Here is a 55,848-nt window from a genome sequence, read left to right as displayed (position 1 = left end):
GTGAGCAGTGACGTCAGAGCTGGATGCGAGTGGCCTCGAAGTGCGCCACCGCGCCGCGCAAGCCCTGCATGGTGAGCTGGTCGGTGGCCTCGAAGTAGGCGTCCGCCTTCTCGTAGCCGTCCGGGCCGGTGACGATCCCGGACACCGGGCGCCACAGACGGCCGACCAAAACCAGCGCGGACCAGTGGAACGCGACGGTGTGCACCGGGGTCGGGGTCGGGTTGGCCATGGCGGAACTCCTCGCATTCGGTGGGGTGTTCAGGCGGCGCACGGTGCTGTGGCTGGGTAGGCGCAGGTCACGCACATGCCGAGCGAGGTCGGGATGACGTATCCGGCGTCCGTGGCGCAGGCGGGGCAGGTGCGGCGCGCTCGCATCGCCTTGGCGAGCGCAGCCCGCTTACCGGCCGTCATCGGCCGAACAGGCTTGGCGCGGTCGAGGCGGTAGAGGTAGGCGACCAGCGGGCCACGCCGGTAACGCGGGCGCATGAGCTGCGCCGCGATCGGCTGACCGCCCGGACGGAGCCCGCGGGCGCGCAGTTGGCGACGTGTGGCGAGCCCGTTGGGGGCGTAACGCCACGGGTAGGTAGGGATGCCGTACTGGGCGCCGGTGGGGTCGTAGCACTTGCCGAACGACCCGGCCATCACGGAACGGCGTGCAGCGCCGGGGCTTGGGCACGCTCGGCTTTCAGCGCGTCCCGCAGCCGGCGGGCATTCGCCGCGGAGCAGCGCACTTCCGCGCGGATGGCCTCCGCGTTCAGACCGGCTTCGCTCCACTGTGCAGTGGCCGCGCGAGCCTCGATGAGCAGGCCCTCGAAAGAGCGTTGCGGCTTCCCTGCGACCCTGGCGGAGGTGCGGCGTGCCGTCCGCGCCTTGGGCACGGGCGGGACTGCCTGTGGCTTGCTCGCCGGAGACGATGCGGGGATGCCCTGCTCGGTGGCGGGGGCGAGGTCGCCCATGCGCAGCATCACGCGCTCACGACGTGGGGTCTTCGAGCGCCAGCGCCATCCGTGCTGCTCGCGCAGGTCCGCGCGGGCCAACTGCCGTTCCTTCTCCAGCACCAGGGCCGTGCTGTAGGAGGTGACCTCCCACAGCGTCATACGGCGCCAAAGTGCGAACGTGGAGGGGAAGGCGAGCAGCCAGCGCGAGAAGCGGATCTTCTCCATGCGGCGGCCGGTGGCGGCGCCGATGCGGACGGCGTAGATGTGCGCGCCGATCTCGGAGAACACCACCCACAGCAGCGGCATCGTGCCGTGCGCGATCTTCGCGGACAGGGAGTGTCCAGCCGCGATGTTCAGCCCGCACGTGATGAGCGTGAGCGCCCAGGGCACGAAGCGCACCCAGGCGAGCGCCATGTCCATCCGGATCAACAGCAGGTTGGCGACGGTGAACACTGGGATGGACACGTCGATACCCACAGGCAGCATCCACGGCGAGCGGAAACCCCAACTCGCCGCGGCAGCGGACACCGCGTCGAACGAGGAGATCAGACCGAGCGCGCCGACCGCAGCGGCGGCGAGGGCACCGACGCCGGCGAGTCCCTGCTCCGGGCGCGTCAATGGCGGCACCCTGGGTGCGGGCGCCTCGGGTACGGGGGTCGGGGTGGTCATGCTGCGGCCTCCGGTTTGCCGAGCGTTCCGGGGCGGCCGGCGCGGCGACCGTTGACCGTCGGTTGCTGCGGGATGAGATCGAGGGCCGTGAGCCAGTCGGCGCCGGAATGCTTGGCCGCGTACATCTGCTCATCCGCCAGCCGCAGCAGCGTGGACAGGTCCGCGCCGCCGGTGACCGGGTCGTAGGCGACCGCGCCGATTGCGGCGCCCGCAGCGAGCCGGTGCCCGTCGACCGTGACCGGCTCCACGAGGGCCCGGTGCAGCTCAGTGAGCGTCCAGCACAGATCCGTGTGGCTCAGCACGCGGGCGACTGCGGCGAACTCATCGCCACCCAGACGCCCCACGGTGCCGAGGTTGACGGCCGCCCACTCGGCCAGGCGCCGGCCGGTGGTCGCGATGACCACGTCGCCTGCCGCGTGCCCGTGGGTGTCGTTGATCTCCTTGAACCGGTTGAGGTCGATGACGTAGATCGCGCCGCGGCCGCCCGCCAGCACCTTCGCAGCGCGCTCCTCGAACGCTTCTCGCGTCCACAGGCCCGTCAGCGGGTCACGGCGTGCGGTCTCGATCCGCCGGCGCAGCCGCAGGGAATGCAGCGACCATCCGGCCGCCATCGGCAGACCGACAGCGGCGGCTAACAGGGCCTCGCTCATGCCGCCACCCCCTTGCCCGCCGTGCGACGGCGAGCGGGGCGGGACAGCGGGACGATGTCGAACAGGTCCAGGTTCTCCTCGATCACCTGCGCCGCGATGCGGACCAGGTCGTCGGGAAGGTTCGGGTTGTCGGCGAGGATGTCGCGCGCAGCGTCCTCGCGGGCGGCGCGTTCTTCATCCGTCTCGCCCTCGACCCCGAGCCACAGTTCAATCGGGGTGCCGAGCGCGAGTTCCGCGAAGTCCTGGGCGGAGATGGCCTGTTGGCGGCCGATGTACGTACGCATGGCAGTTCTCCTGACGTCGAAGGGATGCCGGGGCGGTCGCGGTCTTTGGCGAGAGGCGACCGCCCACGGGTAGCGGGGACAGAGATCAGCAGCGGAAAGCAGCGCGGAAAAGAGAGATCACGTCGTCCGTACGGTCGCCGACCCTGCCGGAGTCGAGCTCCTCGGCACGGGCCTCGTAACGGGCCGCCGCGTCCTCATGGCCAGCAGCACGCTGCTTGGCAGCGGCGATCCGGTTCGCGTCGGCGGCCTTCTTCAGGCGACTCATGAACGGTCCTCTCAGATGATGAGGCGGAAACGCTGTCGCGGTTCCCCTCTGCGCCGCTCGTACGAGACGAGCAGCGGAGGCAACCGGCCCACAGCCGTTGAGCTGCGGAAAGGTGAGGTGGTGCGTTGTCTCCTTCGGGAACACGAGCTCCCGTTTCAGGCGTACGGAGACGTGAGGCCTATTGGCCTCAGCCCTCCGGTTGACCAGGGGTCCGGGTCCCTCGGCCCGCTCTGCCCCGGGCCCCTTGTCTTGCGCTCGCCCGGTTCGTTGAAGCGATCCGAACGAGAGGAACATGTATTACCTGTTCCTCATCTTGCAGAGAGGAGTTCGCCCCGTCAAGCCCTTCGGCTGTTGGAGTGCTGCGAGCTCCTCGCGCTCGATGTACCTACAGACTGGCGCCGGAGGCGGCGACGATCGACTTCGCGGATGTACGACTTGAGTCGCGCTTGGCTACTGTGAAGTCGTACCAAGTCGTCCCGGCATGGCGGAGGTTGGACATGGCGAACGAGCGACTGCGCGGCGCGATAGTGGACTTAGGCCTGACGCTCGATGAGGTCGCCGAACGGCTCGGGGTCGCGTCCAAGACGGTCGAACGATGGATCAACGAACCCGAGCGCAAGCCATATCGCCGCTTCCAGTTCGCAACAGCATCCCTGTTGAGGTGCGAGGTGTCGTACCTGTGGCCGGACGAGCGCACGTCAGCCGAGGTCGCGGCCGCCGGCAACGCGGAGTTGGTCAGGCTCTATCCACACAGGTCCGTCGTGATGCAAACCCTCTGGACGAACCTCTACTCCAAGGCGATCCGCCAGTTCGACCTGTTGGTGTACTCCGGGTTCTGGCTCACGGAAGACGCGTCGTTCCACCGCATCGTGAAAGAGAAGTCAGCCGACGGGGTACCTATCCGCTTCATCCTGGGAGAGCCCACGTCGTCGGCCGTAGCGGTGCGCGGCGAGGACGAAGGGATCGGCGCGGCGATGGCAGGCAAGATCCGGAACGCCCTCATCAACTACGGCCCTCTCTTCGGCCTCCCCGGGGTGGAGTTCCGGTTGCACGGTACGACCCTCTACAACTCCATCTACCGGGCCGATGACGAGATGCTGGCGAACGGACACCTCTACGGAGTCGGCGCCTACATGTCGCCCGTGCTACACCTACGGCGCGTGCCCGGCGGTGAACTCTTCGACGCCTACGCAGAGAGTGTTGAGAAGGTCTGGGAATCTGCCCGCTCAATCTCTTCACCTGCCGATTGGGAAGGCACTGCCTGATGAGCCGTATCGACTACTTCCGCGACCCGAACGCGCCTCAGGCCAACTCGGTCGTGCCCTCGGTCACTGCGATCGTCCGAGACGACGCGGGACGGTTGCTGCTCATCCACAAGACGGACAACGATCTGTGGGCACTGCCCGGCGGTGGCCACGACATCGGCGAGCGCATCGGCGACACCGTCGTCCGTGAGGTCGCGGAAGAGACCGGCATTGACGTTGACGTAGACAGCATCGTGGGGCTCTACACAGACCCTGAACACGTGCTGGCGTACGACGACGGAGAGGTCCGGCAACAGTTCTCCATCTGCTTCCGAGCCCACCCCACCGGCGGTTCGCTGCGTACGAGCAGCGAGTCAAAAGAGGTCCGTTGGGTTAACCCAACGGACCTTGACGGACTGGACATCCACCCGTCGATGATGCTGCGCATCCGCCACGGTCTCGACGACTCGCGACGAGAGCCCTACATCGGCTGACTGTCGGCAGAGACTTGCGCCAACCGGCCCTCGACACGCCTCGCCGCTGCGTGAATCTCGGGTGCCGCGCGCTGGATGAACCGCCCGACGATCGTGTCCGGGCCGTACCGCCGCACGATCTCGTCCAGCCGCGCGGTCGGCGTGGTCTGCGTCCCGTCGGGCGTCGTCGTCATATCGCAGAACAGCAGGGCGTCGACCAGGTCCGGGCGCTCTAGCTCGAACTCCCCCTCTAGCTCCTGCCTCAGTCCACGCTCCTCGGCTTCCAACAGAGCGCAGGAATGGTGAGCCACGAGACGAACGACCCGCTCATCTGCCTTCTCCTGGTCGCGGAGGAACCGCGCGCCGTCCAGCGGGTGAAAGCCGGTCGTGGCGATGGCCGGCGCGTACCCGATGTCATGGAGCACCGCGGCAGCTTCCAGCAACTCGGCATCGTCACCCATGATCGAGCCCAGGGAGCGAGCGCGCTTGGCGACCCCGAGCGAATGCGCCCACCGGCGCGGGAGCGGATCGGACAGCAGCGATTCGGAGAGCGAGTACGCCCACTCAGTCAGTCCCATGGCGGCCAAGACTACGGCCGGACCGTAGGGGTTGGGAGACCACGCACGGTTCGCCCCTTGCCATGGACTGTGGCGAGCAAGCCGTTCCCCTCCATCTGAGCAAGGACCCGACGCACAGCAGTACGGGACGCCCCGAACCGCTCGCAGAGCTTCGCTTCAGACGGGTACGAATCGCCAGCTGAGAGTGCGTCTTCTGACATCAGATCAGTCATCCGTTCGGCGAGCGACCGATGATCGCCAGCCCGAGCCACACGCCACCCAATCCCAGGAGCAGACTCCACCACGCCTTCGGCCTCCAGCACCTTGAGAGCGCGGCGGATCGTGTTGCGGGACACTCCATACGAGCGCATAAGCGCTGCCTCCGATGGCAACTTGGCCGCGTCATCGCTCAACTCGATCTGCTGACGCAACGATTCGGAGACCTGCAAGTACGTACCTCGCGGACTCGCTTGCGGCACAGGCCGCCTCCTTCCTAGACCACCCAGACCGTACCCCGAGGTTCTACAGAGCAATAGCTCAGTTCGCCTCTGCCACTTCGATCAGTCTCTCGGCTAGCTGTCTCATGGGGGCCCACTCCTCGCCTAGAGCTGCCCCACCAGCTTCTGCCTTACTCAGAGCATCTTCAATCCGGCTCTGAACGTAAGGCTTATTGACAAGCTCACCTTGATAATCCGAGATAGCCTCGTTGTACCCCCTCCATCGAACCGGGACGAGATACCCGTCGACCCCACGAAGACATTCAGTTCCGAAGTAGAACTCGACCGAGCACGCTCGTGCGTTTATATCGCTCTCGCCGTCTCCTGATGGGCCGAGGGTCGGATAAGATCGACCGTATTCGAGATCTGGCAGACGGCAATAACGGTAGTGTTTAGGAAGGGGCACACTCGCCAACTGCCTCTCTGCCTGTCGGCCAGCACTGTCGTTGTCCAGAAGCCCAATCACACGGTTCATTACTCCAGCAGCGGCAAAGCTGCGTAGATTGGCGACAACACGGTCCGTCCCTCCTGCGGCCTTCATGGCTTCAAGGTCCCAGAAATTGAAATACCCTGCCACATCGGGCCGCACGAGCCTGAGAGCCCGGGCAAGCACACGCGAGTCGAACTTTCCTTCCGTGATCACAATTATCGGACCTGTGTTCACCGTGGATTCCCTCAGCTCTTCGAGGGCACGCGTGGACACTTGATCAGTGCTGCGGAAATAGTCTGCGGCAAGGAGATCGGAAAGGTCGAGCCGAAGTGTCTTCGTGAGATCTTGATCGTTCAGGAGAGCGCTGAGAAGGATTCGAGGATCTTCATCGTCTTCGAAGAACAGTTCTAGACGGTCGAGACAAAGGCTCTCCAGCCTACTCAGTCCCGCCTCACGCTCTGGCCCCCACCAACCGCAGCTCTTTCGGTGCGCATCCAGCCCGATCGTGACCACGCCTTCGCAGGAAACATCGAAGCGCGTTGGTTCACCTCCCGGCGAGGAGTCATACAGGGCGTCTTCGCCGCCCCAGTCACGAAGCTCTTGAAGTTCTGACGCCATCGCCCGCCGGCTTCCTTCCGGGCTGAAGCCCATAAGCTTCAGACGAGATAGGACGGTCGCGACGGTTGCGCTGTAGCCGAAGAGATTGTGTATATCCTCGTCTGTTTCGTCGATTCCTTCGTCGGTCTCGTCGTCGCCATCGTCAATATCCGTGACGGCAGCGTCGACCGCCCCAGCAGCGTTGGCATCGTCAATCTGACGAGCCCACGTCTCGTCCAGATACTTGTCATCTTCCTGGAAGACCGTCATAAGCCGAGACGGCAGCTCGTTCTTCCCCCACATGATCTGCTGGTCTTCGAGCCGCAGTCGCCATCGGTCGCTCATTGCTCCCCCTCGGTCTGATGCACCGCCGCAGGCGTGGGTGACGCTGTCAAGACAGGCGTCCTCCTCACGGCTCCAACGCGCCGGAACCGACACGCTCCCTGGACAGCGCGCCCGGCGACACCCCAGCGCACAGACATCCTGTCAACCACCAGGCCAACAACCCAGCGAAGAGGTTACGGCAGCAGAACACGGGACGCCCCAGACTCGCGTCAACCAGTCTCCTCGTACGACCTCCATCCATCGGGGCACCTCGGTATCGTTTCACATCGGTCGATTTCATCAGCACAGGGCAACGACGGCTTATCACCAGTGACAGAACTCGGGGGAAGCAAATGGAACTCACACCAGAGCCGTACAACCACATCAATGCAGAGTTGAACATTCTGGAAGAGTACGGCAGTTACGAAAATGCCGTACAAGCCATGAACGCCAGGCACCAGAATCACAGGCCAGATGAATTCGAGTTCTCGCCTATTCTTTCCGACGACGCCGAATCGCTCAACCCTGAGCGCCCCGCCCCTGTAACTTGGGAAGAATATGAGCCATGGGTTATGGCTGAATGGCGCCGCCTTCTGGACTCGTCACCCGCCGAGCTTGAGGTTCAGCGTTTCCTTGAACAGCACCCATCACTCCTCCCGGGGGCCGGAGATGACGTGGGGCGGGGCCACCATGGTTCATGCTGGGGTGCTGTAATTACTCAGCCCTCACTAAAGGGGGTCAGCCATGAACGCGTACCCGACTTCATGTGGGTCAGAAGCGACACTGCGACCGTCTACGCCCTATGTATCGAGATAGAGGCCCCCAGCAAGCCGTGGTTTACACTTGACGGGCAATCCACCGCCTACCTGACCCAAGCCCTCGACCAGATCCTGGAATGGAAAGTCTGGTTCTCAATCCCCGAAAATATGTTGGCGTTTCGTCATGCCTACATACCCGTAGATCTCGGATACCACAGAATCGAAATGCAGTTCATTCTAATCTATGGACGTGACGCCGAGTTCAGGGCAGGCGAAAGTCGCCACAGAGATCCGGGCTTCCTGAGGAGGAAGCGAGACTTGATCCCTCGGGCTTCAGAATACCTCTACACCTTTGATCAACTCAGACCAGAACGAGATGCGGCCAACTCGATCACGATCACGGGCCGGCGAGGGGAATTCAAGGTAGTAGCAGTTCCGCCCACTCTAACAACTGGTAGCAGCACAGAGAACGTTGCCGCAGAGATCGCAGACATATCTGCGGTATTGAACGCTACCCCCTTGATGAGCGATGAAAGGAAATTCTACTTGGCGGAGAGGTGGAACTACTGGCGCCGGAGCGCCGAACCGCGAATGAATCGCGGTGGCTTTACATCGCATGGAGATTTCTTCGGAGAGTAGCGACCACCCTCAAGACGGTCTGCATTCGTGAACTGACCCATAGTGATCTTTGAGGTGATCCGAACGGGGTTTGTCGCAATGCGGCCAGTCTGCCCACGAGCGACGCCCGAGCATGACGTTGCCTATGCCATCGTCCTTCAATCGATGAAACCGCCCCCACACGAACAAACCCCACATAGTCTGATTGGCATGGACAAGAGGTGGGATGCAGGGGCCACACCGTGGCTGCGCCGGCATCAGACGGAAGCGACATCTGGCGCCCAGGCTAGGCCGGTGCAGTGCATGTTCTGCGGCGGGCAGACCCTCAAACGCTCTATGTCAGATACCCCCAAGGACCCGGGTCGTCTGGAGCTGTACTGCGACAACCAGCTCTGCGACGCCCGGGAGATGGTCCTTCTGGTGAAGCGCGATGGCTCCGATGCAATATTCCGGGCTGACGTGAAGGCGCTGCACCTCATCGACGACGGGACGCTGGACGTACACGCCATGTTCCCGCCGGAGATCAAGTCGTACGACATGGTCGACCTCTTCAACGACCGAGGAAACGAGGTCGGCCGCAGGATGCGCAAGCCTGCTCCACCAGGGGATTGATCGACTCACTCCGCCGCCGGCGCGCTCGGGGCCGCGATCCATGAGACCTCGCAGAGGCGCGCGCTGTGCACGGTACGTGATAGAGATGGGTACCGAAGCCTCGATCTTGCCGAGAAACCGCAGGCCAGGGCCTCTGTTTCAGATGTTGCTGGCATGCCCTCCGGAGCCGTGTGCGCAGGTTCGAATCCTGCCGGGGGCACCCCTCATGAGGTGCCCAAAGACCCCGTCACCAGCGGAAACGCTGAGGCCGGGGTCTTCGCGTATGTGCAGGCGGATGCAGCCCGAAGCGGCTCCATGTCAGGACCTGTGGACGAGGCGTGGACGGGATCTTGGAACGTTGCCGCAGGTGAGCCCAGGAAATGCCGAGGTCCCGTAGCGACACCTGCCGGCTCGGCCCGGACGATCGTTACGCCGCAAGACACCCTCGCTCCAGCGGAACCGCCTGGCACCACGCCCTCACTCACGGGATCAGGTCTGGCGTCAAGCGTGGCGATGACGAGCAACGCCGTGCGCCTGCCCGAGAGCCCACGCTGGACATCCAGCCGCGCTAGGCCCAGCCGCACCGCCCACGTCACCCGTCCACAAAATATAGGCCAGGCGCATTTCCTGACGGGTTTTTAATTTTCGTGTGACCCGGCTAACGTGGCGGATAACACAAAAAGCTCCGGCCCGGCGGCTGGGAGCTCTGGACAAGCGTGCCGCCGGGCCGGACCCGTATGCGGACCGTAGGCCCGCAGAGACGAGGTTAGTGCCTTGAGCACGACCACCCTGCCCGACAGTAAGCGGCTGCGTGCGGCCCTCAAGGGCGAGAAGCCCCCGATCCGCTTCGAGCGGATCGGCTTCCTCTCCCAGGCCGGTGAGCTGCGGAAGATCGTGTGGTCCGAGCCCACGAAGTCGCTCGCCGAGAACTGGACCTTCGACAACCTGCTCAAGCGCGAGGACTATGACCTCGATGACGACGGCCGCCCTGGTCAGCGCGGCCTCTACGAAGAACAGGTCAAGAAGATCGCCGACGGCATTCGGACCACCTCGCGCCCCTACCTGGGGACGCTGGTGGTCGGCATGGAGCCGGACGAGGAATTCATGGAGATCGAGGTCATCCAGGAGGTCATGCCCGGGGTGTCCCTGGCCAGGATCACCGTTCGCGAGGGCGCCCCGGTCGTCTGGTCCGTCGACGGGCAGCACAGGGAGTACGCCCTCGATCGGGTCTGGAAGCTGGTGAAGGACGCAGAGGAGGGCGATGGCCTGGTGGTCCGCCGGTACCTGGAGCAGTCCGCCACGGAGATCACGCTACTCCTGGAGGGCGATCCCGATATCCTCGCCACCCTGTTCGTGAAGATGGGCTCGACCAAACCCATCGACCCATCACTGATCGCCGTCATGGACAAGGAGAACGCGACCAACCGCCTTGGCCAGTACGTCATCAAAAACGCACGGCTGTGCGCCGGCCGGGTCGGCTACCTCCCCGACTCCGCGCACAAGAGGCGTGACCCGAACTTCGCTGGCCTCTACAAGGCCGCAGGGGTGCGCTCGGCAGCATCCGCCATCGCTGGCGTCGGTGTCCGCGACCGTACCCCGAAGGCCCGCGAGACGCACCTCGCGGCGGTCATCCGCAAGCGAGTGACCGCCACCGGGCTGACCGGCAACGAGGCCCTCACCGCAGTCGGTGCCGAGGTCGTGGAACTCCTTGACCTCGCGTTTGAGCGCATCCCCGGCTGGCGCGAGCTGTCCAAGAACACCCTGACCGTCCCGGAGTTCCGCAAGCGGTATCTCCACTCTGCAACAGCTGGCCTCCACGTCATCGCGAACGTCATCGCGGCGGCCCGCGTCGCCGATGTTGACCCGCACAAGGTGGTGGACGCCCTCGCCGAGCTCCCATGGCAGCGCGACGCCCTCCGAACCATTCCCGAGAACAAGGAGTCCGGCACCGAGGAGTACGCCGTGCACGTCTTCTTCGAAGGCACACTCGCCAAGACCGTCTATGACGAGCGGGCGCTGTGCTACCGAGCCGGCGCCTCCGGTGCGACCCGCTCGAACTACGAGCTGGCGATCAAGACTGTCCTGCGACACCTCGCCACGGAGCACCCCGACCTCAAGTCGCTCGACAGCGACGCCACCTTCACCGAACTCGGCCTTATCACCCGGCGCAGCGTCGGGCGGCCGAGGAAAACAGCCGCAACACTGGCTGCCACAAAGTAGGAACCGCTCTCTCCGAGGCCCGCACGGTGTGTCCGTGCGGGCCTCGGTACTGCTGTTGGTCTGGGACTACTCGTATTCACGCAAGAGGTCCTCGATACGCCGGTTAGCGACGTCCTGCCGTCCGTCGAGGCACTTCGCGTAGCGGGTCAGCAGGACCTCGACGCTGTTGCCGGCGCGCTCGGCCACCTCGGTCGGGTCGACCCCCGCGTTGAGCCACGTCGACAGCGCCGAGTGCCGCAGGTCGTATGGACGGCTCGCGAGCGGCGAGGCCGCGGCGGACGGAGGGAGCGCGATAAGACGAGCCTCCTGCCACACGCGGTAGTACGTCGAGGACGGAACGACCGAGCCCTTCTCGCTGAAGAAGAGCCGTCCGTCGTCTGCCGTGCCGAAGGTGGCCAGGTGGTCGCGGAGTGCGGAGACGAGGTGAGGCGGAATCGGCACCCGTCGGACGTCCTCAACCGGCCGGTTCTTCAGGCCGCGGTCGTCATGGGTCTCCCCCGAATCGGTCCACTGCTTGCCGACCGACGGACGAGTCCGGTGAAGCAGCGCCGATCCCCATCCCTGCTCAGGGAGGCTCAAGTCCGTCTCGACGAGGCCGATCGCTTCAGCCGGCCTGAGGCCGCCGAAGTACATCGCAGCGAAGAGACCCACCAGGCGCCGACCGCGGGCCCGCCGGTAGCCGCCCACGTAGGAGACGGCCGCCAGGAGATTCCGAGCTTGCTCGGGGTTCGCGACAACGCGAGGGTCGACCTGGTTGGAGACCTTCGGCTTCTGCCAGCGGACAGCCGTGATCGGGTTCTCGCGCAGCTCCCCCAGGTCGACCGCGTAGTTCGCAGCGTTGACGAGAGTCCGCCGCTTACGCCGCACGGTTTCGGCTGCCGCGGCCGTACCGTCGAGCTTGAGCTTCAGCGAGTCCAGCACCGCACGGGCCGTAGCCGGTTCAGCGAGATCGGCCAGCGGTCGCGATGCCTTCGACACCCAGTGAAGGACGTTCCGCACGTCGTCCGAGACGTCTCGGTCATCAGGCCCCGGCAGGACGAAGGCCCAGTTGCGAAGCGCCTGGCGGATGGCCTGATCGGACGGCCGTCCAGCCCGCTCACCGAGGAGCTCCACGGTCACGCTGGTGAGCGATTCGTTGATGCCGTTGCGCGTATTGGGGGCGGCGTGGGGCCACTTCATGGCGAGGTACCGGAGGGCGAAGTCGTACCAGGACACAGCCGACTTCTTCGGTTCCATCGAGTCCGGAAGCCCGGATGCCCTCTCGAACTCTTCGCCGTCGCGCATCGCGCGCATCAGCTTCGAGCGGTAGTGATCGGCGAGTGCCTTCGTGCGGAACGAGTCGGAGAAGACGTTACCCGCCACAGACCACCGCACGCCGTACGAGGGCGTTTTCGTATCCCGCTTCCGTACAGCCCAGACCTTCACGTCGAGAGACTTCACGCCGCGGCCTCCAGCTCTCGCAGCCACGTGGAGAAGTCACTCCGCCACACCCGGAGCTCCCCGTTGGGCAGCTTGAACGCGGCCGGCCCGTGCCCCAGCTCACGCCAGCGGTAGAACGTCCGGCGAGAGACTCCACCCAGCTCGTTCAGGACCTGGCGCACGGTCATCAGCTCGTCGCGCTGCGAGTTCACGTCGGTTCTCCTTCCGTTCCGAGGGCGGGTCCAAGGGATGCGGCGAGCCAGGCTTCGGCGGAGGACAGACCGATTCCGGCAAAGACCCAGTGCGAAAGAACGAGGGTCGTGTCCGGCTCGTCCTCGGTGATCACTGCGACTTGGGCGCGGCGCCAATCGGCGCGGGCGGTGCGGAGGGCGCCGAGGGTGGTCGAGTAGCGGCGAGACTTGGTGGAGAAGTGGCCGCGGAAGCCGAGCATGTGAGCCCAGGCCCGAAGCCGGAGCTCTGCTAACTCCTTGCGAGCCCCGAGCGTCCAGGCCGTTCGGATCAGCTGGCGGGCGTGGTCGCTGATGTCGAGCTGGGCGAGTTCGGCGAGGAACTTCAGCGGGCGGTCGAGAGCTCCCGTCGCGGTCTCGGCACCCTTGGTTGCGTACTTCGCGATGTACGAGGCCACGGCCCGCTCGGTCAGCTCCTGGCCGCCGTCGAAGTCGGCGGAACGGATCGCACGCACGTCGATCTGCTTGCCGAAGGCGAACGCGTGCGGGCGCCCGTCGACGACGGGGCCGTCGACTCGGGAGTGAGCCGCAGCGGCGCCGATCGCGTCCGTGAGCAGCTCGGCGGTAGCCCAGTCCGGAGGCAAGGTGTCGCCGCCCTCGGGGCCGTCGATGCGGATGACGGCGTGGAAGTGGATCGCGCCGCGTTTCTGGTACTCGGCGACCTTGGCGAAGGAGACCCTGGCGAAGTCCGCGAAGTCCCGCTGGGTGAGGCCAGCCCGCTTGGCTATCTCTCGGCGGAGGTAGATGGAGAAGCGCCGCCAGAGCATTCCGGCGTGCGCGTTCCAGAGGACGGCGCCCTCGTAGTCGTACATCGCCGGGTCCAGGGGTGTGCCGAGCGATTCGTCGTCGACGTCGTGCAGGAGTCCGCAGCGGCAGGCTCGGACGGTGCCGCGTCGGTCTGTGGGCCGGTTGTGGACAGGGCCGAAACCGGGGGCGGTGAAGGTGGCGAACACCTTCGGATGGCGGGTGACGGTATCGGGGGTGCCCTTGCCGCCCCGCAGTCCGGCGGTGATCAGGTGGAAGGTGTCACGGCGGTAGGTCTCCGCGCAGGCCGGGCAGCGGGTCGCCCGGCGGTTGTTGCAGCGTACGAGGAGGTTGCCTGCCGGGAGCGAGGCCGAGTCGAGGCGGTGGAGAACACGGCCGATCGCACCGGTTCGGGTATCGACCGCGTGCTCGACGCGGTGGCCGTCTAAGCGCACAGGCTGTGTACAACCGCCGATTCCGCGGAGTTGTTTGACGAGGGTGGGCATGCCACCCAGGGAGACGAGCGCGCCCAGTTCTTTGACTGGGGGTGGGACGCGTCCGGTAGTAATGGGAACTGTCCTTTCGGTTTCGGTCGGGAGGTCCACGCCTGCCGGGGCGGCGGGATGCTTGGCGGTATCGAGGCCGCCCCGGCAGGCTGGTCAGCGCTTGTGGGCGCTGTTGAGCAGGGAGCGCAGCACCAAGGCCGCGATGGAGACGGAGACGGCCGTGATGGCGACCGTGGCCAGGAGCGCGGTCAGCACGACGCCGACGACGAGGACTGCGGCAACGGTGCTCACCCCGCGTCCGACAAGGGGCGAGAGCGGGCGGCCGACGGACGCCATGGGGGCGTGAGCAGACGAGCAGGTCACCGGGGCGTGGTGGTGCTCGGCCGGCATGACCGATGTATGTGCGATCGGTACCGGAGCCGCGTCGGGCATCTTCGGTCGGAGCAGCATGGGGTTTTCCCTTCAGCGATGGGTTCCGTCGACGACGCCGACCCCGGAGCGGGTGCCGGATTCGATGGCGGGGGCGAGGAAGGTCTGAGAGAGCAGGAAACCGAACAGGGCGATCACGACGGCCACCCACATCCGGACGCCGAGGAACTTGATCGCGGCCCAGGCGATGACGCCGAGGACGAAGACGAGAGGCAGGTTGAGGGTCAAGGCGGTCTCCTCAACGGCCGGAGCAGCGGTGGGTGCGGGCCGCCAGCTCGGCGGCGGCACGGCTGTCGTAGTCGGTCGAGAAGCCGCAGCGCGGTGCCGTGCAGGCGGCAGCGTGCTTCTCGCGGCCCCGGCCGTCGTAGTACGTGGCGACCTGGACGGGGCCGATGCGGACGACCCGGCGGAAGCGGGGGTTGGCGGGCATCAGGGGAGCTCCTTGGGGTTCTCGTGGTTCTCGCCGGTGAAGTCGGCGACGTGGTCGAGCAGCCACCGCCGGATCTCCGCGCCCTCGATGTCGTCGGCGACGAGGATCACGGGTTCGGCGATGAGCAGTGCTTCAGTGAGGCGGTTCTGACGAGTCAGCTCGGCGGCCCGGTTGAGGGCGCGGAGCGTGGACGGGCGCATGGGCGGAAGGTCTCCTGGGGTCAGGTGAGTTGGGCGGCGATGGCTTCGGCGAGCGGGCCCGGCACACCGAGGCGGGCTCGCAGGGTTTCGGTGTCGATGGGTGCGCCGGTTCGGGTTCGGTGCTCGACGGCCACCTTTCGGGCGTGGTCGAGGAGCGCGGTCGGGAGCCGACCTGTCGGTGGAACGGCAAGCGCGGGACGCGAAGCAGGGGCAGCGGGCCGGGACACGGGCGCGGACGCAGGGAGTGATCCCTGTTGCGCCGCTACGTTCGTCAGCTCGTCGTTCTGTTCACGCGGGTCCGGGGCCAGATCGGCGGGTCCGTGCGCAAGCAGCGTTCCGCCGAGGAAGGCGACCGCCGGCCAACCGGCCACGACGATTCGGAGCGAGGCGGGAACGTGGTGGAGGTCCAGGAGCCCGGCCGTCGCGATGTTGGCGCCGAGACTGGCGGTGAGCGCGACCAGGAACCAGCACCACCCGGCCGCTTTGGACTCCCCCGACCTCAGCCGCCTCCAGGCCGCCACCAACAGCAGATCGACGCTGATCGGATAGGCCCACGCCTTCCAGCCGTCCTGTCCCGCCGCGACGGCCAGATCATGAAGGTGTGCGAAGGACAGCGCGGCAGCGATCACCGCTTGAACCAGTACGGCGTCCACGCGGACCGGAAGGGCACGCGGTACGGAGCGCTCGGCCACGCTGATCACGTCCTCTCGTTCGGTTTCGGGCATGGCGGGGGTAGGGACTTGGCGCGAGACGGTCGCGCCGGCCGGTGGGTTGGTGGGTCAGCCGGTCGCCGGGTGTGGCTTGGTCAGACTGGTCGGGGTGTCCGCGGGCAAAGCCGGGATGTGCGGCCGGAACGGCTTCAGAGCCGTTACGTCGGGGGCGAGTTCGGCAGTCTCGCGGCAGATGGCCGCAGCGTCGCCGAGGGACAGATACGGGGTGCGCATGCGTCCCCAGCCGCCGGACGTATCGCCGGACACAGCCAGGCCCGGACGTTCAGCGGGAATGGTGGCAGCGACGCCCACCGCTTCGGGGGCGATGTCGCCGAGGGCCATCTTGGCCGAGGCCTCGTCGTTGACGCGGTGACAGACGCGTCCGGTGAGTTGAGCGCGGAGCATGGTCGCGCCCTTACCCAGCTCCGCACCGAAACGCTGGCCGCAGATCTCCAGGTAGATACCCGCGGCCCGCCCGAGCTGGGCAAGCCGGATCAGCTGGGTCACCATCTCGTCGCGCCGTTCCTCGTCCTTGCGACTTGCCACGAGGAAGAGCTCGGCCACCTCGTCGACGAACAGCACGATGGGCGGCGGCCGTTCGCCGTCCGGCAGGCCCCACACGTCAGAGGTGATCTCCTCGTCGGGCGTGCCGGACGCGATGCCCTGGCGTGCCTTGATCAGGTCGTAGCGGTCCTCCATTTCCCTCACGAGGACGGGCAGCAGCTCGGCGGCTTCATCGGAGTCGGTGGCCAACGCCGACAGCCGCGGAGCGAAGGGCGCCAGCTCGACGCCTCGCTTGCAGTCGATGCCGACCAGGGCGACCGGTTGACCGGCCAGCCCTGTCAGCAGATTGCGGAGGAACATCGACTTCCCCGACAGGGTGGCGCCGAGGACGAGTTCATGAGGAACGGCCCGATAGTCACGGACGAACACGGTCGCGTCCTCCCGCAGAGCCACCGGCACGGCGAGGAGGTCGTGCCCCGCGCTGCGAGGCATCTTCACTTTGCGCAGCAGATCGAACCCGACCAACCGCAGCTCGACCACGCCCGGCTTGATCTCGCGAACGTGGACCGCGTGAACGCCCCAGGCGTGACGCAGCCGCTCACACGAGGCAGCCACGTCCGCCGGCTCCTGGCCGGGGGCGAGCCGAAGCCGGACCCGCAGCCCTGTGGAGGTGGGACGAATCAGCCCTCGGCGCGGCGGCACCGGCCGAACCTCACGGCGGGTGGTGGCCCGCACCGCCAGGGCCCGCAGACGGGACGGCTGGACCGTCAGCCCGCACGCGTCCATGGTCGAGCTGTACGAGCCGACCAGCCGGGCCACCGACGCGGGCAGCCCGACCGTGGCCCAGTAGACCGACGGATGCGCCTTCCTGGCGTAGACCGCCCCGCCTAATAAAGCGAGGGGTCCACCCAGTTCGGCCATCGTCATGAGCTCGGACACGAGATCAGTTCTCCTGTCCGACGGGGAAGGCTCCCGGAACCACCGCGGCCGCCCGGTAGGCGATGCCGTGGCGGGCCTGCCCGCTGAAGACGCTCTCCCACGGACGGGCGACGAGGCCGGGCAGGGAGACCGGGGCGCCGACGGCCAGACCGTCCGTGATCCCGCTCTCCGGGACGGTCACCGCGATGAGCGACGACTCCCCCTCGTCGATGTAGACGACGCCGACCTTCATCAGCGCCTCCCCACTGACCGCGTCCTTGGCGATCTCGCCCGTCTGCCGGTCCTTAACCTTCGGCTCAGGGGCCTCGGTCAGCAGGATGGTGGCGGACGAGGTCTCAACTCGGATTGCACGCACAGAGCTTCTCCTTCGTAGACACCCACCAGACGACCTGACAGGTTGACTTAGCAAGTTCGAAGTTAAGGAAGCCAGGTTGACTTGTCAAGTGGCTTCAGTGGCCTACCGCCGAAGTCGCCGAGCATCAAATGCCCTGCCTTTTGGGCTAGTTGGACTCAGCCGAGCCGGTACGTGTCTTCAAGTTCCTGCCGATCAGCAGGAAGGAGAACGTCCGTGACCTGCAAAGCCTGCCCAGCGACGTCGCATGCGACGACCAACACGCTGAGCACCGGCTCCCCTTGAGGCATCGCCAAGAGGTCAGCCTCTTCCCGGCTGGGCAGCCGGGCCGAGACGCGCTCGGTTACGTGGTCGAAGCGCACCTTCTTGCGCGCTTCCAGGTGAGCACGCTGCCCTTCACGCAGTGGAGACGGGACGGAAAGCTCGGTCCCTTCGACCAGGCCGGCCGAGAAGTAGGACGAGGAGAGCTCAACCGGCTCACCGTCCCGCTCCACCAGAAGCCGCCGAACCAGGACACTTGTTTGCTTGGGCACGCCGAGGAGGGACGCGACCCTCGACGGCACGGGGACTTGATCAACTTGGACGAAGCGACCCTCGACCGAGGATTCGTCGCGCTCCAGCGCGTCACGTCCCCGCCGATCCTTCTGCTCTACGACTTCCGGCCGCCCGCGAACGATGGTGCCGAACCCCTGCCGGGACTCAAGCCAGCCATCCCGCTTCAGTAGCTCCAGCGCGCGAACGACGGTGGGCCGGGACATCCCGAAGGCCTGGACCAGCTGATTTTCACTCGGAACCCGACTCCCCGGCGGATACGTACCGTCCTCGATACGCCTCTGGAGCGTCTGCGCCAGCCGCACATACTTGGGTGCAGCCACCTCGTACGCCATAGCCCCGCCTAGTGAGAATCCGCCAAGTCAACCTGTCAACCAGCCTACTCACGTAAGTGGGCACTGAACACCCGCAGACACGCAGGCGCCACAGGCCAGGATCAACTTCACGGCTTCCAGGCGTCGTCGATTTGAAACCACACGACGGTCCCACCGAAGCGGCTGGGGCCGGCCGCCCAGGAGTCTGCCAGCGCGTTCACCAGGCAGAGCCCACGGCCGTGCGCGTCATTGGCGCTGGGACTGCGAAGCCGGACATCCGCCGGGAAGCCCGGGTTGTGGACGTCGACCCGCAAGGACTCCCCCAGGCGCGACCACTCGACCCGAACCCGCCACGGTTCTTCGGATTCCCCGTACAGGATCGCGTTCGTCACCAGCTCGGAGAGCATCAGCACGCAGTCGTCGATCGGACAGGCCAGGTTGTACGGGGCGGTGAACTTCCGGAACCACCGCCTGGCCCGCGCCACGGACTCGGGCACGGGATAGAGGGTCATACCCCCGATCGGCTTCGGTCCGGCAACCGCGGCTTCGGACTCTTCACTCGCATCCGCCATGAGCGCCACTACTCCCTACCGGTGCCGTCACAGTCGAGACAGCGCCGCTTGGACGTGGCACGGACGCGAGCATCAGCAGCGGAGAGCGCCAGGGAGGAGCGGGAGCCGACATGCTTCCACCCTCGCCCCCGGCATCCACGGCAGACCGCTCCCGGCGAACCCTGCCGTAACTCGCCGCACTCCTGACTCACGCCCGTGCCCCCTTCCGGTCAAGTGGCCTTAGCCACTTACTGGATAGTGGCATTAGCCACTCGACGCCACAAGCGGTTCGCAGAGAGATGGCCGACTTTCTAGCTGATCGGGTAGCCCTGCTCGAACGCCCAACGCTCAGGCGGGTACGTGGCCTCGGCGAACTCAAGAGGTCGATCCTGCATGTCGTACACCACGTGGTGGACGATCAGGACAGCTGCACCGGGCTCAAGTTCGAGATCAGCAGCCTCATCCTCGGTCGCGAGTCGGGCGCACATCCGGTCTTCGGCATAGCTGCCCTGGCGACCCGTGGCGCTCTCGACATACATGAGCGTCCCCTCCTGGATCCGGTCAGGATCACAGAGCTTGGGTGCCCGCTCGCCTACATCGGTACCGAACCACGAAGTGGAGATGGTGATGGGACCCGACTCGTTCTTGGTCACGCGGCGGCGGTGAACAGCTCGGCTTCCAGCCGTCAGACTCAGCGCCTCGGCCACGTAGTCGGGAGCCTCCAGCCAGCCGGCGGAGGTGATGACCGCGTACTCGCCCGGCGTGTAGATCTTGCCGGTCTGTTTGGCGCGGCCGTAGAGCTCCCGAGCACGCCGATTGACCGCAAGGCCCCGCACGTAGGTCCCCGAGCCCTGACGCTTTTCCACCAGGCCTTGATTGCTCAGGGCCTCCAGCGACCGAGCGGCCGTCGGGCGGGAAACGCTCCAGTCCGCGGCCAGTTGGCGTTCCGACGGGACCTCGTCGCCAGGCCTCAAGTCGCCTCGAAGGATCTGATCGCGGATGTGGTGCGCGATCTGGAGGTACTTGGGCTGGGTCTCTTCGATCTGCGGCATCGGAGCCCCTCCCTAAGTGGCTATGACCAGTAGCCACTATAGGGTGAGTGGCCAGCAGGCAACCCCGTACGCTGCGAGGGTGACCCGGTTGATCGTGGCAGCAGGAGGAGGGGGCGACGCAGTCGCCGCCGCAATGCTCGACGCAGCCCTCTACGGGGGTGACGACAGCCCGGCAGTGATCCTCACGTACGCGTGGGACCGTCTCCTGATCGACCCGGTGCCGGGCCCCCGAGGGCCGGAGAACTTCACGGGACTACGTCCCCTCACGCAAAGCGTCTGGACAGTCCCGGCCGACGCTAAGCCCATCGCTCCCGCAGGCTCGACGCTCCCTCGCCTGGCAGCCGAGCTCCCCCACACCTTCGCCCTGATCGACCCCATGCACGGCGTCGAGGGCATCACCCGCCAGCTCGAAGAGCTCATCGAGCACCTGGCCCCCGAGTCCGTCGACCTCCTGGACGTGGGCGGCGACATCCTCGCCAAGGGCGACGAACCCACCCTGCGTAGCCCGCTGGGCGACGCCCTCACGCTGGCCGCGTGCTGCCAAGCCAACGCGCCTGTGCGGCTCCTGGTCGCCGGTCCTGGCTTGGACGGAGAGCTCCCAGCCGGGCTTCTTGCTGGCCGAATGGGTCCGCCAACGCTGACGCTCACGACTGAGCACGTCGAACCGATCAGTTCGGTCCTGGAGTGGCACCCGTCCGAGGCGACGGCACTGTTGGCGGCCACAGCCCGCGGGGTACGCGGCCTCTGCGAAGTCAGAGACGCCGGCCTGCCAGTCCCGCTCACCGAGAATGGTCCCGCCATCCACGAAGCGGACCTGGACGACGTCCTCAACCGCAACGAGCTCGCACGCGCCATCCTCGCAACGGAGACCCTCGCCGAGGCAGAGCAGTACAGCCGCGAGGTCTGCGGGTACTCAGAGATCGACTATGAGCGCAACAAGGCCAGTTGGCTCGGCAGCCAGCCGGAACAGAAGTTCGATCCGGAAGCCGCCCTCCACCAGCTCGACCAGTTCGAGGCCCAGGCCCGCGCCCGCGGCATCACCCACACGACGTTCCGCAGAATCACCGAGGCCCTCGGCCTCAACGGCAAACAGCGCCAAGACCTCAGAGCCCTCTTGCTCAGCAGTCGCCCTGAGCAGTACGAAGCGCCACTGTGGCGCATCACGTGAGAGACGATCACAGACTTCCGGCCGCCGCCGACCTGCCCGGTCCCCGCTCGACACTCACCCGAACCAACTGGGGCGCGCTCCAACATGGTTACGGGCAGGCCGCGAATGCACCCGAGATCCTGGTTGCGCTACTGGATGAGGATCAAGGCGTGAGGACCAGGGCGCTGGAGAACCTGCACTGCATCCTGCACCACCAGGGCACGATGTATGAGGCGACGGTCCCCACAGCCCAGTACGTAGCTGCGATCCTGCCCGATCCTCGGACAGTGCTTTCGGTCGACAAGACGCGCCGATCGTTTCCCGGATGCATACGCGCCGAGCTGTTGGGCTGGCTCGGATCAGTCGCCGACGCGGTGACCGATGCAGTTGATGAAATGGGCCAACGGCTCGGGTTTCCTCTCGCCGACCATCCTCCTGCCGTGGCCATGCGTGAAATCCGACCACTGCTGTTCTCAGCAGCTTTCCCCTAAGTTGACGACACCGACCGCGCCGTGCGCGAAGGGGCAATCGCAGCATGCATCCCGCTCGTCGACGACGTCCGGTTGCTGCACCACCGAGCCTCATTGGTGCCCCTGGTCCGCCAGGTGCTCGGAACCAGCGAGCTCTGGCAACACCGTGAACGGGCCATCGACGCCCTCGACGCATGGGGCGAAAGCTCCGCAGGCCTTGAAGGCCAACGGAACCCCTTCCTGTTCTGCGACACCGACCCGTCCCCGGACAACACCCCATGGCCTTCAACCGCGAGCGACGCCGAAGGATGGACGAAGCTCCACCGTTCTGACACAACCGATCCATGATCACCAGACTCTGTCGGCCGTTGAGTAACAACCTTCTTTACGGGTTCAAGGCGGCTCGCTCCGCTCCCCGCACGCGGCCCGGCCCCCGGCCGGGCCTGCGCTCCTGTCTCCGCCCCGCTCCAGCCCAGCCAGCGTCCGTGCCGCGCTCATGGCGATGTGCCGCCTAATGCCAGAGAAGAGGTATGCCGTGGCTGGGGCGGTCGGCTCCACGACTTTAGGCAGCCAGCCACAAGTCTGGCCCCTCCGCAGGAGGAATCACTTGTGAATCACTTGGATGTCGATTACGCATTGGTTGTGCGAACAAGGCCCACCTTCGTTAGCCCAACGCTTGCATGACGAACATCGAACACCCTCGTAGAGCTCCAAGACGGCATCGCCGAAAGAACGAGCTTCTGCGTTACTCAGCTCAAGAGCCCTCGGGTCGCCGTGGGCAACTGGGTTCCTCATACCCCTCACTGAATCAATCTTCCGCAGAGTTGGCGCCAAGTGCGTACTGCTCAACGAGGTGGAAACTGACCCCCACAGGTCATGGAGGGTAAATACGCGTTCGCGGTTGTACGGGATAGGGAGCCTCAGGCGTGCGCAGAGTTCACGGCACACATATTCCAATAGGGGGCCAGCTTTGCCAGCAACAGAGTCCGGTTCCCCGTGCTCCAAAAGGAGCTTCAGGTCTTTGGTCAGCGCATCGACGCCGGGCGACTGAAGTTCAGGACCCTCGTCTGGATCCCATCGACGAATCTGGTGCTCAATAAACACATGACGAGCAGAATTAAAGAGGCTACGCAAACGCTCGAGCCAGAAGCGATCGTGCACCGTGAAGATTAGCTGCCACTCGGAAAGTTCCTCGAGGAGGTGCTCCACGAATGCATGCCGAACTGTTGAATCGACACTTTGCAGCACATCATCCAGGATCAGGACCTTGGCTTGACCACGCTCGGCTGCCCTTCGCGCCACAGCCACGAAGAATAGCAGGGCCAGCAGATCCCGATACGCCTCCGAGAATAGTTGCTGCGGGAAGCAGTTGCGTCCACCCTTTAGCCTGACAACCACATCAAGCGAGAGAGGGCCAGACTCCCCGAGAACGATGTCGATTCGCTCAACCGGGTGCTCATGACAGATTCTACGAAATGCCGCGGTTACCTCCAATCCGACATCCTGCAGGGCGGATTTGAGAAGAAGCGTCTGCTTCCGGTGCAATACGGGATTCAGTGAGTTATCTGAATTCTCGATAAATTGCTTCGCCTTTCCAAGCTGGGCGAACACCGATCCCAACTGTTGCACCAATTGGCAGAGTTCGACGTCAACATGCTGCCATCCTCCTTCTTCCGCGAAAGCCGCGGCATTCTTCCCCCTGTAGATCTTTTCTCGAATCGCGTTATTGAATCCACTATTGTTGGCCAAATCGACAGGATCGACACCGAGGAGGCCGGCTAGGCGCCCCGCATAGGCCGTGCGCTTAATGCGCAATTCAGTAACTTCGGTCTGAAGCAGCCGAGCTTTCTCGCTCGGCCGAACTGCAAGACTGTCAGAGTCTGCCGGAAAGTAATCCAGCAGGACAGTGCCTCGGCTAAGCGCTTCTGTATCCAAGAAATTGGAAAGATCAGTCCGCTTGATCGTGATCGGTGCCAGTCTAAACCCAGGGCGGACATTTCGAGGTTCTGCAATCACCTTCTTATGGGAGTCAACAACCGCGCTTCGCTCTACCCATGAATCATCTGTTAGATCAACGCGGGCTCGACTTTCACCTGTGGCGCTGAACGAGCGCAGCGATGGAGCCACAGGCGAGTCATAGTGCGCGGACCGGCCAATACGCCCCTGTAGAGCAAATTCAATCGCATCAACGATCGTCGATTTACCTGTCCCGTTCTCTCCAAAAATGAGCACAGAAGACGGGCTGTTCTTCTTGCCGAAAGTAAGCTTCAGCTTTCCAGGCGCCCCACGAAGGCCCGAAAGCTGTACAGATCTCAGCCTCACTTCAGCATCGGAGCGATCATAGTCGACTTCACCACTAGCCTCGATCGCTTCCCGCTCTTGACGCCCGGCCGCCGCCGCCAGAATATCGGCTGCCGACTCATTACTATCAGGAAGCTCTCCCTTCGGAAGTAGGACGGGATTCTTCTCAATAGCTACCTTCCGAACTTCTTTCAGCTTCTCGGAAACGGTCCCTTCATTCCATCCTTCTCCAAATAGCGCCGCCCAGTCTGGGGCTTCGACAATCCGAGCGTTTTCGCGCCTAACTTCCTCACGGAGAGCATGCGGTACCCGTATTCCATCTGCGCAGAATGCCGCGAATGACAGAGCCGCCTTCCGCAGATCCGGAGGCAAGTTTTTCTTGGCGCGTGCTATATAAGCCCCCGCCCTTGTAAGTCTTATCAGACTTTGATGCAGCAGCGACGGATCATATCTTTCGGCGGCATCGAGAGCAAGTCGCTGCGAGTGCAGAAAAAGCAATTGCACTTGCTCATGAAGAGGCATTCTCCTCTCGCGCACAGCGGCATCGATTTTTTCATCGGATGCACTTCCCCATTCTCTTTCGATTGCCATCGAAAAAGGGGAAACATTTTCTCGCGCTTCCACGATAGATTCGATGATTCTCGCTGCACGCGCGAGAGGTTCTTCATCGGATTTCTGTTCCATCGTCTGCACTCCCAATCATCCCTCTGTTGCCCTAAGTATGACGGAGGGTCAATGTCAGTAGGCATCCATTCGCGACATCCGCAGCTACGTCCCCTCCGCAACGGTCGCCGAAGGAGCGGAAGTTCTCCCTGAGCACTTTGAGCTGCTTGAACCCGTGAGGTACACGGGACCTGTGAAGCCGTGTCTACGGAGCGCTACAACCGTAAAGAGGCCCGGCCTGAGACCGGGCCCCGGCCTTGCTTTGCTGAGATGGTTGAGCGCTGGCGCGACCCGTAGTTGCCTTCACGGACCGGCCGTCGTGGCCTGCTCTGGTCGACGCTAGGGCAGCGTGGCTGAGGCTGGTTGGGGTGCAGCGAGGCATACGCGTGCGTGGTCGGTCAGCGCACCCGCCGTCGTGGCTGACTGTCTTCGGCTGAGGTTCAGGCGGCGCGCATCGAGGGTGCCGGCCGTCAGTCGCGCGCGGCAAAGCTGGGCCGTCTCTGGGCCGTCCGACGTTGCTCAACAGCGGCCAATGACGACCAACGTCGACCACCAGGCGCACGAGCCCACCGCCCCTGAGCTGGGAAGTGCCAGGTCCCCAAGATCTCCGGCAAGACCCAGGGCAAGAAGAAGTAGGCCATCTCGACTCAGCCTCCTGCCTTTAGCGTTCGTGCAGGCAGGAAGCTCAGTGTCATGCGCGGACCTCAACACACCTGATACACCGGTCGGGACGCTACGATTTCGCGTCTTTGTCCAGTCCCTCAGCCTCCGGCCAATCGCGGAGCATAGGGCAATCCACTGCCCGGCTGCGCGTAATACCAGTGCCTTGGCGTCCGCTCACCCGACTGATTAGAAGTCGTCATCCTCGACCCTAACGCGTGCACCTGCCTGTTGCGCCTTCTGCTCCATAGCCCCTTGTGCGCCCTCTGACGTAATAAGCGTGACGCTCAGGCTAATGAGCTGGTGGTTAGTGCCGGGTGCATCGAGGACCTTGCTCAGTTCCTTGAGTAGTTGCCAGACCTGCTCACGAGCATCTGGAGCGGTGATGCTGCGGTTGGTGAGTTCGATGATGTACCGCTTGAAGGAGGTGAGATCCGAGCTGCTCGGAGCGGCACCTCCAATGCTGGCCTCGCCGGCCTGTCCCGTCGCGGCCCGGTACTCCTGGTCGTCCACGCCAAATAGCCGTCCGGGCTCTCCGCCGCTGACTGGCCCGCCTGGCTGCTTAGGGATCGAGATCGTTGCAGTGCTCTTGGACACACCACCGGCGGCGGGCACGGTCTCCGCCTCCTTGACCGCCCGCCGAAGATTCTGGCTGATGGAGCCGATCGAGATATGTTCCGGGGAGGCGACGGCAAGCTTGTCACCGTCGGAGTCTGCCAATTCCCAGCCGTTGCGGAGCAGGGCGAAGATTGCCTGGCGTATTTCGTCGGTCGCGGTAACCAGGGGGAACAAGGGATTCTTGTAGAAGGATTGGACGACCTCGCGTGGTGTCAGGGTGCGCTCGAAGGTTTCGAGCAGAGCTGCGAGATAGTCCGCCGAGAGGCCCGCCATATTCGTTGCGCGACCAGCCTCGACGAGCGCCGCCCATACCTGGTCCCCGCGCAGGGATGACTTGCTGTCGTCGTCGAACCGCTTGAACTCCACATGCAACCCGTCCGAGGCGCGGACGAGGTATGCGAAGTGCTGGAAGGCCTTCTCGATGTCCTTCTTGAGCTTGTCCTCGGCCTCGGTCACCTTGGTGGTGGCCTCGCGGAACTCGTCGGTGTCCTCGGGGTTGATCTGCTTGAGGACACTGCGCCAGGCGAGGACCTCCCTTGCTCGCTTGCGCGCCACGTCCCGCCGCTGTGTGTTCACGCAGGCCACGACGCAGCTGGCGGCATTGTCCACGCGCAGCGCGTCGGGTCCGAGCCCTAGGAGAGCGGTAATCTCGGCGCGGCTGAGGGTGTCCTTGCCGTTGAGCAGGGTCCACCGGCGCGGGTCGAGCACGACGAGGCGGGTGACAGCCGAGTCCACCCCGTCAAACGTGCGCGGGAGGTCGATGTCCCCGGTGGCAGTCGGCGCATCAATGAAGCGGATCTCATCGAAGGTACCGCGCCGAGCAAGTCTGTGCGTCTGCTCCCACACCAGCTTTTCGCACGAGGGTGGGTCCACCAGCGCGAGGGAGGCGGTGAAGTACATCCGGAGCGTCTGCCTGATGGACAGGTAGTAGCGCCCGGGTGCGTTGGTCGGCTGGGTGATCTCAAGTGCGCCGAGGCCGTCCTCGCCAGTGAGGGCGTTAAAGATCTCCTCAGCGTCGGTGTAGGGGGTACCGGGGGCCGGAGTCGGCTCGAGGATGGCCGCAAGCATCTCGGTCTTTGTCGCTCCTCGGCCGCCGCGAGGGCGGGCGACCATCGAGTAGCAGAACAGGGCGCTGGCCATCCGCACGCCTGCGTGGTCCTGGCGGGCAGTGACACCGGCGGTGCGCAGCCGCTGATCGATGGCGACCGCGCGTCCTGCGGACCCGTCGGTGCTGGTGATGTCAGTGGTTGCGACGGAGCGATAGCCCTGGATAGCCCGGTCATTGCCCATGAAGAGGCCGGAGGACAGCAACTGCTCGAGGGCGGTTGTGAGGGGGATGTCGCCGACGCCGATGAGGGCTGGCGCCCAGCGCCCGGCTTGGTGTTCGGTGACCCAGTGCAGCGCGGTCCGGGCGAAGATTGCGACCGTGGAGCGGACGCGCTGGAAGTTCTGAACCTGCGACCACTCCTCTCGCACCAGTCGCATGAGCTCGGGATGGAAGGGGTAGCTTGCCTCGACTCGCTCAGCGAAGCCGGTCAACGCGCGATTCGGGCCGAGCTTGTCGAACACCTTGTCTCGCCAACCGATATCGCTCGCCATGTCGTACTGTTTGGCAACGCGCGACGCCGCAGCGCCCACCTCGGCCGGCTCGAACAGGCGGCGCTGGATAATCGAGGCGAAGTCGTGGGACTCAGTCACCGCGACCCTGCCGTCCGGGCCGTTACGTACGAGCCGGTCAGAGACATAACTCCGAAAATCATCGGCGAGCGGCGGATAACCGCGCTCGTCCAGCTCGCTGCGTATCATGACCACGACACATACGACGCGGGGAACGTCGTCACAGGCGTCCATGAGGGCGTTGAGGAACGCCTTCTCGTTGGGCATGCGATCGACGTTGGTCACGTCGGCGAGCTGCAGCACGTAGTCCATGAGCTCGTCGAGCAGAATGAGTACCGGCCGTCCCGCGTCGCTGAGCGCTTGCTGCAGCGTCCCTTTGTTTGGTCCTCCCTCGACGTAGCGCTGGTAGCGGTCCATGTCGCCACCGGTCAGCGACCAGAGGAACCGCTCGAACAGGTTCGTGGCCGGGCCGAATGTCTCGCTGGGCCTGCCGGGGCTGAAGTAGTCGGCCGTGAGGACGACGGCCTGGGCGCCGGTGAGGTCTACGTCGCGGCCGCGCAGCCCCGCTTCAATGCGGACCTTCCGGCCCAGCTCGGTAGCGAAGAACTCCTGCGGTGAGTTGGCCATGTGGTAGAGCCCGACAAGGGCATGGCTCTTGCCTCCACCCATGCCTTGGTCCAGGTGGAACAGGGCCGTGGTCTCGGCGTTGGTGCCTAGCCGGCGAGCAACGCGACTGAAGAAGCCCACGAGATTCGGGGTGGGCTGGGTGATGTCGCCGTAGTAGTCGACCTTGCGGTAGGGCACGTCAACGGTCTGGTAGACGGCCTTGTGCAGGCTCATCTGCAGTTCGCCCACTGAGCCGTCGGACGCGGTGACCTCGGGCCGGAGCGTGAGGACATCGGCCCAGTGCGAAGCGGTGCCGGTCGACATGCTCAGGACTCCTTGGTGGTAAACGGCAGCATGGGCTGGTCGTCGCGCTCAGTTGCGGCGAGTGCGGTGGTGACTCGATGCGCAAGGTTGGCGATGGTGCCTGCGTTGCGCTGAACGGCGGTGAGAGCCTTGGCGACGGTGTCGCTTGGAGGCAGCTGCGCAAGGATCTCCCCGACGACGGCCCACAGGTGTGTGTCAGTGGGCTGCCGCTCAGATTCAGCGACGACAGCAGCAACACCTTCGGTGGCGCCCTGGTCCCAGGCGGCGGCCATAGCCCGGACCACCTCGAACGTCGAGGACTTTTCGCTAACAGCGCTCGGGGCGTCGAGCCGCAGCTTGTAGCCGCTCTTACTCTCGGTGAGTAGCGCGCCGCGCAGATCCTCCAGATGTAGGTTGTCCGCTTGCGCGAGAAAGCGAGCCTCTCCCTTGGGAACGTCCGAGCGTGCGAACAGTCGCTGCCAGAAGACGGCGAAGCGAGTCGGGGCGTCGAACGTCTCAAGCGGCAGCTCGTCCAGCTTGAGCGCCGTGGCATCGCGGACAGCGGCCCGCGCCAGCGTGAGGTAACGGTCGAGTTCGGCCTGGGTGCCGTCGGGCTTGAGAATTTTGGCGTAGCGACCGTAGACCTCCATCGCTGGCCCGTATGCAGCCATGAGCTGGTCAGTGAGGGCCAGGCCGTCACGGTCCCATTCCCGCACAGCGGTCTTGACCCGCTCGACGGCTTCACGATCAACCTGAGTGGCGGTGGCGACCGGTCGGTTCGCGGAGGCAACACGGCAGCCGATCGCGACTGTGACCTTGATGCTCGCCACACCAGTCGAGGCTGTCTCCGTTCTCGACGGCCAGGAACTGGTGACGACAAAGCCGGCATCATGCAGGGCGCCGAGTAGCCGTCGCCAGGCGTCAGGGTCGGAGTGCCCAAACACGACGACGAGGTGACCGTCCGCGCGCAGCACGCGCCGTGCCTCGCCGAACGCACGGCTCAGCATCTGCTCATAGAAGTCGCGGGTCCGGTGCTCACCGGGAGCGTTGCCGCGCTTGACAATGATCTCGTCACTCTTGTCCTGCAGCCCCGGAACAGCGAAGAGATCTGGAAAGACATCGAAGAGGCAACGCTTCAGCCAGACGTGAAACAGATCTGACGCGTCTGCATAGTCGATCATGTTGTAGTACGGCGGGTCGGTCACGACCGCATCTACCGAAGCATCACGGTAGGGGAGGGCTATCGCGGAGGCGCGGCGGAAGCGGCCCGGACGTCCTGCAGCACTTCCCTCGATGACCTTCTTGAGCGCCTGTAGACCGCTGTCAGTGACGCCCGCCCAGGTGCCCGGACCGTTCCCCGGCCCCGCCTCGAGGTAGTCGAACTGAAAGGACACCTTGCTCTCATCCGCGAAGATGTGGTCGACCTGGACCCATGTCCCCTTGCGCGAGGCATTACCACCGAAGGCGCGTAGCTTCGCGCCCCGAGTGGAGTACCGGAGTCGTCGCTGCATGGTGGCTGCGGCGTAGGCCGTGAGCGCGTCCGCGTAGTCGGTGGTGAGTTGCGCAGCCAAAAGGTCGGTACGAATCCCACGAATGGCGCGGACCGTCTCCGCGAAGAGAAGGGCCTGCCTATCGTTCATGAGGGCGCCGTAAGTGCGGTAGCCGTACCCACTGGCCCGGATTGCGTCTTGATTACCAGGCGGGATCGCCTCATCCGGAACAGCAGTGAAGGGGCCAAAGCCGTCGAGTCGGGCAAGGTCAACGGACTTCGCGGCTGCCATCTCGCCAGCCTTCGGGGCGCGGAATGTCTTACCGATTCCCTCGTTCTCCTCACCGACCGCGAGGAGTTCGTCCTCATACTCGCCAGCGAAACCCTTCGCTTTGACGGTGTCGAGCGTATGAACGTGTCCGCAGGACGGAAACGGGCAGCGAGCGCTCTTGCCCCTGCGGCCCGCCGCCGCCGAGAACGTCGGGCGCTGGGCGGGGTCTCCGTCCACGACCTGAGGACGCCACCGGTCACCGTCAATGACGAGTTCAAGCGACTGCCCGTAGTCCCCGTCACGACCCGAGGGATACTGCAGTCGCATCCCGCCGATAAGGGGGAAGCGCCGGCGGCACTGGTCACAGGGGATGCTGACGGCCCACAGGTACGCCCATGGCACCTTGCCACGGCTATTGGCCGGGTAGTAGGGACCGACAGCCTTGGCCACACGCTTGTTCACTTCAGCGAGTACAGCGCGGACGTCCCGCAGAAGCCGCGGCTCATCGTCGCTGAAAAGTCTGCCTTCCGGCTCGGCTCCACTTGCGAAGGGGACAACGGCCTCAGCCGACCAATCGCGCAACGGATAATCGGCCAAGAGGCGCCCGCCCAGTGTTGCAACGGGGCTGAGGTCCGTCCCAACAGCGGTCACACCGAGTCGTGCTGCCTCGAGGGGGATGATGCCCCGGCCGCTGAACATATCGAGTACGACGGGGCGACCGGTGGGGTACTCCTCCTCGATGGCTTCGCGAAGACGACCCAGCGCAACGCTGCTGCCCGCCTCTACGGCCAGTCGGACGTCTGCGTGAAGGTCATCGCGGTCAGGTAGCAGCGTTGTAAGTACGGCGGCACGGGCTTGCGCAATAGGGCGAGAAGCGAACCAGGTGAAGAGCGCCTTCTCGCTCCGGCCGGATCCCGCCGGGGTACCGACGGCGGCATCGACCGAGGAGCACGGGTACCAGTGGTCGATCAGGCGGCTGCGAACGTCGCTGACGTCCGCGTTGGCCGTTGCGTCAGTCGACGGCGCCTGGGTGGTGGTGGTCACCGTTGCTCTCCCATCAGCCGACGAAGGTCGGCAACCTTGATCTGAAACCGCTCGATGCGCCGTGGCCCGGTGGCTAGCAATCCAGCCGGGTCCTGGGCGCGGACGAGGACTGTCGGCGATATGGCGCAATCGGCAACGACGTAGAGCCAGTAGTCCTGGCCACGCTGCTGCGCCTGAGCCCACTCGTGCTGCTCCAGCCACACCGGCTCCAAGCCTGCGTGGAAGCCCTTGACCTCAACGAGGCGTTGTTCTCGGGTCGTGCGGTGCCGGGCGAGCAGGTCGTAGCCGACGCCGGCGGTCTGACGGTCGTCCACGTCGAAACCAAGCCGGTCCAGCTCGGCCAGAACGGTGGCCACCGCGACCGCCTCGCTGTCCGGGTCGTAGCCGAGCTGATCGGCACGGGCCTCACCGATGACGTGTGCCCAACCAACCAAGCGGGGAGCGCTCTGCCCGACCTTGTCGATGTCATCAAGCTGCGCGAGACGGTGACGCTTGAGCTCCTCGAAGCGAGACATCCGCTCACGCCGTTCGATGGCGGGCAGATCCTCGAGCTCATCCATGTAGCGGTACTCGACCTGGTCAAGCTGCTGGCGCGCCTTGTCGACCCACGCCTCCCGCTCAGCCCGCGCGCGGACGACCTCGCGCGTGAGCGCAGCACGGGCTTCCAGTTCGCTGTCGTGCCTCAGCGCCGGCGACAGGGGCGGCGCGACATGGCTGGCACCGATTGGCCGGAGCAACATGAGGGACTCCCAAGCGCTCTCGAATGCTCCAGCGCCGGAGTACCGGATTAGGACCGGGGACTTTCGCCGCTGCCGGCGGACGCCGTCGTGTACCTCGACCTCGGCGTCGTAGACCAGGACGGTGTAGTTCGTCAGCGACGCGGGGTCGCTGAGCACCGTGCCCCGGATGAGCTCGCTCTCGCCGGCACGCAGCGCAAGGTCGGTCAGTTCAGCGAACGACTCTTCGGTAGGCCCAAGCACGATGACGTCGTCCAGTCCCTGAGAGCCGTCATTGATCGCCTGCCGAACGGAAGAACCGTCAGCAGCGACCAGCGCCTCGTGCTCACCGCCGAGGGTTGGCGGCAGCAGCCGGGCCGAGTTGACACGGCGGATGCCCTTGGCCGGCCCCGGGCCGAGGCGCCACTGCTCGGCAAGGGCGAGCTGGTCGACGAAGCCGTCAACTATGACGGGGTTGATCGCCTCGAGGCGATCGCTACGGAACCGATCGAGCGCGGCCTCGGTGTTAGCGGGCGTGTGGAGCCGGTCCTCGTCGCTGACCAACTCTTGCGCCTTGGACAACAACTCGGCTGTATCGGGAACCGTGACGGCCTGACCGGCTTGAGCGTCGATGAGCGCGCGGGTGTAGTCGAAGCCAGCACGGGCGGCGGTCGCGTCGAGCAGATCGAAGATCCGTCCGTCGAGCGCCTTGCCGGCGGCCTCCAGGTTGCCGAGCATGACCTCCTGGACCCGACCCTCACGGGTATCTGGCGCAACGAGGTGGTAGATGTGCACCGGCTTGGTCTGGCCGATACGGTGCAATCGGCCCATGCGCTGTTCGAGGCGGACAAGGGACCACGGAATGTCCCAGTTGATCATGACGTGCGCGGACTGCAGGTCGATGCCCTCGCCGCCGGCGTCGGTGGAGACGAGGACCTGGAACTCACCGGCGAGAAACCGCTGCTGGAGCTGGTCGCGCTCATGGTGCCTGACTGCACCCTCGAGGGTCTCGACGCTATACCCGTCGTGGCTGAACTGACTGGCGAGCCAGCGGGCAGTGTCGGCGAACTCGGTAAAGATGAGCAGCTGGCCTTGCCCCGGTGCGATGCCGTGGTGGGTGAGAAGCTTCTGGGTGCGGAGCCACTTCGTGGACGGGCCAGCGGTCGTGGCCAGTCGAATGATAGCGATGACCCCGTCAATCGCCGTGAGCTCTTCGCTCTTGCTGCGGCTGCGAGCATTAACGACTATGCCCTCGGCACGCTCCCATGCCTCGTCGTCCTCGACGGCAAGGTTCACTGAACCGTCCCCCTGAGTGAACTCGTCAGGTATGGGGCCGTCGACTCGGCCGGACGCTGGGCCCTTGAGGGCCTCGTGCCGCCGCGCGATCGTGGCGGCAGCGGCCACCATTGCAGAAGCGGCTCGCTTACCGTAGATCGAGCGGGCCAGGGTTGCGTTCTCGCCGTAGTAAGTGTCGACGTAGTCCATCACCGCTGTGTAGGCCGCGAGCTCGGGGCCGCTGAGGTCGACCGACACAGTCTCGGCGTACCGAGGCGGGAAGAGATCATTCCCCTCGAAGTCCTTCAGCTCCTCCTTCATCCTCCGCAAAAAGGACAATGTCGAGGGCCTCAGCGCATTGTCGTACTCGGTCTGTCGCGGGTCCCAGGGGTACAGCGTGGGGTCGAGGAGGCTGAGCAGGCCACGGAAGTAGTGCTCCTTGCCCCGGTGCGGCGTTGCGGTCAGCAGCAGAAAGTGGTGGGTGCGGCTCGCCACATCCCTTGCGGCGCCGAGGTACTGAGAAGTAGGCGTCAGTCGGTGCGCCTCATCGAAGACCGTGAGCGACCACGATGCCCGGGCCCCGGAGATCTTGCGCCGAACGTCCGTGTTGTACGTGTACAGGTCCACACTCACAACCCACACACTGACGCGCGGGTCGAGGTCACGAGGGTCCCTGGCCACGTCAGGAGTGACCGTCGCCGCCTCAATCGCGAAGTAGCGACGCAAGTCCCGCTTCCACTTCTCCACGAGGTGCGCGGGTACGATGATCACCGTTCTGCCAGGTATCAAACCTCGCCGCGTACCCTCGGCGATGTACATGCCTGTCATGATCGTCTTGCCGGTGCCCGGTTCATCGGCGAGCAGGAATCGCAGGCGTGGCTGGGCCAGCATGTGGCTGAATACGGCCTCGTCCTGGTGCGCATACGGCCGCAGCGGGCGCGTGGCAAGGACAGCAGAACGGATACGGGGGACGGCGTACTGCATCCACCGGCCCCACAGCGCGGCCAGCGCTCGGGCAGGATCGCCATCGGCATCATTGACAGGAACGACAGCCGCATGCAATTCAGCAAAGCTCAGCGCAACGTCGGTGAGTGTGCCGTCGCTGCGGCGCACGACGAGGTCGACGCCATCGCCAGCATCGGTAGCCGCGACGACGGTAGCCATCCCTCCGTCGATGAAGAGTTGGCTACCAGGGGACGGTAGATCGTCCGAGTCCTTCCCGCTCATATCTAACCCCGCTCACGGCTGACAGTGCCCACCGGACCACGCCCACTAGAAGTCCTTCGCGGCGCCCAGTACCCCCCGGACACCACCGAGAATCGTGCAGAACTGTACGTGTTTCTAAGAGAGTTGGTTACCAAAGACCCTTGGGGCGCCGCACCCGCGCACGTCGCTGACGTGGCCCCTCCGGAGATAAAGCATGACTGGTTAACGGTCGTGTGGATCATCATGCATACCGCGAAGGTGATGTGGAGATTGCGTGATCAAAGCGTGATCCATGTCAGGCATCACCGCGAACGCGGCCAGCGTCCGCGAGCATGCGTCAGCACCACAATCGCGGTGCCATCGACCGCGCCTGCGGGTCTCTGGGCGTCTGCTGCTGCCGCCCCCGCCTCCGGCCAAACGCCAGAGAGGCGCAACGGAGCGGGACGGTGGCGGAATACTCCGGCTAACGCGTGCGCTGGCTACCTCACGCGTCGGCACGCCAGTGCGGACTACCCGTTGAACTCCCACCACATGGGGGGCAGATCGGCGAGTGGGCCTGGCGGCTTAAGCGCTTTGCCTTTGATTGCAGGCTTGGCCTGCACGATGCGATGCCGGGGGCGCTGTGCCTCCTGAGCGGCTATCCTCTGCTCCAGCCACTTGGCGCGCTGCTCAGCAACCTGGTCACTTTGCCGCTGCACCCGTTCCCGAGCCCGCTGGTGTCGGGACTTGGGACGTGACTGCCGCTGAGCCGGAGGTGCCGCGGCATCCTGCACCTTCTCGTGACATCGCCGACACAGGAAACCCTGAGGATACGGCGTTGCTCGGGCCGTGTTCGGGCAGTCCGGCTGGCTGCATAAGGCGCTGTTCAAGCTGTCCCCCCTGGACGCACTGGGCGTCTACGCTACTCTCTGTACCCAGGAAGCACCACCAGGGTGACACCTCCAGTCATCATCGAGGCCCAGAATCTCCTTGGAGCGCGAGAACACTTCGAGCGCCCGCTTCCTATGCATGGGGAGATCCGGTCTCGTGTGGCCGCGGAAAGGTATTCATCCGCCTCCGCCGTCAGCTCGACGTACTCGCTGAAGACTTGTAGGTACAGGATGGCGAGTTGGCCAACCTGACGATGAATGAGGTAGTGGCGATTCGGAGACAGAGCGCCAGGCGTTGGTCGATCGTCGATTTTCACAGTCTGGGTGCTCAGTCGGCAATCGGGAGGGTCCCCGGGCCTGTGGACTATGTGTGGACTTGGATACCCCGGTTGCCTCACGCAAGGCCGTGACCTGCCGCTTTGTCGGCGAAGCAAGCCCCCTCCGGAGCCGTGTGTCCTTGCCCGGGTGTGTTCTGGGGCGGTAGTCGAGGAGGCTGTCATCGGCGCGAGCGTTGGGGCTGGGGTTTTGGCTCTTTGCCGGTGCGTGGCGGCTGACTTGTGTCGCTGGGGGCCTCGTCAGTGTTTCTTGTGCGGTTGTGGGGGCGGCTTGGAGGGGTTCCGGGGCTTTCGGCACGGGCGTTGTTGGGCGGGCGGCAGGGGTCTTGTGGCGTGGGGTTCAGCGCAGGGGTTTTTCCAGGAGCGTGAAGGACTTGGGGGTGCCTGTTGGTTGGGGTTTTGAGTTCTTGTGGCCCGTTGTCCTGTAGCCCGCCGCGATGTAGTACTCGGTCAGGCGGGTGTTGGTCGCCAGGCAGTCGAGGCGGGCCAGGCGGCGGCCCGTCTCCGCCACTCGGTGTTCGGCTGCCCGGAGGAGGCGGCGGCCCGTTCCCGTCGGGGCGTGGGTGTGGTCGGTCATCAGGCGGTGTATGTATCCGGCCATCGGGGGCTGTGGGCCCCAGGCGTCCGGGTCCGACCACCACAGTTCCCAGGCGCCCACTGTGCGGCCGTCGAGCTGCGCGACCCACACCTCTCCGTCCTTCATGATCCGGCGGAAGTGGTCCTCGTCCAGTTCACCGGGCTGCCATTGGCCCGTGGTGCCACGGGAGTTCATCCAGCGGGCGGCGTCGTCGCGCAGGCGCACCAGGGTGGAGAGGTCTTGGGCTGTGGCCGGGCGGAACCTGAGATCGCTCATTGGTCGATCCTCACATTCCCGCGCCTTGCCGCGCGGGTCCCGCGGTCACCGTCTTGGAGGAGCCCCGTCTACCGACGGCGCCGTAAACCTGCCGCAGGTCCCTGCGCGAGCGCGTGCGCCGGCGGGCGGTGGGCATCCTCGGTCAAGGTGACGTGGTGACGCGCGGAGAGACGAGGCGGGATGCGGTCCTGGCTGCGACAAGGGCTCTTTCAAGGACCTCAGTCCCGGGCCCACTTGGAAGCACTCAAGAGGCTCCAGCCCGAGCCGAAGGACATGTACGCCCACGACTACCTCTACGACTGTCTGAGCGTCCTGGACTCCAAGGCACAGGTGCTGCTGGCCTACGACGGCTTCCTGGTCGCCGCCGCCTCCGTCGTGCTGACCGTCCTTCCCGGAGGTGCCGGGTCAACGGCGCTTCTGGTCGCGGCACTTGTCGCGAGCGGTCTGTCCGGGGCGCTGAGCCTGATGGTCGTGTCCGTGCACTGGACCGACACCTACGACCTGGAGCACCCCGGCGACATCTTCCCCCGGCTGCTGGAAGTCCGTAATCAACGCACGCTCAGCTACCGGGTCTCCTGGGCGATCGCCCAGGTCGCCTCGCTTCTCCTGGTGTGCGGTGTCCTCGTTCATCTGCCGGGGTGGTGAGGGAGCGGGCGTGAGGACCAAGGCTTCACGCCGCGGTCCTCAGGCCGACGCCCGCTTGCGCGGTGCCGCCTTCTTCGCGGCCGTCTTCTTCGTCGCGGTCTTCTTCGCCGTGGTCTTCTTGGCCGCCGTACGGGAGGACGCCGTGCCGCCGGACCGTTTCGCGGCGGTCGTGCCCGAGGCCGGCTCCGACTCCGGCGCCGACTTGGCCGTCGACTTCCTCGCCGTCGTCTTCCTGGCCGCCGTCCTCTTCGCCGCGGACGTCGACTTCTTGCCGCCGACCTCCTTGGGCGCCGAACGGGTCGACCCGCGGGCCGTGGACTTGCCGGACGTCAGCGGGGTGACGTCGGCCTCCTCCCCCGCGTCCTCGCCCCGCGACTCCTTGGCCGCGCGCACGCTCTTCTCCAGCGCCGCCATCAGGTCGAGCACCTTGCCGCCCGCCTTCTCCCCCGAGGGGGACGCGGGTGCCTCGTGGCCCTCGGCCTTCGCGGTGACCATTTCCTCCACGGCCTCGCGGTAGTCGTCGTGCAGGTCGGCGAGGTCGACCTCGCCGAGGGTGTCCATCAGGGCGTCGGCCAGGTCGAGTTCCTTGTCCCGGACCGTGATGGCGGCGTCCGGGGCGACCTCGTCGGTGGCGCGGATCTCGTCCGGCCAGAGCAGGCCGTGCATGGCGATGACGTCGTCGACGACGCGCAGCATGCCGAGCCGCTCCCGGCCGCGCAGCGCGAACTTCGCCACGGCGACCTTCTGGCTGCGTTTGAGTGCCTCGCGCAGCAGGACGTACGGCTTGGCGGCCGGGACGCCGTTCGCGGCCAGGTAGTACGCCGTGTCCATCTGGAGGGGGTCGATGCGGTCGGCCGGGACGAAGGCCACGATCTCGATCGTCCGCGTGGTCGGGATGGGCAGCGAGGCGAGGTCCTCGTCCGTGATCGGGATGAGGGTGCCGTCGGCGTCCTCGTACGCCTTGCCGATCTCCGCGGTCGAGACCTCGCTGTCCTCCAGCTCGCAGACCTTGCGGTAGCGGATGCGGCCGCCGTCGTCGAGGTGGATCTGGCGGAAGGAGATCGCGTGGCTCTCGGTGGCGTTCACGACCTTGATGGGGATGCTCACCAGGCCGAAGGAGATGGCGCCGTTCCATATGGATCGCACGTGCAGCATCCTTCCGATCACGTTGAGCGAGGTTTGTGCTGTTTTCGTGGGATTGTCATCGTATGACGCCGATCACGGAGGTGGAGGGCAGAAGGCTCGCGCTCACCAATCTCGACAAGGTCCTCCACCCGGCCACCGGCTTCACCAAGGGCGAGGTGCTGCACTACTACGCCACGGTGGCGGACGTGCTCCTGCCGCATCTGCGGGACCGGCCGGTCTCCTTCCTGCGCTATCCGGACGGGCCGGACGGCCAGGTCTTCTTCACCAAGAACGTTCCGCCCGGTACGCCCGCCTGGGTCACCACCGCCGAGGTCCCGCGCACCGAGGGGCCCGCGCGCATGGTTCTCGTCCAGGACCTGCCCTCGCTCGTGTGGGCGGCGAACCTCGTGACGGAGTTCCACACGCCCCAGTGGACGATCGGCACGCCCGGGATCGCCGACCGGATCATGTTCGACCTCGACCCGGGGGCGCCGGCGACGGTCGTGGAGTGCTGCGAGGTGGCGCTGTGGCTGCGTGAGCGGCTGGCCGCGGACGGTGTCGAGGCGTACGCGAAGTCGTCCGGGTCGAAGGGGCTGCATCTGCTGGCGGCCGTCGCGCCGACTCCGTCCGCCGACGTCAGCGCGTACGCGAAGGAGCTGGCCGTGGAGGCGGAGAAGGCGCTGCCCCGGCAGGTCGTGCACCGGATGACGCGGAGCCTGCGGCCGGGAAAGGTGTTCGTGGACTGGAGCCAGAACGCGGGCCGCAAGACGACCGCCACCCCCTACACGCTACGGGCCAGGGCGGAGCCGGCCGTGTCGGCACCCGTGACCTGGGAGGAGGTCGAGGGATGCGGGTCTCCCGCCCAACTGGCCTTCCAAGCGGCGGACATCGCACCCCGGGTGCGGGACTTCGGCGATCTCCTGGCCCCGCTTTTCGACCCGGAGCGCGCCGGACGGCTTCCCTGAGTCGCCGGACGGCTGCCCGGAGCCCAGAGCATGCCCGGCGGCCGCCCGGCAGCGCCGAGCGCCCCGCACGGCCCCCCGAGCCATGCCCCCTGGGCACTCGTCCCGGCTCAGAGCCTCAGCCAGGTGCGCCGGTCCCGGGCCAGCGCGTGCAGGGCCTCCACGTCCGCCGGTTTGAGCACCCCGCCGAGCCGGGCCAGGCCCGCCAGGTCGGTGTCCCGCAGGACGCGGACCTCGCGCGCGGACGCCGGCGCGTCCAGGCGGGCGGGTCCGGCCACGGCGAGGACGGCGCGGACCTCGGCGGTCAGGGCGTGGGACGCGCGGTCGGCGTCGGCGCGGACCCGGCGCAGCAGCGGGCGTGCTTCGCGGCGGCCGACGGTGACCATCGGGCCGTCGACGCGGACGCGCTGCTTGTGGGCGTACAGGGCGTGCACGGCGAAGAGGCCGGCGGGGCCGATCAGCAGATGGTGGATGCGGTCGCCGCCGGGGAGCGGGAGCGAGTGCAGGGTGTGCCAGCCGCCTCCCTCCAGCCGGTCGAGGGCCGCGCCGACGGTCTGTTCCGCGGCGAGCGCGCGGCGTCGCAGGTCGGGGCGCAACCGGTGCGCGGGGCCGGGGTCCCGGTCGAGGTCGACCACCAGGGCCTCGCCGGGCCGGTTCGGCGCGAGGTCGTCGTCCGGGTGGAGGGCCAGGCGGGCCAGTTCGGCCGGGGTGGGGACGGGCGGCGGTCCGACCGTCACCGGGCCGGTCAGGAACGGGCCCAGGACGAGGAGCACGTCCTCGCGCCGGTCCTCGCTGAGCAGGTTGACCCTGGCCGTGTCACGGTCGTACCAGGCGACGCTCCTGCCGTCGGTCCCGCAGACGTACAGGCGCTCCTGTCCGTGCCGCCGGGCCGGTACGACGCGCAGTCCGTTCATGCACCATCACCCCATGACCATGGGAACAGGCGGGGTGCTCCGTGGGCAAGAACCCGGTTACCTTTGGCAGGAGTTGGGGCGGTTGGGTGGGAGGCGCTGTTGCGAACTCGCAGAAGATATCCGGATGTTCCGGTCCCGGAGAGCCCGTGGAGTGAGATCGTGCCCGGTCTGTGGATGGGCGGGCACGAGTTCGCCGGACGTTCGGGGCATCCGCAATCGGCCGTCGTACGCGATGAGTTCGACCTCGTCCTGACGCTGCTGCGGCAGCCGGGGCACGGCCCCGACGCGGGGGTCGAGCATCATGTGTGGCCGATCCCGGACGGGCCGCTCGACGGTACGCAGCTGACCGGGGTCATGCGGCTCGCGCGGGCCGCGGACGACGCGCTGGAGGACGGGCGCAGGGTGCTCGTCCGCTGCTATCACGGGTACAACCGCTCGGGGCTGGTCGTCGCCCACGCGCTCGTGCTGGCGGGGCACACCACCGACGACGCGATACGGCTGATCAGGGCCCGGCGCTCGCCCTGGGCGCTGCACAACGAGCTGTTCGTGGAGTATCTGCGGGCCGGGCTGTCCACGGCCCGGCTCCTGGAAGAGCTCGCGGAATAGGAGGCCCGGGAGCGCAACCCCGGAACCCCGGGGACCCGGAGAGCGGGACCCGGGGACTCGCGCGGCGAGGAGCGGTTCGGGCGGAGCGAGGGCCGGGTGCCGTGGCCGTCCGTGCGGGCGCAGGGGATCTCTGCGTGAATGGGGGGACGGGTCGGCCGGTCGGCCCGGTCGTGCGCGGCCGTCCGGTGCGCGCCCGGCCCCGGCCGTCATCCCGCGACGACAACCTTTCCCTCGCCGGTCCCGTACGGTGGCGGCGCTCCGGCGCGCTCGTACGGGGCGGCCCGGACACGGGAGCGCAGTGATCCGCAGCCGCCTCGCGCGAGGGCCCGCCGGAACCCGCCGCACCGACGGAAACGGGCGTGCCGGCAGCACCGGCCGCACCGACGGAACCGGCCGTACGGACACGACCGGCCGCACTGACGGGACCAGCCCTACGGACTCAACCGGCCCAGCCGACGGAACCAGCCGTACGGACACAACCGGCCCCGCCGACGGAACCAGCCGTACCAACACAACCGGCCGGATTGACGGAACCGCCGGCAGGACCGCCCGCACCGACGGACCCGGCCGAACCGGCACGACTGCCGGCACCGACGGAACCGAGCGGTCACCCCGCACCGGCCACCCCGCCCACCTCGCCACCGCCGGCGCCGGCGCCGGCGCCCGCGCCCGCACCCGCACCCGCACCCGCACCCGCACCCGCGCCACCACTCTCGCCGCCCTCCTCGTCACCGTCCTGGCCGGCTGCGGTGACTCCGGCGCGTTGCACTCCGCCGGCGCGACCCCCGCCGCGGTCGGCCCGACCCGGCTGTGGCCTCGGCTGCCGCCCGCCTCGACGCCCGCGGTCGACTACGGCGAGGCGGACACCGAGACCGTCAAGGGGGTCACCGCGCCCGGCGACGACATCCGCGCCCTGGACCCGGTCGCGGTCGTACGCGCCGAGGTCGCGGCCCATCCGGACGAGTACAGCGGCCCGCACGCGGCGTACGCGGAGACGGCGCGGCAGCTCAAGGACTGCGGACGGCCGGGCGCGCGGGGCCGGACGTGCCCGGTCCTGCGGGCGTACTACCGCGATCTGACCGGCGACGGGAAGGCCGACATGGTGCTCGGCATCCGTTTTCCCGCCCACCAGCTGGCCGTACGCGTGTACACGTTCCTGGATCACCGGCTGGTGCAGGTCATGGGGACGGCGGACAGCGTGGTCAGCGTGGAGCTGGCGGGCCGCGATGTGATCATCCGCTCGCCCTCGACCCTGCCGGGATACGAGTTCCGTACGGTCTGGTCCTGGGACCCGCACCAGAACGCGATGCTGGCGACCCGTGACGAGATCCTGCGGGTCGGACCGCCGACGCGCGCGGGCTCGCCCACCCCCGGACGGTCCCCCTCCGCCCGCCGGGCGTCCGCCACGCCCGCCTCCCCCACCGGATCCCCCTCCGCGGTCCCCCCGGCGGCCGACACCGTGTTCCCTCCGTCCGCGGGCGCGTCATGAGGCGGCCGCTGCGTCTGCCGCACTGGACCGCCACCCTCACCTGGAAGGCGGCGGCGTTCATCGCGGTGATGTGCTGCTGTCTCGTGGCCCTCCTCGGCGCCCTGGTGCACGTCTCGGTGACCGAGCAGACGGTCGGCGAGGCACGCGACCGCGCGCTCGGCCGGCTCGCCGACGTCACCGCGGCCTACGAGGCGGGCGACCGGCTGCCGCCGGACGCGGGCGTCGACCCTCCCGGGCTGCCCCCGCGGCTGCGGGAGCTGGCGGCGGACGGCAAGCGGGGCACGATGGTCGGCGAGCACGACGCGCATCCCACGATGTGGGCGGCCGGGCCCGCCGGCGGAGGTCGGGCGCTGGCCGTCCAGTTCGACTATGCCCAGGGCGCGCACGCCATCGACGCCCTGGACCGGGCGATCGTGTGGTCCTCGGCCCTGGCGATCGGCGTGACCCTGCTGGTCGGCGTGTTCGCGGTGACCCGGGTGACGCGCCGGCTGCACGCGACGGCGCGGGTGGCACGGCGGATCAGCGCGGGCGACCTGGACGCGCGCGTCAACGACCCGCGGGCCCAGGACCCGTCGCGGCCGCAGGACGAGGTGGCCGCGGTCGCGGGCGCGCTCGACACGATGGCGTCCTCGCTCCAGGGCAAGCTGCTGAGCGAGCAGCGTTTCACGGCGGACGTGGCGCACGAGCTGCGTACGCCGCTGACCGGGCTGCACGCGGCGGCCGAACTGCTCCCGCCCGGGCGGCCCACGGAGCTGGTGCGCGACCGGGTGGCCACGCTGCGCATGCTCACCGAGGACCTTCTGGAGATCTCCCGGCTGGACGCCCGTACCGAGCGTCTGGAGCTGGACTCGGAGCCGCTGGTGCCCCTGGCCGAACGGGTGGTGCGCGCGTCGGGGACCGACACCGAGGTCCGGGTGGTGCGGGGTGTGCGGGTCGAGACCGACCGGCGGCGGCTGGAGCGGGTGCTCGGGAACCTGGTGGCGAACGCCCACAAGCACGGCAGGGGGCCGGTGGTGCTGACCCTGGACGGCCCGGTCGTCACCGTACGGGACCACGGGGACGGGTATCCCGGCTATCTCCTGGAGCACGGTCCGCAGCGCTTCCGTACCGAGGGCGGTGCGAAGGGCCACGGGCTCGGCCTGACGATCGCGCTCGGCCAGGCGGAGGTCCTGGGTGCGCGGCTGGAGTTCGCCGACGCGCCGGACGGCGGTGCGGTGGCCACGCTGACGCTCCCTCAGGACGGCCGGAGGGAGCCGGGCGTCTCCGATGGCGGAGCGTGAACTGCGGTCCCCGGCTCGCGATCCTAATGTGGCGGTAAGTCAGCTTCACCCCCTTCCTGGAGGAGCCCTCCATGTCCCTGCGGTCCACGTACACCCGAATCGGTATGGCCCTCGCCGCCGGCAGCCTCGTCGCCCTCGCCGGTGCCACCCCCGCCCTCGCCGACGGCGACGGCGGCAACGGAAGCGGTGACAACCACCAGTCGAGCAACGGCACCGGCGGCCACCAGTGGAACAACGGGGGCGGCGGAGGCGGTGACGGCCGGGAGCAGGGCACCGGCAGCGGCGGCCACTCGTGGAACAACGGGGGCGGCGGCGGGGGCAACCAGAACTGGACCAACGGCGGCGACGGCGGTGGCGGTGGCGGCAACGGCCACTCGTGGAACAACGGCGGCGGCGGAGGGGGCGGCACGGGGCGCGAACCGTCCAACGGGAACGGGAACGGCCGAGGTGACGGGAACGGCCGAGGTGACGGGAACGGGCGGGGCGACGGGAACGGGCGGGGCGACGGGAACGGGCGGGGCGACGGCTTCGGTCAGAGCAACCAGAACAACCCGCGCCTGTACCAGGGCCGGATCACCGCCCGCGGCGGCCTGGCCCTGCGCAGCTCCCCGACCCGCGGCAGCCAGCTCATCCGGGTCGCGCGGCAGGGGGAGATCGTCTCCATCTTCTGCAAGACCCCGGGCGAGAACGTCGGCGGCAACCCGCTGTGGTACCTCCTCACCGACGGCACCTGGGCCTGGGGCGCCGCCCGCTACATCGACAACATCGGTCCGTCGCCCCGCTGGTGCTGAGGCCCGTTTCGTCGCCGCACAGCGGGACATCACGTCGCCCGCTTGCTACGTTCCGGACATGATCCTGCCCGGAATGTCCGGAACGGCCGTGGCGGTGGACCCGGCCCCTCCCGCTGAACGCCTGCCCCGACGCCGTGGCATCGAGCTCGCCCTCATCGTCGTCGCCGTCCTGCTCTGCGTGTACGGCTACTGCGCCGTGGGTCTCGCCAGGCACGGCACCGTTCCGCCCGGCGCCGCCGGTTACGGCGCCGGGCTCGGCGTGCTCGCGCTGCTCGCCCATGTCGCCGTGCGCCTGCGGGCCCCGTACGCCGATCCGCTGCTGCTGCCCATCGCCGTGCTCCTCAACGGCCTGGGCCTGGTGCTGATCTACCGGCTCGACCTGGAGACCCCGCACGACCGGGCGGCGCCGATCCAGCTCATCTGGTCGACGCTGGGCGTGGCGTTCTTCATCGTCGTGGTCTTCTGTCTGCGCGACCACCGGGTCCTCCAGCGCTACACCTACGTCTCGGTGGTCGGCGCCCTCGCCCTGCTCGTCCTGCCGATCTTCTTCCCTGCGGTGAACGGCGCCCGCATCTGGATCAGGATCGCCGGATTCTCCATCCAGCCGGGCGAGTTCGCGAAGGTCCTGCTCGCCGTCTTCTTCGCCGGCTACCTCGCCGCCAACCGCAACGCGCTCGCCTACAGCGGCCGGCAGATCTGGCGGTTCCGGCGGCTCCAGCTGCCCACCGGCCGCGTCCTCGGCCCGATCGTGGCGATCTGGCTGCTCAGCGTCCTGGTCCTGGTCCTGGAGCGGGACCTCGGAACCTCGCTGCTCTTCTTCGGCCTGTTCGTGATCCTGCTCTACGTCGCCACCGGCCGCACCGGATGGATCGCGGTCGGGCTGCTGCTCGCCTGCCTCGGCGCGGTCGCGGTCGGGCGTCTGGAACCGCATGTGCACAGCCGGGTCCAGGACTGGCTGGATCCCTTCGCTTCGATCACCGCGGGCCAGGGACCCAACCAACTCGCCCAGTCGCTCTTCGCGTTCGCCGCCGGCGGGATGCTCGGCACCGGCCTCGGGCTCGGCCATTCGGTCCTGATCGGCTTCGCCGCCAAGTCCGACTTCATCCTGGCCACCGCGGGCGAGGAACTGGGACTGGCCGGACTGCTCGCCGTCTTCGTCCTCTACGCCCTCCTCGTCGAGCGCGGCTACCGCGCGGGCCTCGCGCTGCGCGACCCGTTCGGGCGGCTGCTCGCGGTCGGCCTCGCCTCGATCGTGGCGCTCCAGGTCTTCGTCATCGCGGGGGGCGTGACCGGGCTGATCCCGCTGACCGGCATGGCGATGCCGTTCCTCGCCCAGGGCGGCTCCTCGGTCGTCACCAACTGGATCATCGTGGCCCTGCTCATCCGGATCAGCGACTGCGCCCGCGGTCAGTACGACGGGACACCGGCACCGTGACCAAGTACATCCGCCGGGCCGTCGGGCTGTGCGCCGTGCTGTTCGTGGCACTCCTGGTCAACGCCGCCCGCGTCCAGGTCGTCCAGGCGCCGTCGTACGACAGCAATCCCGGCAACCGCCGCCCGGCGATCGCCCGTTATGGGCAGCCGCGCGGGGACATCGTGGTCGACGGCCGGACGATCACCGGCTCCCGGGACACGGGCGGGCAGTTCCGCTACGAACGGACGTACCTGGACGGCCCGTTGTACGCGTCCGTCACCGGCTTCGCCTCGCAGCTGTACGGGTCCACCCTGCTGGAGGGCACCGAGGACGGCGTCCTGTCCGGCACCGACCCGATGCTCACGCCGCTGCCGCTGCTCAACGGCCTCACCCGGGCCCGGGGCGCCGGCGGCAGGGTCGTCACCACGCTCGACCCGGCGGCGCAGCGGGCCGCCTTCGAGGGGCTCGGTTCGCGCCGGGGGGCGGTCGCCGCGATCGAACCGTCCACCGGCCGGATCCTGGCGCTGGTCTCCACCCCGTCCTACGATCCCGGGCGGCTGTCCGGGACGGGGGCGGCCGCGTCCGGGGCCTGGGCGCGGCTGAACGGCCAGGACGACAAGCCGATGCTCAACCGGGCGATCCGGCAGACGTATCCGCCGGGGTCGACGTTCAAGGTGCTGACCGCGGCCGCGGCGCTGGACTCGGGGGTCGTGGACGACGTCGACGCGCCGACCAGGTCGCCGAACCCGTACCGGCTTCCCGGCACCACGACGAGGCTCACGAACGAGATCGAGGGCTGCGAGGACGCCTCCCTGCGGTACGCCTTCACCTGGTCCTGCAACACGGTCTTCGCGAAGCTCGGCGTGGACGTGGGGCTCGACGGCATGACGAGGACGGCGGCGGGCTTCGGCTTCAACGACCGCAAGCTGCGCATCCCCTTCTCGGTCGTGCCCAGCAACTTCGATCTGCGGCTCGACCGGGCGCAGTTGGCTCTGTCGTCCATCGGGCAGTTCGACACCCGGGCGACTCCCCTCCAGATGGCGATGATCGCGGCGGCCGTCGCGGGCGACGGTTCGGTCAGGACGCCGTATCTGGTGGACCGGACGACCACGCGCGGCGGCGCGACGCTGACGACGACCGGTCCGCGGATCCTGCATCAGGCGATGAGCGCGTCGACGGCGCAGCGCATGCGTGAGCTGATGACGGACGTGGTGGAGAGGGGCACCGGGACCAGCGCCGCCATTCCCGGTGCCACCGTCGGCGCGAAGACCGGCACCGCCCAGCACGGCATCGGCAACTCCGGCACCCCGTACGCCTGGTTCATCTCCTGGGCCCGCGCCGACGACGCCACGCAGCCCGCGGTGGCCGTCGCGGTGGTCGTCGAGGACGCGGCGGCGGACCGGGCGGACGTCACCGGCGGAGGCTTCGCGGGCCCGATCGCCCGGGCGGTGATGGAGGCGGTCCTGGGGTCGTGAGGGGGCGCTTCCGCGCGGGGGGCGTGGACCGCCCGAGCGGCCGGGACGGGGCGCCTCCACGCCGGGGAGCGCGGGCGGCCCCGAGCGGCCCCGAGCGGCCGGGGCGGGACGTCCCGGTTCAACCGCGGTGCTCGGGTCGCGGGGACGGGATCACCCGGGGGTTTCGCGGCCCTCCTCCAGTGTGGTTTCTATTTCCGTGACTCGTTGGCGTTCCTCCGTCGCGAAGCGTTCCGCGTCCAGTTGTTCGGCCAGGGCCTCGTCCTGGGTCATCAGCTGGTCCAGGTTGGTGTTGCCCATGTCGAAGACGCCCATGTCGACGTAGGCGCGTTGGAGGCGTTCGCCCCACAGGCCTATGTCCTTGACGCAGGGGACGATGCGGCTGAAGAGCAACTGGCGGAACAGGTGCAGGAATTCGGAGTTCTCGCTGAACTCCTCGGCCTCAGCCTTCGGGATGCCGAAGTTCTCCAGGACCTCGACCCCGCGGAGCCTGTCCCGCATCAAGTAGCAGCCGTCGATGACGAATTCCTCGCGTTCGCGGAGTTCGGCGTCGGAGAGCTGCCGGTAGTAGTCGCGCAGGGCCATCCGGCCGAAGGCGACGTGGCGGGCCTCGTCCTGCATCACGTAGGACAGGATCTGTTTCGGCAGGGGCTTGTCGGTGGTGTCCCTGATCAGCCCGAACGCGGCCAGGGCCAGGCCCTCGATCAGGACCTGCATGCCCAGGTAGGGCATGTCCCAGCGCGAGTCGCGGAGGGTGTCGCCGAGCAAGGACTGAAGGCTGTCGTTGATCGGGTAGAGCATCCCGATCTTCTCGTGCAGGAAACGGGAGTAGACCTCGGCGTGCCGGGCCTCGTCCATGGTCTGGGTGGCCGAGTAGAACTTGGCGTCGAGGTCCGGGACCGACTCCACGATCCGTGCCGCGCAGACCATCGCTCCCTGCTCGCCGTGCAGGAACTGGCTGAACTGCCAGGCGGTGTAGTGCTTGCGGAGTTCACCCTTGTCGCGGCCGGTCATCTTCGCCCAGTACGGGGTGCCGTACAGGGTCATCGCCTCGTCGGGCGTGCCGAGCGGGTCCTCGGGGTCGACCTCCAGGCTCCAGTCGATGCGTTTCTGTCCGTCCCACTGTTTGTCCTTGCCCTTCTGGTAGAGGGCGAGCAGCCGGTCACGGCCGTCGTCGTACTCCCAGTTGAAACGGGCCGCTCCCGAGGCCGGTATCTGCCAGTGGGGATCTCCCGAATCCGCGGCGTAGAGCTCATGCGTCGGCATACTTCGCAGGCTCACACGGAGTAGACGCGTCGTCAACAAGTCCGGCACAGGGGATTGACGAGCTTACTGACAGGCAGTCTCATAAGTTGTGACCGCCGGTAACTTCTGAAGTGATCCCGTACGACGAGGTGGGAACAGCCATGACGACGGTGCCCGAGGCCGATGTGCTCCGTGACGCGCTCGGTCTGCTCAAGGACCGGGAGCAGGTGGCCGAGCGCCTCCTCGACTCCTCCGCCAAGCACTCCTTCGACCCCGACAAGGAGCTCGACTGGGACGCGCCCTTCGAGGAGGGCAAGTGGTTCTGGCCGCCCGAGCTGGTGTCGCTGTACGACACGCCGCTGTGGCGGAAGATGGGCGAGGAGCAGCGGATCGCGCTGTCGCAGCACGAGGCGGCCGCGCTGGCCTCGCTGGGCATCTGGTTCGAGATCATCCTGATGCAGCTGCTGGTGCGGCACATCTACGACAAGGCGGCGACGAGTGCGCATGTGCGGTACGCGCTGACCGAGATCGAGGACGAGTGCCGGCACTCGAAGATGTTCGCGCGGCTGATCACGCGCGGGGGGACGCCGCACTACCCGGTGAGCCGGGCGCATCTGAACCTCGGGCGGGTGTTCAAGACGGTCTCGACCACTCCGGGGTCGTTCACCGCGACCCTGCTCGGTGAGGAGATCCTCGACTGGATGCAGCGGCTGACGTTCCCGGACGAGCGGGTGCAGACCCTCGTCCGGGGGGTCACGCGGATCCATGTGGTGGAGGAGGCCCGGCATGTCCGGTACGCGCGGGAGGAGTTGCGGCGGCAGATGCTGACCGCTCCGCGGTGGTCGCAGGAGTTCACGCGGGTCACCTCGGGTGAGTTCGCGCGCGTGTTCTCGGTGGCGTTCGTCAATCCCGAGGTCTATACGAACATCGGGCTCGACCGGCGCGAGGCCGTGGCGCAGGTGAAGGCCAGCGGGCACCGGCGGGACGTGATGCAGACCGGGGCCAGGAAGCTGACGGACTTCCTGGACGAGATCGGGGTGTTGCGGGGGGCCGGGCGGCGGCTCTGGAAGTCGTCGGGGTTGCTGGCTTGAGGCGCCTGCCCCGGGTGCCGGTTCGCTCGGGGCGTCGAGGGGGGCCGTCGGCGCTCGGTGCTGTCGGCGCCGGGGTGCTGTCGGAGCCGGGTGCTGCCGGCGCCCAGGTGCTGTCGGTGCCGAGGTGCTGTCGGAGCCGGGTGCTGCCGGCGCCCAGGTGCTGTCGGCGCCGAGGTGCTGTCGGAGCCGGGTGCTGCCGGCGCCCAGGTGCTGTCGGCGCCGAGGTGCTGTCGGCGCCCGGGTGCCGGGTGGGGCGGGGCCGTGCCGGTACATCCGCCCGCATCCGAACGGATCCCAGCGGGGTGCGGAGGTGCGGGCGAGTTCCGATCCGTCCGGCCTGCGGGCATTTGATGTACCGGCACGTCCCCTCGCGTCGTACGGCGGCTGCGGGTGGGTGCGTGGCCGGGGCCGCGGCGGATGGACCTCGCCGGTTCGGCGGCTGCGGGGCCGCAGCCGATGGACCTCGCCGGTTCGAGGGCTGCGGGTGGGTGCGTGGCCGGGGCCGCGGCGGATCGACGGCTGCGGTGCCGCGGCGGATGGCCCTCGCCGGTTCGGTGGTTGCGGGTGGGTGCGCGGGCGGCGGGGGTCGGGCAGGGCTTGGCCGCCGTACGGGAGGGTCGGGGCGGGGGCGGTTACGCTCGCGGTATGACCTCGCAGGCTTCCACCCCCGCCTACCGTCGGCTCAGTGTCGAGGAGCGGCGCAGCCAGTTGCTGGAAGCGGCGCTGTCGCTGTTCGCCCAGCGGGTGCCCGAGGACGTCTCGCTGGACGACGTGGCGGAGAGCGCCGGGGTGTCGCGGCCGCTCGTGTACCGGTACTTCCCGGGCGGCAAGCAGCAGTTGTACGAGGCCGCCCTGCGGTCCGCCGCCGAGGAGCTGGAGCAGTGCTTCGCGGAGCCGGCACAGGGGCCGCTGTCCGAGCGGCTCTCCCGGGCCCTCGACCGGTACCTCGCGTTCGTGGACCAGCACGACGCCGGATTCAGCGCCCTGCTCCACGGCGGGAGCGTCATCGAGACCTCGCGGACCACGGCCATAGTCGACGGGGTCAGGCGGGCGGCGGCGGAGCACATCCTCGTTCACCTCGCGGTGAAGGATCCCGGGCCCCGGCTGCGGATGACCGTGCGGATGTGGATCACCGCCGTGGAGGCCGCCTCGCTGATCTGGCTCGACGAGGACAAGGAACCGCCGCTGGACGAGTTGCGGGACTGGCTCGTCGAGCAGTTCGTGGCGGCGCTCGTGGCGAGCGCGGGGCGCGACGAGCAGGCCGCGGCGGTGGTGCGGGCCGCGCTCGCGATGGAGAGCCCCGACGGCATCGTGGGGGCGCTGGTGCGCCGGGTGCTGCCCGTTGTCGGGAACGCGGCCCACCTGCTGTGACACTGGTCGGGTGAAGAGCGAAGACACCCCCTTTGTCGGCGGCCCCCTGGACGGGCGCGTCCTGCCCGTCCTGATCGGGATCACAGGGCACCCGCCGAAGACGTACCGGATCCCGGTGCCCGCCGTCGACGGTGGACCCGCCACCGTGCTGGTCTACCGGCGCGTCCAGGCCGCGACGAGCAAGCGGCTCGGGCTGCACCAGGGGTGGAAGTACGAGTACGACCCCGAGGGCGATGCGTCCGGGCGCCGGTTCAAGCTGCCCTGGTCCCCCGGCACCCGCAAGGGTGAGGACGCCACGCCGGAGAACAACGCCGACGAGTGAGGTTCTTGGGCCGAAGCGGGCCTCCGGCGAGCGGCCGGGGCGCGGCGGTCCGATCCTGCCGGTGCGAGACGGGCGGTGCACGGACCGCCCCTGCACCGGAGGTGATGGCGTGTCAGGAAGGCTTCTGCGGCTGGTCTGCACGGGGGCGGTCGCGGTCGGGGCGCTGCTTCCCTCGGCTCCCGCCGTGGCCGTCCCGGAGCCCGGACAGGGCGCCGAGCGGTCCGTCGCCTCGTTGCTGACGGATCTTCAGCGGCTCTACCGGGACGCCGAACGCGCCACCGAGACGTACAACGCGACCGCCGAGAAGCTGAAGAAGCAGCGCGCCGAGGTGGCCGGGCTCGACGCCCGTCTCGCCAGGGCCCGCCTGTCGCTCGAGGACAGCCGGGGCGCCGCCGGGCGGCTGGCCCGGCAGCAGTACCAGAGCGGGGACGAGATCTCCACGTACGTACGGCTGCTGCTGGCACGGGATCCGCAGCACGCCCTCGACCAGGGGCACCTGATCAGGCAGTTGTCGCTGGAGCGGGCCGCGACCGTGCGGCGTGTGACGGGCGGCGAGAAGCGGACCGACGGACTCGCGCGTGCGGCCCGCAAGGCCCTGGACGGACAACTCTCGCTGGCCGCGCGGCAGAAGAAGGAGCGGGACGAGGTGCGCGGGCGGCTGGACGCCGTCCAGACAATGCTCGCCTCGCTGACCGCGGACCAGATCGCCGAGCTGGACCGGGTGGAACGGTCGGGGACGGCCACGGCCCAGAAGAAGATCATGGCGTCCGGTGCGCTGAGCAGTGTGCGTCCGCCCACGCGGGAGGGAGCGGAGGCCCTGAGCTACGCCGTCGACCAGATCGGGAAGCCGTACGAGTGGGGGGCACAGGGGCCGAAGGCCTACGACTGCTCGGGGCTGACGTCCCAGGCCTGGGAACGGGCCGGCCGGCCCATCCCGCGCACCAGCCAGGAGCAGTGGGCCGAGCTCCCGCACGTCCCGCTGGACCGGCTGCGGCCCGGTGATCTGGTGGTCTACTTCCCCGAGGCCACGCATGTGGCGCTCTACCTCGGCGCCGGGATGGTGGTGCAGGCACCGCGGCCCGGGGCGCGGATCAAGGTCTCCCCCATCGCGGCGAACCCGCTGCTGGGTGCCGTCCGCCCGGACCCGGACGGGGAGCCCCTGCGGCAGTACACACCACCGAAGCTCCCCGAGGATGCCACGAACGGATCCGACGAGGGCTACGCCTTCACGGCCCCGGCATCCGACGCCGGGTAGACGTACGTCTTCCCAGGTCGAAGAAGGGGGTTCACGGCCCCCGAAGGCTCGTTGCCGGAAGGTGAGAGAGCAGCATGCAGGGGCACTTTGAAGCCGTGGACCTGGAGAAAATCGCCAAAGGCGGCCTTCTGCCGGAACTCCACGATCACGTGCAAGCCCTGATGGCGGATCCGGAAGGCAACAGGTTCATGGTGGTGCTCGACCCCGATCACGAAGCATGAATGCCCGGAAGGGGCGGCATGCGCATCGAGGGGTCCGGCGGCGGGGAACGCGGACGGCCCAGAGGGTTGCCCCTGGGCCGTCCGAGAACAACCGGCGGCGAGCGCCGGGCCGCAGGCCGGAGAGGTCCTACGCCCCGGTGACCGACGCCAGGTAGGCGTTCGTCTTCTCCGGGTCGAAGAAGAAGTTCTCGAAGTCGGCCGGGTTGTTGAAGCCGTTGGCGAAGCGGTCGGCCACGGGCGGGAGTTGGCCCGCCGCACCGATCAGGTTGAGGACGTGCTCCGGCGGGACGCCCAGCATCGCGTTGGTCCACTTGGTGACGTGCTGCGCGGTGTCCCAGTAGCGGTCGAACGTCGCCTGCATCCACTCCTCGTCGAAGGGCTTGTCGCCCTGCTCGACGATCGAGGCCAGGTAGGCGGCGGCGCACTTGGAGGCCGAGTTGGAACCCTGGCCGGTGATCGGGTCGTTGGCCACGACGACGTCGGCGACACCGAGGACCAGTCCGCCGCCGGGCAGCCGGCCGATCGGATTGCGGACCGTGGGGGCGTAGCGCCCGGACAACGTGGCGCCCGCGTCGGTCAGTTCGACGTTGGTGGCGCGCGCGTACTCCCAGGGCGTGAACCGCTCCATGAGTTCCAGGGTCAGGGAGAGGTGCTCGGACGGGTCCTTGACGCCGTTGAAGACGTCGAGCGGGCCGCCCGGAATGCCCTCCCAGAACAGGATGTCGGCGCGTCCCGAGGTCGTGAGCGTCGGCATGATGAACAGCTCGCCGACGCCGGGGACCAGGTTGCAGCGGACCGCGTCGTAGTCCGGGTGCTCGGGGCGCGGGCCCAGGCCGTGCACGTAGGAGACCGCGAGGGCGCGCTGCGGCTCGGTGTACGGCGAACGCTCGGCGTCACGGCCGAACATCGAGACGAGTTCGCCCTTGCCCGCCGAGACGAGCACCAGGTCGTACGCGCGGGAGAAGTAGTCGAGGTCGGAGACCGCGGCGCCGTGGATGACGAGCTGGCCGCCGCGCTGTGCGAACGTCTCCATCCAGCCGGCCATCTTGACCCGCTGGTCGACCGACTGGGCGTAGCCGTCGAGCTTGCCGACCCAGTCGATGGCGCGCTGCGAGGGGCCCGGGTCGAAGGAGCCGGGGACGGCCACCGAGACACCGAGTCCCTCGATCCTCGGGGCCTGGGACTCCCAGAAGTTCAGCTGGAGATCGCGCTCGTGCTGGAGCGCCGTGTCGAACATGCACTGCGTCGACATGACCCGGCCCGAGCGGATCTCGTCCGCCGTCCGGTTCGACATCAGGGTGACCTCGTACCCGTGCGACTGGAGTCCGAGGGCGAGCTGGAGTCCGGACTGACCGGCTCCGACGACGAGTATCTTCCGCATGCGGGTTGCTTCTCCCAGTCCTCGGGCGTCCCTATTCGGGGCTGACTTCGAGCGCGTGGCCGACGAGCGCGAGCAGGGTCTCGACGACCGAGATACGGCGGCGCGCGTCCATGATCATGACAGGTATGTGCGGAGGAACCGTGAGGGCTTCGCGCACATCGTCCGGCTCGAACACCTCGCTGCCGTCGAAGTGGTTCACGGCGACGACGTACGGCAGTCCGCAGCTCTCGAAGTAGTCGAGCGCCGGGAAGCAGTCCGAGAGGCGGCGGGTGTCGGCGAGGACCACCGCGCCGATCGCACCGCGCACCAGGTCGTCCCACATGAACCAGAACCGCTGCTGCCCCGGCGTACCGAAGAGGTAGAGCACCAGGTCGTCGTCGAGCGTGATGCGCCCGAAGTCCATGGCCACGGTGGTGGTCAGCTTGTCCGGCGTCCCCGTGAGGTCGTCGGTCTCCTCGCTCGCCTGGGTCATCAGCGCCTCCGTCTGGAGAGGCGTGATCTCCGAGACGGCGGTCACGAGCGTGGTCTTGCCGACGCCGAAGCCGCCGGCCACCACGATCTTCGTGGCGATCGGCGCGCGCGTGCGGTCCGTCTGCCAGGCCTGAAGGTTCTCCTCCTCGTCGAGGAGGGGGGCGACGCCGGGTTCGGCGCCGGGAGCGACGCCTGCTTCGGCGTCAGAGACGACGGAGTCCACTCAGCACCCTTTCCAGCAGGGCACGGTCGGGCTGTCCCGGGCCGTGACCTGTTCCGTACACGCGGATCTTTCCCTGGTCCGCCAGGTCGCTCAAGAGCACGCGGACCACTCCGAGCGGCATCCTGAGAAGTGCGGCGATCTCCGCCACCGTACGCATCCGGCGGCAGAGTTCGACGATGGCCCGCATCTCGGGCATGACCCGGGTGGTGAGCGAGCCGTTGGTCAGCTCCTTGCGCACCTCGGGGGCGTCCAGCGCGGCCACGAACGTCTCCACCAGCAGGACGTGGCCGAAGCGCGTCCGTCCGCCGGTGAGCGAATAGGGGCGTACGCGGGCGGGCTTGCGTCCGCCGCCGCGGACCGGGAGCTTCGTGACGCCGTTCGAAGCGGTCATCAGGCGCTCCCGGAAGGGTCGGCCTCAAGGGATTTTCGGAGCTCGATGCGCAGCTCGGGGGTCAGGACGTGTCCGGCCCGGCCGACGAAGAGCGCCATGTGGTACGCCACCACGCTCATGTCGCAGTCCGCCGATCCGTGCACGCCGAGCAGCGAGCCGTCGCTGATGGCCATGACGAAGAGGCTGCCCTCGTCCATCGCGACCATGGTCTGCTTGACGCCGCCGCTGTCCATCAGCTTGGCCGCGCCGAGCGTGAGGCTGCCGATGCCGGAGACGATGGTGGCGAGGTCGGCGGCGGAGCCCTTGGGGCCCTTCGGCCTGGCGCTGTCGGCCGTCCTCGCCTCGGCGTTGCGGCCGGGGTCGGAGGAGAGCAGGAGCAGGCCGTCGGAGGAGACGACCGCGACCGACTGGAGGCCGGGCACCTCCTCGACGAGATTGGTCAGCAGCCAGTGCAGGTTACGTGCTTCGCTGCTCAGGCCGAAGGTACTGGTCGCGGTCAACTGCTTGCCTCCTCGACTGTGCCCCCCGATGCTTCCGCGTTCCGTGCGCCGGGCTGGCGCGCGGCGGGCGCGGGTCCTGCGGGCGCGTGTACGGGTGTGGGGACCGACGGGGTCTGTCCTTCGGGCGTGGGGGTCTCGCCCGTCCGTTCGGCGATCTCGGCCTCCACCTCG

55 protein-coding genes (1 of these 55 only partly in view) are annotated in these 55,848 nt (G+C 67.5%); 20 read left to right on the top strand and 35 right to left on the bottom strand.

Going from position 1 to position 55,848, the window contains the following annotated elements; all coding sequences use genetic code 11:
* Window positions 1-13: 13 nt before the first annotated feature.
* From WJM95_RS22335 to WJM95_RS22310, 6 genes are all read right to left on the bottom strand, one after another.
* Window positions 14-229: a hypothetical protein gene (locus tag WJM95_RS22335; RefSeq protein ID WP_339131525.1), complete on the bottom strand. Its 216-nt coding sequence runs from the start codon at window positions 227-229 to the stop codon at window positions 14-16.
* 29 nt (window positions 230-258) lie between these two features.
* Window positions 259-642 carry an RRQRL motif-containing zinc-binding protein gene (locus WJM95_RS22330; RefSeq protein WP_339131524.1) on the bottom strand — a complete coding sequence of 128 codons (384 nt, stop codon included), beginning with the start codon at window positions 640-642 and terminating at the stop codon, window positions 259-261.
* Window positions 642-1,607 (bottom strand): DUF2637 domain-containing protein, encoded by a 966-nt coding sequence (locus WJM95_RS22325; RefSeq protein WP_339131522.1) that lies wholly within the window; start codon window positions 1,605-1,607, stop codon window positions 642-644. Before WJM95_RS22325 ends, WJM95_RS22330 begins: the two co-directional genes overlap by 1 nt.
* On the bottom strand, window positions 1,604-2,257 hold the full coding sequence (locus tag WJM95_RS22320) for a GGDEF domain-containing protein (RefSeq protein ID WP_339131520.1): 654 nt from the start codon (window positions 2,255-2,257) through the stop codon (window positions 1,604-1,606). The genes WJM95_RS22325 and WJM95_RS22320 overlap by 4 nt, the downstream gene beginning before the upstream one ends.
* Window positions 2,254-2,541 carry a hypothetical protein gene (locus WJM95_RS22315; RefSeq protein WP_339131519.1) on the bottom strand — a complete coding sequence of 96 codons (288 nt, stop codon included), beginning with the start codon at window positions 2,539-2,541 and terminating at the stop codon, window positions 2,254-2,256. The genes WJM95_RS22320 and WJM95_RS22315 overlap by 4 nt, the downstream gene beginning before the upstream one ends.
* Window positions 2,542-2,626: 85 nt before the next feature.
* Window positions 2,627-2,806, bottom strand: coding sequence for a hypothetical protein (locus WJM95_RS22310; RefSeq protein WP_339131518.1), 180 nt, complete (start codon window positions 2,804-2,806; stop codon window positions 2,627-2,629).
* Between the two features lie 497 nt (window positions 2,807-3,303).
* Here WJM95_RS22310 and WJM95_RS22305 point away from each other — a divergent pair, with 497 nt between their 5' ends.
* Both WJM95_RS22305 and WJM95_RS22300 read left to right on the top strand, forming a co-directional pair.
* Entirely contained in the window at window positions 3,304-4,071 is a 768-nt protein-coding gene (locus tag WJM95_RS22305) for a helix-turn-helix transcriptional regulator (protein WP_339131517.1), read from the top strand.
* A complete protein-coding gene (locus WJM95_RS22300; protein WP_339131516.1) occupies window positions 4,071-4,544 on the top strand; it encodes an NUDIX domain-containing protein in 474 nt (157 codons plus the stop codon). The genes WJM95_RS22305 and WJM95_RS22300 overlap by 1 nt, the downstream gene beginning before the upstream one ends.
* Here WJM95_RS22300 and WJM95_RS22295 read toward each other — a convergent pair.
* The 3 genes from WJM95_RS22295 to WJM95_RS22285 are packed head-to-tail and all read right to left on the bottom strand — an operon-like array spanning window position 4,532 to window position 6,949.
* Window positions 4,532-5,101: an HD domain-containing protein gene (locus WJM95_RS22295; protein WP_339131514.1), complete on the bottom strand. Its 570-nt coding sequence runs from the start codon at window positions 5,099-5,101 to the stop codon at window positions 4,532-4,534. The genes WJM95_RS22300 and WJM95_RS22295 overlap by 13 nt on opposite strands.
* An 11-nt stretch (window positions 5,102-5,112) precedes the next feature.
* The gene (locus tag WJM95_RS22290; RefSeq protein WP_339131512.1) at window positions 5,113-5,559 is read right to left on the bottom strand and encodes a winged helix-turn-helix domain-containing protein; all 447 of its coding nucleotides are present in this window, start codon (window positions 5,557-5,559) and stop codon (window positions 5,113-5,115) included.
* A 58-nt stretch (window positions 5,560-5,617) separates the two neighbouring features.
* Window positions 5,618-6,949 carry a hypothetical protein gene (locus WJM95_RS22285; protein ID WP_339131510.1) on the bottom strand — a complete coding sequence of 444 codons (1,332 nt, stop codon included), beginning with the start codon at window positions 6,947-6,949 and terminating at the stop codon, window positions 5,618-5,620.
* Between the two features lie 332 nt (window positions 6,950-7,281).
* Between WJM95_RS22285 and WJM95_RS22280 the strand changes: the two genes are divergently transcribed.
* The 3 genes from WJM95_RS22280 to WJM95_RS22270 all read left to right on the top strand — a co-directional run bounded on the left by WJM95_RS22280 (window position 7,282) and on the right by WJM95_RS22270 (window position 11,115).
* On the top strand, window positions 7,282-8,325 hold the full coding sequence (locus WJM95_RS22280) for a Shedu anti-phage system protein SduA domain-containing protein (protein ID WP_339131509.1): 1,044 nt from the start codon (window positions 7,282-7,284) through the stop codon (window positions 8,323-8,325).
* Between the two features lie 189 nt (window positions 8,326-8,514).
* The gene (locus WJM95_RS22275; RefSeq protein ID WP_339131507.1) at window positions 8,515-8,916 is read left to right on the top strand and encodes a hypothetical protein; all 402 of its coding nucleotides are present in this window, start codon (window positions 8,515-8,517) and stop codon (window positions 8,914-8,916) included.
* Between the two features lie 753 nt (window positions 8,917-9,669).
* Window positions 9,670-11,115, top strand: coding sequence for a DNA sulfur modification protein DndB (locus WJM95_RS22270; RefSeq protein WP_339131506.1), 1,446 nt, complete (start codon window positions 9,670-9,672; stop codon window positions 11,113-11,115).
* 66 nt (window positions 11,116-11,181) lie between these two features.
* Here WJM95_RS22270 and WJM95_RS22265 read toward each other — a convergent pair whose 3' ends face one another.
* The 13 genes from WJM95_RS22265 to WJM95_RS22205 all read right to left on the bottom strand — a co-directional run bounded on the left by WJM95_RS22265 (window position 11,182) and on the right by WJM95_RS22205 (window position 20,065).
* Window positions 11,182-12,555 (bottom strand): site-specific integrase, encoded by a 1,374-nt coding sequence (locus WJM95_RS22265; RefSeq protein WP_339131505.1) that lies wholly within the window; start codon window positions 12,553-12,555, stop codon window positions 11,182-11,184.
* A complete protein-coding gene (locus WJM95_RS22260; protein ID WP_028805806.1) occupies window positions 12,552-12,722 on the bottom strand; it encodes a helix-turn-helix domain-containing protein in 171 nt (56 codons plus the stop codon). Before WJM95_RS22260 ends, WJM95_RS22265 begins: the two co-directional genes overlap by 4 nt.
* Window positions 12,723-12,742: 20 nt before the next feature.
* Window positions 12,743-14,032 (bottom strand): replication initiator, encoded by a 1,290-nt coding sequence (locus tag WJM95_RS22255; protein ID WP_339131503.1) that lies wholly within the window; start codon window positions 14,030-14,032, stop codon window positions 12,743-12,745.
* 153 nt (window positions 14,033-14,185) lie between these two features.
* Window positions 14,186-14,422 (bottom strand): SpdD protein, encoded by a 237-nt coding sequence (locus tag WJM95_RS22250; RefSeq protein ID WP_339131502.1) that lies wholly within the window; start codon window positions 14,420-14,422, stop codon window positions 14,186-14,188.
* A 72-nt stretch (window positions 14,423-14,494) separates the two neighbouring features.
* Window positions 14,495-14,689, bottom strand: coding sequence for a hypothetical protein (locus WJM95_RS22245; protein WP_339131501.1), 195 nt, complete (start codon window positions 14,687-14,689; stop codon window positions 14,495-14,497).
* Window positions 14,690-14,699: 10 nt separating this feature from the next.
* Window positions 14,700-14,891, bottom strand: coding sequence for a mobile element transfer protein (locus tag WJM95_RS22240; RefSeq protein ID WP_037621018.1), 192 nt, complete (start codon window positions 14,889-14,891; stop codon window positions 14,700-14,702).
* Entirely contained in the window at window positions 14,891-15,091 is a 201-nt protein-coding gene (locus WJM95_RS22235) for a hypothetical protein (RefSeq protein ID WP_339131500.1), read from the bottom strand. Before WJM95_RS22235 ends, WJM95_RS22240 begins: the two co-directional genes overlap by 1 nt.
* 20 nt (window positions 15,092-15,111) lie before the next feature.
* Window positions 15,112-15,816 carry a DUF2637 domain-containing protein gene (locus WJM95_RS22230; protein WP_339131499.1) on the bottom strand — a complete coding sequence of 235 codons (705 nt, stop codon included), beginning with the start codon at window positions 15,814-15,816 and terminating at the stop codon, window positions 15,112-15,114.
* A 54-nt stretch (window positions 15,817-15,870) separates the two neighbouring features.
* Complete coding sequence (locus WJM95_RS22225) at window positions 15,871-17,244, bottom strand: FtsK/SpoIIIE domain-containing protein (protein WP_339131498.1); 1,374 nt, start codon at window positions 17,242-17,244, stop codon at window positions 15,871-15,873.
* A gap of 4 nt (window positions 17,245-17,248) precedes the next feature.
* The gene (locus WJM95_RS22220; protein WP_266616567.1) at window positions 17,249-17,599 is read right to left on the bottom strand and encodes a hypothetical protein; all 351 of its coding nucleotides are present in this window, start codon (window positions 17,597-17,599) and stop codon (window positions 17,249-17,251) included.
* Window positions 17,600-17,754: 155 nt separating this feature from the next.
* The gene (locus WJM95_RS22215) at window positions 17,755-18,483 is read right to left on the bottom strand and encodes a GntR family transcriptional regulator (RefSeq protein ID WP_339131497.1); all 729 of its coding nucleotides are present in this window, start codon (window positions 18,481-18,483) and stop codon (window positions 17,755-17,757) included.
* 107 nt (window positions 18,484-18,590) lie between these two features.
* Window positions 18,591-19,034 carry an ATP-binding protein gene (locus WJM95_RS22210; protein ID WP_339131495.1) on the bottom strand — a complete coding sequence of 148 codons (444 nt, stop codon included), beginning with the start codon at window positions 19,032-19,034 and terminating at the stop codon, window positions 18,591-18,593.
* A gap of 290 nt (window positions 19,035-19,324) precedes the next feature.
* Window positions 19,325-20,065, bottom strand: a complete 741-nt coding sequence (locus WJM95_RS22205; protein ID WP_339131493.1) for a GntR family transcriptional regulator — start codon at window positions 20,063-20,065, stop codon at window positions 19,325-19,327.
* A gap of 79 nt (window positions 20,066-20,144) precedes the next feature.
* On the opposite strand from WJM95_RS22205, the gene WJM95_RS22200 reads away from it, so the two are divergent.
* Together WJM95_RS22200 and WJM95_RS22195 are read left to right on the top strand one after the other, a co-directional pair.
* Entirely contained in the window at window positions 20,145-21,233 is a 1,089-nt protein-coding gene (locus tag WJM95_RS22200) for a DUF1152 domain-containing protein (protein WP_339131492.1), read from the top strand.
* Window positions 21,218-21,703: a hypothetical protein gene (locus WJM95_RS22195; RefSeq protein WP_339131490.1), complete on the top strand. Its 486-nt coding sequence runs from the start codon at window positions 21,218-21,220 to the stop codon at window positions 21,701-21,703. The genes WJM95_RS22200 and WJM95_RS22195 overlap by 16 nt, the downstream gene beginning before the upstream one ends.
* A gap of 582 nt (window positions 21,704-22,285) precedes the next feature.
* On the opposite strand, the gene WJM95_RS22190 is transcribed toward WJM95_RS22195, so the two are convergent.
* The 5 genes from WJM95_RS22190 to WJM95_RS22170 all read right to left on the bottom strand — a co-directional run bounded on the left by WJM95_RS22190 (window position 22,286) and on the right by WJM95_RS22170 (window position 36,508).
* The gene (locus tag WJM95_RS22190) at window positions 22,286-24,667 is read right to left on the bottom strand and encodes an AAA family ATPase (RefSeq protein WP_339131488.1); all 2,382 of its coding nucleotides are present in this window, start codon (window positions 24,665-24,667) and stop codon (window positions 22,286-22,288) included.
* Between the two features lie 828 nt (window positions 24,668-25,495).
* Window positions 25,496-28,471: a DUF499 domain-containing protein gene (locus WJM95_RS22185; RefSeq protein WP_339131487.1), complete on the bottom strand. Its 2,976-nt coding sequence runs from the start codon at window positions 28,469-28,471 to the stop codon at window positions 25,496-25,498.
* A 2-nt stretch (window positions 28,472-28,473) separates the two neighbouring features.
* Complete coding sequence (locus WJM95_RS22180) at window positions 28,474-31,254, bottom strand: DUF1156 domain-containing protein (protein WP_339131486.1); 2,781 nt, start codon at window positions 31,252-31,254, stop codon at window positions 28,474-28,476.
* A complete protein-coding gene (locus WJM95_RS22175; protein WP_339131485.1) occupies window positions 31,251-34,409 on the bottom strand; it encodes a helicase-related protein in 3,159 nt (1,052 codons plus the stop codon). Before WJM95_RS22175 ends, WJM95_RS22180 begins: the two co-directional genes overlap by 4 nt.
* Before the next feature lie 1,586 nt (window positions 34,410-35,995).
* Window positions 35,996-36,508 (bottom strand): GNAT family N-acetyltransferase, encoded by a 513-nt coding sequence (locus WJM95_RS22170; protein WP_339131484.1) that lies wholly within the window; start codon window positions 36,506-36,508, stop codon window positions 35,996-35,998.
* Window positions 36,509-36,742: 234 nt separating this feature from the next.
* Here WJM95_RS22170 and WJM95_RS22165 point away from each other — a divergent pair, with 234 nt between their 5' ends.
* Complete coding sequence (locus WJM95_RS22165; RefSeq protein ID WP_339131483.1) at window positions 36,743-37,153, top strand: hypothetical protein; 411 nt, start codon at window positions 36,743-36,745, stop codon at window positions 37,151-37,153.
* A gap of 39 nt (window positions 37,154-37,192) precedes the next feature.
* Here the strand turns inward: WJM95_RS22165 and WJM95_RS22160 are convergent, their stop codons facing one another.
* Window positions 37,193-38,308 (bottom strand): Ku protein, encoded by a 1,116-nt coding sequence (locus tag WJM95_RS22160; protein WP_339131482.1) that lies wholly within the window; start codon window positions 38,306-38,308, stop codon window positions 37,193-37,195.
* A 53-nt stretch (window positions 38,309-38,361) separates the two neighbouring features.
* Here WJM95_RS22160 and ligD point away from each other — a divergent pair, with 53 nt between their 5' ends.
* The gene (ligD, locus tag WJM95_RS22155; protein WP_339131480.1) at window positions 38,362-39,243 is read left to right on the top strand and encodes a non-homologous end-joining DNA ligase; all 882 of its coding nucleotides are present in this window, start codon (window positions 38,362-38,364) and stop codon (window positions 39,241-39,243) included.
* 107 nt (window positions 39,244-39,350) lie between these two features.
* On the opposite strand, the gene WJM95_RS22150 is transcribed toward ligD, so the two are convergent.
* Window positions 39,351-40,154 carry a nuclease-related domain-containing protein gene (locus WJM95_RS22150; RefSeq protein ID WP_339131478.1) on the bottom strand — a complete coding sequence of 268 codons (804 nt, stop codon included), beginning with the start codon at window positions 40,152-40,154 and terminating at the stop codon, window positions 39,351-39,353.
* Window positions 40,155-40,253: 99 nt separating this feature from the next.
* On the opposite strand from WJM95_RS22150, the gene WJM95_RS22145 reads away from it, so the two are divergent.
* From WJM95_RS22145 to WJM95_RS22120, 6 genes are all read left to right on the top strand, one after another.
* On the top strand, window positions 40,254-40,760 hold the full coding sequence (locus tag WJM95_RS22145) for a dual specificity protein phosphatase family protein (RefSeq protein ID WP_339131476.1): 507 nt from the start codon (window positions 40,254-40,256) through the stop codon (window positions 40,758-40,760).
* A 298-nt stretch (window positions 40,761-41,058) separates the two neighbouring features.
* Window positions 41,059-42,249, top strand: coding sequence for a hypothetical protein (locus WJM95_RS22140; protein ID WP_339131475.1), 1,191 nt, complete (start codon window positions 41,059-41,061; stop codon window positions 42,247-42,249).
* Entirely contained in the window at window positions 42,246-43,529 is a 1,284-nt protein-coding gene (locus WJM95_RS22135; protein ID WP_339131473.1) for a HAMP domain-containing sensor histidine kinase, read from the top strand. Before WJM95_RS22140 ends, WJM95_RS22135 begins: the two co-directional genes overlap by 4 nt.
* Before the next feature lie 71 nt (window positions 43,530-43,600).
* Entirely contained in the window at window positions 43,601-44,320 is a 720-nt protein-coding gene (locus WJM95_RS22130) for an SH3 domain-containing protein (protein WP_339131471.1), read from the top strand.
* Between the two features lie 58 nt (window positions 44,321-44,378).
* A complete protein-coding gene (locus tag WJM95_RS22125; protein ID WP_339131470.1) occupies window positions 44,379-45,755 on the top strand; it encodes an FtsW/RodA/SpoVE family cell cycle protein in 1,377 nt (458 codons plus the stop codon).
* A complete protein-coding gene (locus WJM95_RS22120; RefSeq protein WP_339131469.1) occupies window positions 45,752-47,209 on the top strand; it encodes a penicillin-binding transpeptidase domain-containing protein in 1,458 nt (485 codons plus the stop codon). Before WJM95_RS22125 ends, WJM95_RS22120 begins: the two co-directional genes overlap by 4 nt.
* A 150-nt stretch (window positions 47,210-47,359) precedes the next feature.
* Here WJM95_RS22120 and WJM95_RS22115 read toward each other — a convergent pair whose 3' ends face one another.
* Window positions 47,360-48,472: a ferritin-like domain-containing protein gene (locus WJM95_RS22115; protein WP_339131468.1), complete on the bottom strand. Its 1,113-nt coding sequence runs from the start codon at window positions 48,470-48,472 to the stop codon at window positions 47,360-47,362.
* Window positions 48,473-48,612: 140 nt separating this feature from the next.
* On the opposite strand from WJM95_RS22115, the gene WJM95_RS22110 reads away from it, so the two are divergent.
* The 5 genes from WJM95_RS22110 (at window position 48,613) to WJM95_RS22090 (ending at window position 52,711) form a co-directional block, all read left to right on the top strand.
* Window positions 48,613-49,542 carry a diiron oxygenase gene (locus WJM95_RS22110; RefSeq protein ID WP_339131466.1) on the top strand — a complete coding sequence of 310 codons (930 nt, stop codon included), beginning with the start codon at window positions 48,613-48,615 and terminating at the stop codon, window positions 49,540-49,542.
* 645 nt (window positions 49,543-50,187) lie between these two features.
* Complete coding sequence (locus WJM95_RS22105) at window positions 50,188-50,913, top strand: TetR/AcrR family transcriptional regulator (RefSeq protein ID WP_339131464.1); 726 nt, start codon at window positions 50,188-50,190, stop codon at window positions 50,911-50,913.
* A gap of 10 nt (window positions 50,914-50,923) precedes the next feature.
* Window positions 50,924-51,235, top strand: coding sequence for a hypothetical protein (locus WJM95_RS22100; protein ID WP_339131463.1), 312 nt, complete (start codon window positions 50,924-50,926; stop codon window positions 51,233-51,235).
* 109 nt (window positions 51,236-51,344) lie between these two features.
* Window positions 51,345-52,490, top strand: a complete 1,146-nt coding sequence (locus tag WJM95_RS22095; protein ID WP_339131461.1) for an NlpC/P60 family protein — start codon at window positions 51,345-51,347, stop codon at window positions 52,488-52,490.
* A 74-nt stretch (window positions 52,491-52,564) separates the two neighbouring features.
* Entirely contained in the window at window positions 52,565-52,711 is a 147-nt protein-coding gene (locus tag WJM95_RS22090) for a hypothetical protein (protein WP_339131460.1), read from the top strand.
* Window positions 52,712-52,838: 127 nt separating this feature from the next.
* On the opposite strand, the gene WJM95_RS22085 is transcribed toward WJM95_RS22090, so the two are convergent.
* The 5 genes in view from WJM95_RS22085 to WJM95_RS22065 are tightly spaced (at most 31 nt apart) and all read right to left on the bottom strand, a layout consistent with a single transcriptional unit that may run on beyond the window.
* On the bottom strand, window positions 52,839-54,092 hold the full coding sequence (locus WJM95_RS22085) for a styrene monooxygenase/indole monooxygenase family protein (protein ID WP_339131458.1): 1,254 nt from the start codon (window positions 54,090-54,092) through the stop codon (window positions 52,839-52,841).
* A 31-nt stretch (window positions 54,093-54,123) separates the two neighbouring features.
* Complete coding sequence (locus tag WJM95_RS22080; RefSeq protein ID WP_339131456.1) at window positions 54,124-54,786, bottom strand: ATP/GTP-binding protein; 663 nt, start codon at window positions 54,784-54,786, stop codon at window positions 54,124-54,126.
* Complete coding sequence (locus WJM95_RS22075) at window positions 54,767-55,177, bottom strand: DUF742 domain-containing protein (protein WP_339131455.1); 411 nt, start codon at window positions 55,175-55,177, stop codon at window positions 54,767-54,769. Before WJM95_RS22075 ends, WJM95_RS22080 begins: the two co-directional genes overlap by 20 nt.
* Window positions 55,177-55,677, bottom strand: a complete 501-nt coding sequence (locus tag WJM95_RS22070; protein WP_339131454.1) for a roadblock/LC7 domain-containing protein — start codon at window positions 55,675-55,677, stop codon at window positions 55,177-55,179. Before WJM95_RS22070 ends, WJM95_RS22075 begins: the two co-directional genes overlap by 1 nt.
* Window positions 55,674-55,848, bottom strand: the 3' portion of a protein-coding gene (locus WJM95_RS22065; protein ID WP_339131453.1) for a nitrate- and nitrite sensing domain-containing protein. The gene runs 2,960 nt beyond the window's last position; 175 of the gene's 3,135 nt are visible here — the last part of the coding sequence; the start codon falls outside the window, past its right edge; the stop codon is at window positions 55,674-55,676. The genes WJM95_RS22070 and WJM95_RS22065 overlap by 4 nt, the downstream gene beginning before the upstream one ends.

Source organism: Streptomyces sp. f51 (genome assembly GCF_037940415.1).
Classification (GTDB): Bacteria; Actinomycetota; Actinomycetes; order Streptomycetales; family Streptomycetaceae; genus Streptomyces.
The sequence above is the reverse complement of the archived record's forward strand: the minus strand, read 5'-3'. Positions and strand labels throughout refer to the sequence as shown.

Excerpts from the sequence above, each read along its gene's own strand:
- WJM95_RS22230 (WP_339131499.1), bottom strand. The coding sequence starts at position 15,816 with ATGCCCGAAACCGAACGAGAGGACGTGATCAGCGTGGCCGAGCGCTCC.
- WJM95_RS22190 (WP_339131488.1), bottom strand. The coding sequence starts at position 24,667 with ATGGAACAGAAATCCGATGAAGAACCTCTCGCGCGTGCAGCGAGAATC.
- WJM95_RS22205 (WP_339131493.1), bottom strand. The coding sequence starts at position 20,065 with ATGCCGCAGATCGAAGAGACCCAGCCCAAGTACCTCCAGATCGCGCAC.
- WJM95_RS22320 (WP_339131520.1), bottom strand. The coding sequence starts at position 2,257 with ATGAGCGAGGCCCTGTTAGCCGCCGCTGTCGGTCTGCCGATGGCGGCC.
- WJM95_RS22305 (WP_339131517.1), top strand. The coding sequence starts at position 3,304 with ATGGCGAACGAGCGACTGCGCGGCGCGATAGTGGACTTAGGCCTGACG.
- WJM95_RS22090 (WP_339131460.1), top strand. The coding sequence starts at position 52,565 with ATGCAGGGGCACTTTGAAGCCGTGGACCTGGAGAAAATCGCCAAAGGC.
- WJM95_RS22130 (WP_339131471.1), top strand. The coding sequence starts at position 43,601 with ATGTCCCTGCGGTCCACGTACACCCGAATCGGTATGGCCCTCGCCGCC.
- WJM95_RS22285 (WP_339131510.1), bottom strand. The coding sequence starts at position 6,949 with ATGAGCGACCGATGGCGACTGCGGCTCGAAGACCAGCAGATCATGTGG.
- WJM95_RS22135 (WP_339131473.1), top strand. The coding sequence starts at position 42,246 with ATGAGGCGGCCGCTGCGTCTGCCGCACTGGACCGCCACCCTCACCTGG.
- WJM95_RS22210 (WP_339131495.1), bottom strand. The coding sequence starts at position 19,034 with ATGGCGGATGCGAGTGAAGAGTCCGAAGCCGCGGTTGCCGGACCGAAG.
- WJM95_RS22275 (WP_339131507.1), top strand. The coding sequence starts at position 8,515 with ATGGACAAGAGGTGGGATGCAGGGGCCACACCGTGGCTGCGCCGGCAT.
- WJM95_RS22215 (WP_339131497.1), bottom strand. The coding sequence starts at position 18,483 with ATGGCGTACGAGGTGGCTGCACCCAAGTATGTGCGGCTGGCGCAGACG.
- WJM95_RS22250 (WP_339131502.1), bottom strand. The coding sequence starts at position 14,422 with ATGCCGGCCGAGCACCACCACGCCCCGGTGACCTGCTCGTCTGCTCAC.
- ligD (WP_339131480.1), top strand. The coding sequence starts at position 38,362 with ATGACGCCGATCACGGAGGTGGAGGGCAGAAGGCTCGCGCTCACCAAT.
- WJM95_RS22085 (WP_339131458.1), bottom strand. The coding sequence starts at position 54,092 with ATGCGGAAGATACTCGTCGTCGGAGCCGGTCAGTCCGGACTCCAGCTC.
- WJM95_RS22125 (WP_339131470.1), top strand. The coding sequence starts at position 44,379 with ATGATCCTGCCCGGAATGTCCGGAACGGCCGTGGCGGTGGACCCGGCC.
- WJM95_RS22150 (WP_339131478.1), bottom strand. The coding sequence starts at position 40,154 with ATGAACGGACTGCGCGTCGTACCGGCCCGGCGGCACGGACAGGAGCGC.
- WJM95_RS22315 (WP_339131519.1), bottom strand. The coding sequence starts at position 2,541 with ATGCGTACGTACATCGGCCGCCAACAGGCCATCTCCGCCCAGGACTTC.
- WJM95_RS22075 (WP_339131455.1), bottom strand. The coding sequence starts at position 55,177 with ATGACCGCTTCGAACGGCGTCACGAAGCTCCCGGTCCGCGGCGGCGGA.
- WJM95_RS22310 (WP_339131518.1), bottom strand. The coding sequence starts at position 2,806 with ATGAGTCGCCTGAAGAAGGCCGCCGACGCGAACCGGATCGCCGCTGCC.
- WJM95_RS22235 (WP_339131500.1), bottom strand. The coding sequence starts at position 15,091 with ATGCGCCCGTCCACGCTCCGCGCCCTCAACCGGGCCGCCGAGCTGACT.
- WJM95_RS22185 (WP_339131487.1), bottom strand. The coding sequence starts at position 28,471 with ATGTCGACCGGCACCGCTTCGCACTGGGCCGATGTCCTCACGCTCCGG.
- WJM95_RS22280 (WP_339131509.1), top strand. The coding sequence starts at position 7,282 with ATGGAACTCACACCAGAGCCGTACAACCACATCAATGCAGAGTTGAAC.
- WJM95_RS22255 (WP_339131503.1), bottom strand. The coding sequence starts at position 14,032 with ATGCCCACCCTCGTCAAACAACTCCGCGGAATCGGCGGTTGTACACAG.
- WJM95_RS22335 (WP_339131525.1), bottom strand. The coding sequence starts at position 229 with ATGGCCAACCCGACCCCGACCCCGGTGCACACCGTCGCGTTCCACTGG.
- WJM95_RS22105 (WP_339131464.1), top strand. The coding sequence starts at position 50,188 with ATGACCTCGCAGGCTTCCACCCCCGCCTACCGTCGGCTCAGTGTCGAG.
- WJM95_RS22170 (WP_339131484.1), bottom strand. The coding sequence starts at position 36,508 with ATGAGCGATCTCAGGTTCCGCCCGGCCACAGCCCAAGACCTCTCCACC.
- WJM95_RS22240 (WP_037621018.1), bottom strand. The coding sequence starts at position 14,891 with ATGCCCGCCAACCCCCGCTTCCGCCGGGTCGTCCGCATCGGCCCCGTC.
- WJM95_RS22325 (WP_339131522.1), bottom strand. The coding sequence starts at position 1,607 with ATGACCACCCCGACCCCCGTACCCGAGGCGCCCGCACCCAGGGTGCCG.
- WJM95_RS22330 (WP_339131524.1), bottom strand. The coding sequence starts at position 642 with ATGGCCGGGTCGTTCGGCAAGTGCTACGACCCCACCGGCGCCCAGTAC.
- WJM95_RS22260 (WP_028805806.1), bottom strand. The coding sequence starts at position 12,722 with ATGACCGTGCGCCAGGTCCTGAACGAGCTGGGTGGAGTCTCTCGCCGG.
- WJM95_RS22300 (WP_339131516.1), top strand. The coding sequence starts at position 4,071 with ATGAGCCGTATCGACTACTTCCGCGACCCGAACGCGCCTCAGGCCAAC.
- WJM95_RS22110 (WP_339131466.1), top strand. The coding sequence starts at position 48,613 with ATGACGACGGTGCCCGAGGCCGATGTGCTCCGTGACGCGCTCGGTCTG.
- WJM95_RS22160 (WP_339131482.1), bottom strand. The coding sequence starts at position 38,308 with ATGCTGCACGTGCGATCCATATGGAACGGCGCCATCTCCTTCGGCCTG.
- WJM95_RS22115 (WP_339131468.1), bottom strand. The coding sequence starts at position 48,472 with ATGCCGACGCATGAGCTCTACGCCGCGGATTCGGGAGATCCCCACTGG.
- WJM95_RS22175 (WP_339131485.1), bottom strand. The coding sequence starts at position 34,409 with ATGGCTACCGTCGTCGCGGCTACCGATGCTGGCGATGGCGTCGACCTC.
- WJM95_RS22295 (WP_339131514.1), bottom strand. The coding sequence starts at position 5,101 with ATGGGACTGACTGAGTGGGCGTACTCGCTCTCCGAATCGCTGCTGTCC.